Source organism: Kitasatospora sp. NPDC086791, assembly GCF_040685975.1.
GTDB lineage: Bacteria > Actinomycetota > Actinomycetes > Streptomycetales > Streptomycetaceae > Kitasatospora.
This window is the reverse complement of sequence record NZ_JBFBOC010000016.1, coordinates 5,819-63,159: the sequence shown is the minus strand read 5'-3', so window position 1 is coordinate 63,159 and position 57,341 is coordinate 5,819. Positions and strand designations below refer to the sequence as shown.

Sequence of the window (57,341 nt, the reverse complement as noted above, 5' to 3'; positions counted from 1 at the left end):
GTCACCCTCGTCTCGCTCTCCGCGACCGTCTCCAACGCCGAGGAGTTCGGCGACTGGCTGGACACCGTGCGCGGCGGCACCAAGGTGATCGTCTCCGAGACCCGCCCGGTGCCGCTGTGGCAGCACGTGATGGCCGGAAACCGGATGTACGACCTGTTCGCCGACCCGGACCGGGACGGCCGCCCCAAGAACAACCTGAAGAACCCCGGCAAGGCCGTCAACCCCGAGCTGGTCCGGCTCGCCCGCTCCGAGCTCGACCGCAACCCCCGCGACCGCTTCGGCCGCGGCCGGGGCCGCTCGATGCCCAACGGCCGTCCCGGCCGGGTCTGGACGCCGGGCCGGGTGGACGTCATCGACCGGCTCGATGCCGAGGGCCTGCTGCCCGCGATCACCTTCATCTTCAGCCGGGCCGGCTGCGAGGCCGCCGTCCAGCAGTGCCTCAGCTCGGGGCTGCGGCTCAACAAGGACGCCGACCGCGCCCTGGTCCGGTCGATCGTCGAGGAGCGCTGCGCCGACATCCCCGACGAGGACCTGCACGTCCTCGGCTACTTCGAGTGGCTGGACGGGCTGGAGCGCGGCATCGCCGCCCACCACGCCGGGATGCTGCCGCGGTTCAAGGAGGTCGTCGAGGAGCTCTTCGTGAAGGGCCTGGTCAAGGCCGTCTTCGCGACCGAGACCCTGGCGCTGGGCATCAACATGCCCGCCCGCTCGGTGGTCATGGAGAAGCTGGTCAAGTGGAACGGCGAGACCCACGCCGACATCACCCCCGGCGAGTACACCCAGCTCACCGGCCGGGCCGGGCGGCGCGGCATCGACGTCGAGGGCCACGCCGTGGTGCTCTGGCAGCGCGGCCTCGACCCGGAGGCACTGGCCGGCCTGGCCGGCACCCGCACCTACCCGCTGAAGTCCTCGTTCCGGCCCTCCTACAACATGGCCGTCAACCTGGTCTCCCAGTTCGGTCGGCACCGCTCGCGCGAGCTGCTGGAGACCTCCTTCGCCCAGTTCCAGGCGGACCGCTCGGTGGTCGGCATCGCCCGCCAGGTGCAGCGCAACGAGGAGGGGCTGGAGGGCTACCGCGAGTCGATGACCTGCCACCTCGGCGACTTCGACGCGTACATGGCGCTGCGCCGCCGGCTCAAGGACCGCGAGAACGAGCTGGCCCGCGAGGGCAGCAGCCAGCGCCGCTCGGCCGCCGTCGAGTCCATCGAGCAGCTCAAGCCGGGCGACGTCATCCACGTCCCCACCGGCAAGTTCGCCGGCCTCGCCCTGGTCCTCGACCCGGGCCTGCCCCCGGTCGACCGCTCCGGCCGGGGCGACCGGCGCCACCCCGACTACCAGGACGGCCCGCGCCCGGTGGTGCTCACCGCCGAGCGCCAGGTCAAGCGGCTCGCGATGATCGACTTCCCGCACCCGGTCGCCGCGATCGAGCGCGTCCGCATCCCCAAGTCCTTCAACCCGCGCAGCCCGCAGTCCCGCCGGGACCTCGCCTCCGCGCTGCGCACCAAGGCCGGCCACCTGGAGCCCGAGCGGTTCCGCCGCGGCCGCGCGGCCGCCGCCGACGACCCGGAGATCACCCGGCTGCGGACGGAGCTGCGCCAGCACCCCTGCCACGGCTGCTCCGACCGCGAGGACCACGCCCGCTGGGCCGAGCGCTACCACCGGCTGCACCGGGACACCGAGCTGCTGGAACGCCGGATGCGCTCGCGCACCCACACCATCGCCCGCACCTTCGACCGGGTCTGCGCCCTGCTCACCGACCTCGGCTACCTGAGCGGCGACACCGTCACCGACGACGGCCGCCGGCTCGGCCGGCTCTACGGCGAACTCGACCTGCTCGCCTCCGAGTGCATCCGCGAGGGCGTCTGGAGCGGCCTGGCCGCCGCCGAACTCGCCGCCTGCGCCTCGGCGTTGGTCTACGAGGCCCGCCAGTCCGACGACGCCGGCGCCCCCCGGGTGCCGGAGGGCGCGGCCAAGGATGCGCTCGGCAAGATGGTCCGGATCTGGGGCCACCTGGACGCCCTGGAGGAGCAGCACCGGATCAACACCGCCGAGGGCGTCGGCCAGCGCGAGCCCGACCTGGGCTTCGCCTGGGCCGCCTACCGCTGGGCGCTCGGCCACAGCCTGGACCAGGTCCTGCGCGACGCCGAGATGCCGGCCGGCGACTTCGTCCGCTGGACCAAGCAGCTGATCGACGTCCTCGGCCAGATCCAGGACGCCGCCGGCGAGGACGCCGAACTCCGCCGGACCGCCCGCAAGGCCATCGACGGCCTCCGCCGCGGCATCATCGCCTACTCCTCCGTGGGCTAGCCGAACCACCCCGAGGGGCCCCGCCCGTTCACCTCCACGAACGACCGGGGCCCCTCCGCCTCCCACCCCCGCCCCCGCCTCGGCTCAGACCGAAGCGGCGACAGTGCCGCGCAGGAAGGCGACCGCGCCGACGTCCCGCGCACACGAAGGCGCCTCGGTCCTCGCTGTCGAGCCGGCGAAGATCCGCGCGCCGTGACAGGAGACAAGCGCTTCAGGGCCTCCGGAGGTTCCACAGGGGATTCCTCTGGGTCGCCGCTTCGGCAACGCGAGTGTGCGAGGTCGCGTAGGACGTCGGGCCGGTCGACTTCCCGGGTGTTCCACACGCCACGGCGATGACCTTGGCGGCCACGACGCTCCATGGGCTGCGGGGCTCAGCGGGTGGCCAGGGCCTCCAGGACGCGGTCCAGGGAGGTGCCGAGGCCCCAGCGGGTGGAGAGTTCCTCGAGGGTCATCGGGTCGAGGGGTTCGCGGGGGAGGTCGGGGTCGAAGGCGGGGAGGGGGGCGTCGGTGGCGACGCGGACGACGGTGGGGGCGACGTCGAGGTAGGCGGCGCCCTCGACGAGGTTGCGGCGGCGGGCCGGCGTGAGCCCGGAGCCCAGGTCGAGCGCGGCGGCGCGGATGGCCGGGAGGTCCCCGTACTCGTTGATCAGCTGGGCGGCGGTCTTCTCGCCGATGCCCTTGACCCCGGGCAGGCCGTCCGACGGGTCCCCGCGCAGGGCGGCCATGTCGGCGTACTGGGCGCCGCGCACGCCGTACTTCTCCAGCAGCAGCGCGTCGTCGGTGACCTGCAGGTTGCCCATGCCCTTGACCGGGTAGAGCACGGTGATCCCGCGGGCGTCGTCCACCAGCTGGAAGAGGTCGCGGTCGCCGGTGACGATCTGCACCGGCCCCTCGGCGCGGGCGGTGAGGGTGCCGATCACGTCGTCCGCCTCGTAGCCGGGGGAGCCGACCCGGGCGATGCCGAGCGCGTCCAGCACCTGCTCGATCACCGGGACCTGCGGGGCCAGGGTGTCGGGCACCTCCTCCTCGCCGTCCGCGGCGGCCTCGGCGACCCGGTGGGTCTTGTACGAGGGGATGAGGTCCACCCGCCACTGCGGGCGCCAGTCGGCGTCCATGCAGGCGACCAGCCGGTCGGGGCGGTGGTCGTGGACCAGCCGGGCGATGAAGTCCAGCAGGCCGCGGACGGCGTTGACCGGCTCGCCCTGCGGCGAGCGCAGGGTGTCCGGTACGCCGAAGTAGGCCCGGAAGTACAGGCTGGCGGAGTCGAGCAGCATCAGTCGCGGTGCGGTCACGTCACAGATCATGCCGTACCGCACCGACGGGCGGACGCTTCTCAGTGCTCGTGCGGTCCGGCGCGGTGGACCGGGCCGTGGGCGTCGGCGCAGTGCTCGGCGGCGGTGTCGCCGGGGGCGACGATCTGCAGCAGCGCGCCCGCCTCGTCCTCGCCGACGTGGTCGACCTGCAGGGTGCTGTGGGTGATGGCGTACTCGTCGGCCAGCCGGCGCTGGAGCCGGCGCCGGACGGCGTGGCAGTCGCCGCCGGGGGTGACCAGGATGTGCGCGGACAGCGCGGGCTGCCCCGAGGTGATCTCCCAGATGTGCAGGTCGTGGATCTCCTCGACCAGCGGCTCGGTGACCATCCGGTCGGCCACCACGTCCGGGTCGATCCCGGCCGGGGCGGCCTCCAGGAAGATCCGCCCGGAGTCCCGGACCAGCCCGATGCCCGCCTTGAGCATCAGCCCGACCACGATCAGCGAGGCGATCGCGTCGGCCCGGCCGAAGCCGGTGAGCAGCACGATCAGACCGGCGACGGCGGTGGCGATGAACGCGTACAGGTCGGTCAGGACGTGCTGGAAGGCGCCCTCGACGTTCAGCGAGCTGCGGTTGGCCTTGGACATGCACCAGGCGGCCGCGATGTTGACCACGATCCCGACCAGCGCGGTGACCAGCACCAGCGAGCCGGTGACGTCCGGCGGATGGATCAGCCGGGTGACGGCCTCGTAGCCCAGCCAGGCCGAGAGCACCAGCAGGGTGACCCCGTTGGCCTGCGCGGAGAGGATCTCGGCGCGCTTGAGGCCGTAGGTGTAGCCGCCGCGGGCCGGGCGGGCGGCGAGCCGCATCGCGACCAGGGCCAGCACGATCGAGGCGGCGTCGGTGAGCATGTGCGCCGCGTCGGAGATCAGCGCGAGGGACTGGGCGGCGAAGCCGACCACGACCTCGCCGGCCATGAAGACGAGGATCAGGGCGAGGGCGCTGAGCAGCCAGCGGCGGTCCGCGTCGGCGGAGACACCGTGCGAGTGCCCGCCGTGGCCGTGGCCGCCGTGCGCGTGCCCGTTCGACTGCGTGTGGTCATGCGCATGATCATCGCGCGAATGCTCGTGCCCGGCCATGGAAGTCCTCTCTGGGCGCACGGATGGGAACAGGGGCGCGGCGCGACCGCCCTGCAACCGAAGTGAACCGCAGAATCGACAAAGATCCAAAGGCTGTACTGGTGACCGTTGTCGTTGCCGTTCGGGTGGCCGCACCCGGTGCAGGCCGCACCCCTGCGACCAGCCGAAATCCCCTGCTTCCGTGCCCAGTTGAGCTAGCCCAGCGCGACCGGGTCGAGGACCCCGGCGTCCGTGGCGGCGGCGTCCGGGACCACCGCGTCCAGGGCCGCGGCGGTGGCCGCCCGGACCAGGGCCCGCATCAGCCGCAGGTCGTCCCCCTGCTCCGGGTGCCACTGCACGCCGAGCGTGAACCCCGGCCCCTCCACCGCCTCCACCGTGCCGTCCGGCGCGTGGGCGCTCACCCGCAGGCCCGCGCCGACCCGGTCGACGGCCTGGTGGTGGAAGGTCGGCACCTCCAGCTCGCACTCCGGCAGCAGCCCGCCCAGCAGCGTCCCCGGCACCGGCCGCACCGGGTGCGAGCCGTACTTCCCCGGCGACCCGCCGTGCACGTCCGCCGCCAGCACGTCCGGCAGGTGCTGCACCAGCGTCCCGCCGCACACCACGTTCAGGACCTGCATCCCGCGGCAGATGCCCAGCAGTGGCATCCCGGCCGCCAGCGCGGCCCGCAGCAGCGCGACCTCCCAGGCGTCCCGCTCCGGCGAGTCCACCTCGCTCGCCGGGTGGGCCGGCTCCCCGTAGTACGCCGGGTCGATGTCCGGCCCGCCCACGATGACCAGCGCGTCCAGCCGCGCCAGCACCTCCGGGGCGCGTTCCGGGGCGTCCGGCGGCAGCAGGACGGCGATCCCGCCGGAGTCCTGGACGTACGCGGTGTACCGCTCCGGGACGAGGGCCACCCGGCGCCCCCGCCAGTCGCTCCAGCTCGCGTCGACCAGGTAGGTGCTGACGCCGATCAAAGGCCTGCGATCCATGGCGCGCATTCTCCTCCCGAACCCTCTGATCCACCGTCAACCACGAGCCTCGGCGCGCCACGCCCGTCCGCCCTCTTCCGCCCCGCGAGTCGCAGGCCGTACGGTTCGCTGTGACCGCGTGATCTCGAAGAGTGATCGATGGATCCGGGCAGCCCGAGCGACCTGAGCGACCCGAGCAATCCGAGGAATTCGAGGACACCGAGGAAGGAGGGGTCCCGCCATGTCCGAGAACACCGAGTCCGAGAACGCCGCACCCGGGAGCACCGCCGCAGGGTCGTCGCCCCGGCCGCCGCTGACCCTGGACGAACTGCGCACCCTGGTGGACGCCGGCGAGGTGCACACCGTGGCGCTCGCCTTCACCGACATGCAGGGCCGCCTGCAGGGCAAGCGCTTCGCCGCCCGGTTCTTCCTCGACGAAGTCGCCGAGCACGGCGCCGAGGCCTGCGACTACCTGCTGGCCGTCGACGTCGACCTGAACACCGTGGACGGCTACGCCTTCTCCTCCTGGGCCACCGGCTACGGCGATTTCGCGATGCGCCCCGACCTGGGCACCCTGCGGCTGACCCCCTGGCAGCCCGGCACCGCCCAGGTCACCGCGGACCTCGCCCGGCACGGCGGCCACCCGGTGGACGCCGCCCCGCGCCAGCTGCTGCGCCGCCAGATCGCCCGGCTCGCCGAGTACGGCCTGGCCGCCGACATCGGCACCGAACTGGAGTTCCTGGTCTTCCGCGACACCTACGAGCAGGCCTGGCTCGGCGGCTACCGCGGCCTGACCCCGGCGAACCTCTACAACGTGGACTACTCGATGCTGGGCACCGCCCGGGTCGAGCCACTGCTCTCCCGGATCCGCAACGAGATGGCCGGCGCCGGCCTGGTCGTGGAGTCCGCCAAGGGCGAGTGCAACCTCGGCCAGCACGAGATCGCCTTCCGCTACCGCGACGCCCTCACCGCCTGCGACCAGCACAGCGTCTACAAGACCGGCGCCAAGGAGATCGCGGCCCAACTCGGCTGCGCACTCACCTTCATGGCCAAGTACGACGAGCGCGAGGGCAACAGCTGCCACATCCACCTCTCGCTGCGCGACGCCGTCGGCGCCCCCGCCTTCGCCGACCGGGACGGCCGGATGACCGACACCATGCGGCACTTCCTGGCCGGCCAACTGAAGGTGTTGCGCGAGTTCAGCGTGCTCTACGCGCCGAACATCAACTCCTACAAGCGCTACCGCCCGGGCTCCTTCGCCCCGACCGCCGTCGCCTGGGGGCGCGACAACCGCACCTGCGCCTACCGGGTGGTCGGCCACGGCTCCGGCCTGCGGTTGGAGAACCGGGTGCCCGGCGGCGACGTCAACCCGTACCTCGCCGTCGCCGGGATGATCGCGGCCGGCCTGTACGGGCTGCAGCGCAAGCTGGAGCTGCCCGCGCCCTGCCTGGGCAACGCCTACGCGGTCGAGGAGTACGCCCGGGTGCCCGGATCGCTGCGCGAGGCCGCCGAGTTGTGGGCGGGGAGCGAACTGGCCCGGGAGGCCTTCGGCGACGACGTGGTCGACCACTACCTGAACATGGCCCGGGTCGAACAGGCCGCCTACGACGGCTCGGTCACCGACTGGGAGCGCTACCGGTCCTTCGAACGGATGTGACGCATGAACGACGGACGTGAGCATGAACGACGGATGTGACGCATGGCCGACGGACGTGAGGCCCCGGCCCCCCAGAACGAGGAGTGACGGCCCGATGAGCGAGAAGCACTCCGCGCGGGACGAGGCGGTCTGCCGCCGGCTGGTCGGCCGGACCGCCGTGGTCACCGGTGCCGGCAGCGGCATCGGCCTGGCCGCCGCCCGCCGGCTCGCCGCGGAGGGGGCGAAGGTGGTCTGCGCCGACCTCGACGAGCAGGCCGGACGCGCCGCCGCCAAGGAGGTCGGCGGACTGTTCGTGCACACCGACGTCACCGACCCGTCCATGGTCGAGGCGCTGTTCGACGAGGCGTACGAGACCTGCGGCGGTGTGGACGTCGCGTTCAACAACGCGGGCGGCGCGTCGCCGGCGGACGGGTCCATCCTGACCACCGGCCCGGACGCCTGGCGCGAGGTCCAGGAGGCCGACCTGACCTCGGTCTACCTGTGCTGCAAGGCCGCGCTGCCGTACATGCGCCGGCACGGGCGCGGCTCGATCATCAACACCGCCGGGATCGTGGCCCGGATGGGCTCGGCGACCTCGCGGATCGCCCACACCGCCGCCAAGGGCGGGGTGCTCGCGCTGTCCCGCGAGCTGGGCGTGCAGTTCGCGCGCGAGGGGATCCGGGTCAACGCGCTCTCCCCGGGGCCGGTGGACACCCCGCTGCTGCGCGCACTGCTCGCCGGGGACCCGGAAGGGGCCGCCCGCCGGCTGGCGCACATCCCGCTCGGTCGGTTCGCCCGGGTCGAGGAGATCGCCGCCGCGGTGGCGTTCCTGGCCAGCGACGACTCCTCGTTCATCACGGCGAGCGAGTTCCTGGTGGACGGCGGCCTCTCCGGGGCGTACGTCACCCCGCTCTGAGGGCCGCCGCGCGCGGGAGCCGGGCCTTCTCACCGTAATCTCATCGAAAACCGGGGGAATTCCGTGCCGCGCTGATTTCCCGTTTATCCGGCTGCCTTTAGATTCTCTGCTGTGAGTGAGCAGATTCCCGCCGGGTGGTACCCGGACCCGAAGGACCCCGCCGGCGACCAGAGATCACAGCGGTGGTGGGACGGCAAGGGCTGGACGGCCGACACCCGGCCCGTGCCCTCGGACGCCCCCGAGTCGACCGTCCCCGAGGCGTCCACCCCGGCGGCCGGGGCTTCGGCGCCCGTCGGCACCCCGGAGGTCCCCGAGGCTCCGGTGGCCCCGGAAGCCCCGGCGGAGGCCCCGGAGACCGGCGCCCCGGCGCCGGAGGCGGCCGAGCCGCCCCGGGTGCTGGAGGGCGAGGTCCTGGGGAGCGGCCCGACCGTCCGCTACCCGGAGCCGCCGCCCTTCGGCCCCGCCTTCGGTGCGCCCGTTCCCCCGCGCAAGGAGCGGCGCAAGCCGTCCAAGCTGGTCGTGGCGACCGTCGCGGCCGCCCTGCTCGGCCTGGCGGCGGGCTCGGGGATCACCTACCTCGCGATGGACGGCCACGGTGACAAGTCCAGGCCGACCGCCCAGCACACCCCGCGGGGCAGCTTCGGCCCCTGGGACGGCTACCCGGGCCTCGGCGGCGACGGCAACGGTGGTGGCGGCAACGGAGCCAACGGTGGCAACGGGGCCAACGGCGGCAGTGGGGACGGCAAGGGCGGCGGCAGGGGCAACGGGAACGGCAAGGCCCGGCCGGGCGCCGACGCCGCGATCGACGTGGTGAACAAGCTGACCCTGCCGGTCCCGAACGGCTGGCAGGCCCGTACCACCGCGGACGGCTACGCCATGATCACCGTCGGTTCGTACGCCTGCGCCGACGGCAGTGGCACGTGCACCCTCGGCGGGGTGAACACCGGCCGGATCGACGATGGCGGCACCGACGCCCAGGCGGCGGCCAAGGCCGACATCGCCACGACCGCCAAGTCGTCGTACGGCGACATCACCGGGCACCAGGAGCTGAAGTCCGAGGCGGTCAAGGTCAACGGCCAGGACGGCTACCTGGTCCGCTGGAAGGTGGACGCGCCCAAGGGCAACAACGGCTACGTGCAGACCGTGGTCTTCCCCTCCGCCGACGGCAAGGCGCTGATCTCGGTGCACTTCGGCTTCGACATCGCCGACAAGGCGCCGGACGTCGCCGTGATGGACACCGTCGTCAAGGGCATCACCGACTTCAAGGGCAAGCTGCCGGGCATCCCCGGGCTGCCGGGCACCGGCCGGGGCTCGGGTCCGGGCGCAGGCGGAGGCGCCGGGACCGGCGCAGGCGCAGGCGGGACCGGGGGCACCGGGGGCACCACCACCTGAGCCCCGCGCTCCTCACACGGCGGCGGCCCACCCGGAGGGGAACCTCCGGGTGGGCCGCCGCCGTTCACGTCCGCACGGGACGCTGCGTGGAACCGCGGGAACCGGGCCGGACGGGGGTGTGGCCGGCCCGGCGCCCGCGTCCGGCGTCAGGAGTCGCGTCGAACAGCCTCGATGCGACGGCGCCGGAGCACCATGCCCGCCCAGCCGACGCCGATCGCGGCGGCACCCGCGAGCAGCAGCGGACCGGTGGCCGAGGTACCGGCCACGGCGGCGGAGGAGGTCGGGATGATCTGCCCGGCCGGGGCGTTCGGGTCCCCGCCGTGGCCGTGGTGGGCGACCGTGGACTTGGGGGCGTCGGCCGCGATCTGGGCGTCGCTGGGCGCGGCCGGGGCCTGCGCGGCGAGCGCCGGGGCAGCCGCGGCGGCCGCCGCGGTCGCGCCGAAGTCGACGTCGGAGCAGCTGTAGAACGCCTCCGGGCTGTCGCTGCGCTGCCAGACCATGTACAGCAGCTGGCGGCCGGTGCGCTGCGGCAGGGTGCCGGAGTAGGTGTAGTAGCCGTTGGTGGCGGTGCGGTCGACCTGCACCTGGGCCACCGGGGTCGGGTCGAGGTCCGACCACTTCAGCGGCTTGGTGGGGTCGTAGCTCGGCTTGGTGATGTAGACGGTCTGGGTGCCGACGTGCGGCGCGGTGGTGCGGAACTGGAAGGTGAACGCGCCGGCCTTGACCGGGGTGGCGGGCCAGTCGGTGCGCGGCCAGTCCAGCGCCGCGTACTTGTCGCGGTTGGCCGAGCAGAGCTTGCCGTCCGGGATCAGCGCCTGGTGGTTGCCGGCGGCGTTGGCGATGTTGACCTCGTTCCAGTCGTACAGCGGCTGGGTGCCGCTCGCGGCGACGAGGTCCTTGCAGACCTGGGACACCGGGTGCTCGGGGTTCTCCGCGTAGCACGCGGCGACCCGGCTGACGGGGTTGGTCATCGTGCCGTGGGCGCTGGCGGTGCCGGCGGTGGTCGCGGCCACCGCGAGGACCGCGGCGCCGACCACGCCGACGGACAGGGCACTTCGCTTGATGGACATGGGGTGGGGACTCCTTGACCGTCGTTCCGGGCGGGTGTGGGGGAACGGGCACGCCTGCCCGTTCGGGAGCCGTCGGCCCGGCGCACGGCTCCCGGCCAGAGCGTAGGATTGGTCTGGACCAGATGGCAATAGCCGCGCGTGGACCACTTGTTGACGGACTGTAGGCCCCCGAGCAGCACAAAGGCCCGATGGAAGGCCGTCGTTAGCCGTTCCATCGGGCCCGGTTAAGGCTGGGAAAAGGTCAGCGCCGCAGATCGTGGATGATGCCGGCCTGGATCACCAGATCGCCCTTGACGGTCGAGTTCCGGTCGATGGTGTTGATGACGTACGTCCCGCCGGTTTCCCTCTCGAACCGCCCGGGCACGAACTCCGCGAGGATGTCGAAGAGTTCCTCGGCCGCCCGCGGGTCCGTCCGGAACAGCGCGCGCAGTCGGTTGCGCAGGGCCGCGGCCTGGTCGGCGAGGACCTCCTCGTCGCCGTCGGCCTCCAGCACCTCGGCGCGGATCACCTCCAGCTCCGCGCTCGCCTCCTCGTCCCGCTCGCCGCGCCCGAACAGTCGGACGATCCTCGAACTGGCCTGGTTCCAGGCGGCGGTGGCCATCAGGCCGGCCACCGCCGTGGCCCCCGAGCGCACCATCTCCTGCACGATCTCGCCGTCCATGCCGCTCCCCTCGTCGCTGCCGCGGTGTCGGCTCCACGGTAGGTCACGGGCGGACGGAGCGTCAGAGGAACGTCCTGCCTTCACCCCGGTACGTCGGGACGGTGCGGACCACGCGGTCGCCCTCGATCAGGTGCAGTTCCGCGAAGCGCTCGCAGAGTTCGCCCGCCTTGGCGTGCCGGAACCAGACCCGGTCGCCGATCAACAGGTCGTCCGCGGCCGGACCGAGCAGCGGGGTCTGCACCTCCCCGGCGCCCTCCATCGGGTCGTAGCGCAGGCCCGGCGGCAGGTACGGCACGGGTGAGCGGTCCGGGCCGGCCGCGCCGGAGGCCGGGTAGCCGCCGCCGAGCACCGTCACCACGCCGACCCCGGGGCGGCGCACCACCGGCTGGCCGAACAGGGCGGCCGGACGGCCCCGGAACGAGCGGTAGTTGTCGAACAGCTGCGGCAGGTACAGCCCGGAGCCGGCCGCCACCTCGGTGACGGCGCGCTCGGCCACGGTGGACTCCACGCTGCCGGTGCCGCCGCCGTTGACGAACTCCAGCTCCGCCACCTGCCGCAGCCGCCGGACCACCGCCGCGCGCCGCTCGGCCAGTTCGGTCCGGGCCTTGGCCTGCATCAGCCGGATCAGCCCCGAGCGCACCGGCCGTCCGGGCACCCGGTCGCCCACGCCGGCCACGTGCCCCTCGTACGCCATCAGGCCGACCACCCGGAAGCCCCGGCGGCGCTGGACGAGTTCGGCGAAGGCGCCGAGGTCCTCGGGGGTGCGCAGCGGCGAGCGCCGGGCGCCGACCCGGACCCGGCCGCCCAGCAGGTGCAGCGCGGTGTCCAGCTCCAGGCAGACCCGCACCTCGGCGTCGCCGGCCCGGGCCTTGTCGATCAGGTCCAGCTGGTCCGGGTCGTCCAGCACGACGGTGATCTCGCGCGCGGCCGCCGGGTCGGCGGTCAGCGCGGCGAAGCCGTCCCGGTCGGCGGAGGGGTAGGCGAGCAGGATGTCGCGGACGCCGGTGCGGGCGAGCCAGAGCGACTCGTCGAGGGTGAAGCTCATCACCCCGGCGAAGCCGTCCACGGCCAGCACCCGTTCCAGCAGCGCCCGGCAGCGCACCGACTTGCTGGCGACCCGGACCGGTTTGCCGCCGGCCCGGCGCACCAGGTCGGCGGCGTTGGCGTCGAAGGCCGCGAGGTCCACGACGGCCACCGGCCCGTCCAGGTGGGCGGTGGCACGGTCGTACCGGAGGCGGTCGGAGACCGGGGCAGGCGCGTCGAGGATCACCATGGGCGCAGGGTGCCACAGCGGGCTACCGGTGGGTAGGGGGCGCGTGCAGGGAAATGGGGCCGGTCCGGTGCGGTGGCATAGGCTCGCCGGGTGGACCGCAAAGACTTCTCCAACCCGGCGTTCGTCGGCAAGAACATCCCGAACCCCGGTTTCGGCGACGACGACGGCGCCGCCGACCCGGCGCTCGCGGAGGCCCTCGCCCGCTGGTCGCAGGACCGCGCGGCGGAGCCCGAGGTGCTGGCGGCGCTGACCCCGACCCGGCTGATGGTCCCGATCGTCGCGATTCTCGGCGAGGTCGAGGTGGACGCGCACGGGCACCGGCACGAGAAGACCAGCGACATGGCCGTCCCGGTGCTGGAGGCCCCGGACGGGCGCCGCGCGCTGCCGGCCTTCACATCGCTGGAGTCGCTCGCCCGCTGGCGCGCCGACGCCCGCCCGGCGCCGACGGCGGCCCCGCAGGCCGCCATGGTGGCCTTCTCGGAGCGTGCCGACACCCTGCTGATCGACCCGGCCGGGCCGGTGGCCTTCCAGCTGTCCGGCGCCCGGCTGCGGGCGCTCGCCGAGAACCGCCCGTTCCTGCCGCCGGTGCGGGACCCGGAGGTGCGCGAGGCGGTCCGGGCGCTGCTGGCGGCCGAGCCGCAGGTGGTCACCGGGCTGTTGGCGGCCTCCGGGGGCTCGGACGGGGTGCTCGCGGTGGTGTTCGACCCGGCGCTGGACCAGTCGGGCCTGCAGGCCGCCGCGCAGCGGGTCGGGCAGGCGGTGGCCGCCGACCCGGTGCTGCGGGTGCGGCTGGACCGGGGGCTGGACCTCGCGGTGCTGCCGGCGGACGCGGAGCTGCCGGGGGAGCCGCTGTACCGGCGGTAGGAACCGGGCGCCGGTGGTGGGGACCGGGCGCCGGCGGTGGGAGCCGGGCGCCGATGGTGGCGAACGATCAGGGGGCGCGCCTCGGTCGAGGCGCGCCCCCTGCTGCCGTGCGGACGGGGATCAGGAGTAGACCGGCCCGGTGAACTTCTCGCCCGGGCCCGCACCCGGGGCGTCCGGGACGAGGGAGGCCTCGCGGAAGGCGAGCTGCAGCGAGCGCAGGCCGTCGCGCAGCGGGGCGGCGTGGAAGTTGCTGATCTCCGGGGCACCGGCGGTGACCAGCCCGGCCAGCGCGGTGATCAGCTTGCGGGCCTCGTCCAGGTCCTTGTCCTTCTCGCCGCCCTCGGCGAGGCCGCACTTCACGGCGGCGGCGCTCATCAGGTGCACGGCGACGGTGGTGATCACCTCGACGGCCGGGACCTCGGCGATGTCGCGGGTGAGGTCGTCGAAGCCGATCGCGTCGTCGTCCGCGCCGGGGGTCTGGGTGGGCTCGCTGCTCAAGGGGGGCTCGTTCCGTCGTGCCGTGTTGGGTACACGTGGAGCGTACAAGGGCCCCGCGGCGCGCCGGCCGGGCAGTGCGCCGGGCCGCATTAGCGTTCGACCTCCCGGCGCTGTATGCTTCGAGACTGACCGGCCGGGATCCCGTATGGGCACCTGGCCAGCAAGTGGAGGCTCCACTGAGGAGGCCCGAGAGGGCAACCGCGAAAGTCTCCCACCCGATCGGCCTCGCGGTCGACGGGTCCCGGTCCGCGACGGGCGCCTGGCGCCGAGTCGCCGCAGCGCCCCTCACCGGGCGCGGCCCCCGGTTGTGTGGAGCCCCGCTTGTAACCGAGCGGGGCTTTTTTCGTGTCGCGGGTGCAGATGGTGCCGGAAGGCGCCGGGCAGCGCAGCACGAATGAAGCCCCGCCCAGTGGTCGAGTCCACTACGTGCGACCGCCGTCCGACGGCCGCATCGCAGAAGGTGCAACCGAGGAGGCCCCATCAGCACCGAGCCCCGCATCAACGACCGGATTCGCGTCCCGGAGGTGCGACTTGTCGGTCCCAGCGGCGAGCAGGTCGGCATCGTGCCGCTTGCCAAGGCGCTGGAGCTCGCACAGGAGTACGACCTCGACCTGGTCGAGGTCGCGGCGACCGCCCGGCCGCCGGTGTGCAAGCTCATGGACTACGGCAAGTTCAAGTACGAGTCGGCCATGAAGGCCCGTGAAGCGCGCAAGAACCAGGCGCACACGGTCATCAAGGAGATGAAGCTCCGGCCGAAGATCGACCCGCACGACTATGACACCAAGAAGGGTCACGTCGTCCGGTTCCTCAAGCAGGGCGACAAGGTCAAGATCACGATCATGTTCCGCGGTCGTGAGCAGTCCCGCCCCGAGCTGGGCTTCCGCCTGCTGCAGCGGCTCGCCGACGACGTCCAGGACCTGGGCTTCGTCGAGTCCTCGCCCAAGCAGGACGGCCGTAACATGATCATGGTCCTTGGCCCGCACAAGAAGAAGACCGAGGCGATGGCCGAGGCCCGCGCCCTCGCGGACGCCCGCAAGGCCGAGCGTCAGGGCCGGACCCCCGGTTCCGACGCCGCCCTCGAGGACGACGACGCGGTGGCCGAGGACCTGGTGACCGACGACGCGGCGGCCGAGGCGCAGGACGACGCCCCGGTCGAGGCGCCGGCCGCCGAGGCCGACGCTCCGGTCGAGCAGCCGGCCGCCTCCCAGGGCGCCTGAGCCTTCACCGGCCAGGGCGGCCCGGGAGACCGGCCCCCCACGGTGCCGGGCGTCCCGCCCGGTCACCGCAGATCCATCCAGTTCACGCCCGCGTGGTACGAACCGCGCGGGCGTGGACGGGACCGACGAGGAGATACGGCGAAATGCCGAAGCAGAAGACGCACAGTGGCGCCAGCAAGCGCTTCAAGATCAGTGGCTCTGGCAAGGTGCTGCGCGAGCGCGCCGGCCGCCGCCACCTCCTGGAGCACAAGCCCTCGACGCTGACCCGCAAGCTGGCCGGGACGGTCGAGCTGGCCCCCGCTGACGCCAAGAAGATCAAGAAGCTTCTCGGCAAGTGATCGCCTTCCCGCCCGGCGAGAGCCGTGAGCGGGGCAGCTGATCCTTCCCGACCCATTCGAATGACGGACCACGTGAAGTAGTCCGTGGTCCAACCCAAGGAGTAATCAAGTGGCACGCGTCAAGCGGGCAGTCAACGCCCACAAGAAGCGCCGGGTCATCCTGGAGCGCGCCAGCGGCTACCGTGGCCAGCGCTCGCGGCTGTACCGCAAGGCCAAGGAGCAGGTCACCCACTCGCTGGTCTACAACTTCAACGACCGCAAGAAGCGCAAGGGCGACTTCCGTCAGCTGTGGATCCAGCGCATCAACGCTGCGGCCCGTGCCAACGGCATCACCTACAACCGCTTCGTGCAGGGCCTGAAGGCCGCCAGCGTCGAGATCGACCGCAAGATGCTGGCCGACCTGGCCGTCAACGACCCGGGTGCGTTCGCCTCCCTGGTCGAGGTCGCCCAGAAGGCGCTGCCGGCCGACGTGAACGCCCCGAAGGCCGCCGCCGACGCCGCCTGATCTTCCGAGATCGGTTGAGCTCCGACCGGACCCGCAGGCCTCCTGCGGGTCCGGTTCTGCTTTCCGCCCCCCCAGCGTTCCAGACCCGCAGCGCCCCAGCCCCCGCGCCCCCGACCCCTCAGCGCCCCAGAGAACGAGGCCATGCCGAGCACCGACACCCCCCTGCTCACCTCCCTGCGCTCGCCGCGCGTCGTCGCCGCCCGCCGGCTGGCCAAGCGCAACCAGCGCACCAAGGAGCGCCGCTTCCTGGCCGAGGGCCCGCAGGCCGTCCGGGAGGCCATCGCCTTCGGCAGGCTGCCGGGGACGCAGGAGCACGCCGTGGTCGAGGTCTACCTGACCCCGGAGGCCGCCGAGCGGCACGTCGGCATCGTCGAGGCCGCCCTGGCGGAGGGGCTGCCGGTGCTGACCGCCACCGACGAGGTGATCGCCGGGATCTGCGACACCGTGACCCCGCAGGGCATCGTGGCGCTCTGCCGCTTCATCGACACCCCGTTCGACGAGGTGCTCAGGGCCCGCCCGAAGCTGGTCGCGATCCTCGCCCACGTGCGCGACCCGGGGAACGCCGGGACCGTGCTGCGCACCGCCGACGCGGCCGGCGCGGACGCCGTGGTGCTCACCGACGCCTCGGTGGACCTCTACAACCCGAAGGCCGTCCGGGCCTCCGTGGGCAGCCTGTTCCATCTGCCGGTGGCGGTCGGCGTGCCGGTCGAGGAGGCCGTCGGGAAGCTGCGCGAGGCCGGTGTCCGGGTGCTCGCCGCGGACGGTGCGGGGGAGCGCGACCTGGACCGGGAGCTGGACGAGGGCACCCTGGGCGCACCCGGCGCGTGGGTGTTCGGCAACGAGGCGTGGGGGCTTCCGGAGGAGACCCGCGCGCTCACCGACGAGGTCGTGCGCGTCCCGATCCACGGGCACGCCGAGAGCCTCAACCTGGCCACCGCGGCAGCCGTCTGCCTCTACGCCTCGGCCCGGGCGCAGCGTTCGCCCGGCGGCTGCCGCTCGAACGCCTGACGCACCCGGGGGCGCACCGGGATCACCCCGTTGCAAGCCCTACTGCGGGGGCCTGCGAGGCGCTAGGGTCTGCCTCGGTGGGGGGAACGGCACGGTGGGTAATCGGGGAGGCAACCCATGGTCGGCAGCGGGCCCGAGCTCGACCCGGACGACCTTCCGGACGGCCTGGTGGTCGCCGACGCGCTGGGCCGGGTGGTCTGCTTCAACCGGGCCGCGGCCCGGCTCACCGGGGTGCTCCCGCAGGCCGCGCTCGGCTGCGTGCTGGAGGACGTCCTCCCGCTGGAGGACCTGGACGGCCGGCGCTGGTGGCAGCTGACCGACCCGTACGGCGGCCTGGCCACCCGCACCCGCCAGCCGGAGCGCAACCTGCTGCTGCCCGGCGGCCACGAGGTGCTGGTCTCCGCCCGGTACGTCCGCGCGGTGCCCTGCGGGCCGCTGGAGCGCCTGGTGATCGCCCTGCGCGGCACCGAGGCCCGGCGCCGCACCGAGCGCAGCCACGCCGAGCTGATCGCCACCGTCGCGCACGAGCTGCGCTCCCCGCTGACCAGCGTCAAGGGCTTCACGGCCACGCTGCTGGCCAAGTGGGAGCGGTTCACCGACGGGCAGAAGCGGCTGATGCTGGAGACCGTGGACGCCGACGCCGACCGGGTCACCCGGCTGATCGCCGAGCTGCTGGACATCTCCCGGATCGACGCCGGGCGGCTGGAGCTGCGCAAGCAGGTGGTCGACCTGGCCGCGGCGGTGCGCCGGCACGTCGAGCGCAAGGTCGCCACCGGCATCCCCGAGGAGCGCTTCGACATCCGGGTCAGCGAGCCGCTGACCGTCCTGTGGGCCGACCCGGACAAAGTCGACCAGGTACTCGCCAACCTGCTGGAAAATGCGGTGCGGCACGGCGAGGGAACTGTCACGATCGAGGTGGCACCGGCCAAGGAGGTCGTCGAGACGCCCGTCTGGGAGCGCTCCGGCACCCCGCCCCGCATCGTGGAAGGCACAGCGGTCACCGTGAGCGACGAAGGAAGCGGCATCCCCGAGGAGTCGATGCCGCGCGTCTTCACCCGCTTCTGGCGCGGCTCCAAGCGCGGCGGCACGGGCCTGGGCCTCTACATCGTCAAGGGCATCGTGGAGGCCCACGGCGGCTCGATCCGGGTCGACCGCGCGCCCGGCGGCGGTGCCCGGTTCCGATTTATCCTGCCCGCCGGTGTGCCCGACTTCATGCTCTGATCCCTGCTCCGGGCGAGCTCCGAGCAGGCGCTGAGTCGGGGCCGGACGGGCTTCGCGCCAGCGGCGCTACGCGCTGCGACTACACTCGACCTTTGGCGTCGCGCAACGCCCTGTGCGGCTGAGCCGCGGACAACCACTCCCCGTGAGCCTCCGGTGAACGGAGACCGGCTGCCCGTGCCCCGGCCCCGCCGGGCGTGACGCGAAGGCGAGCCCACACACCTGAGCACGGACGAGCAGGAGCACGGGAAAGATAGAGATGTCGGCACCCAACAAGTCGTACGACCCGGTCGAGGTCGAGGCCCTCAAGCCCGAGGTGGTGGAGCAGGCGCGGGACGAGGCCGTCGCCGCCTTCGCCGCCGCCAGCACCCTGGACGAGCTGAAGCAGGCCAAGGTCGCCCACACCGGCGACCGGTCCGCGCTCTCGCTCGCCAACCGCGAGATCGGCGCCCTGCCCCCGCACGCCAAGGCCGCCGCCGGAAAGCTGATCGGCCAGGCCCGCGGGGCCGTCAACCAGGCCCTCGCCAAGCGGCAGGCCGAGCTGGAGGCGGAGCGGGACGCCCGTGTGCTGGTCGAGGAGGCGGTGGACGTCACGCTGCCGTACGACCGCGCCCCGCGCGGCGCCCGGCACCCGCTGACCACCATGGCCGAGCGCATCGAGGACACCTTCGTCGCGATGGGCTACCAGGTCGCGGAGGGCCCCGAGGTCGAGGCCGAGTGGCTCAACTTCGACGCCCTCAACCTGGGCCCGGACCACCCGGCCCGCTCGATGCAGGACACCTTCTTCGTCCAGGCCCCGGACGGCTCCGCCGACTCCGGCGTGGTGCTGCGCACCCAGACCTCCCCGGTCCAGGCCCGCACCATGCTCGACCGTGAGCCCCCCGTCTACGTGGTCTGCCCCGGCCGGGTCTACCGGACCGACGAGCTGGACGCCACCCACACCCCGGTCTTCCGCCAGGTCGAGGGCCTCGCGGTGGACGAGGGCATCACCTTCGCCGACCTCAAGGGCACCATCGAGGTGCTGGTCGAGAAGCTGATCGGCGACCACCTGGAGCTGCGCTGGCGGCCCTCGTACTTCCCGTTCACCGAGCCGTCGGCCGAGGTCGACCTGCAGTGCTTCGTGTGCCTCGGGGCGAGCGTCGGCAACCCGGACCGCCCGTGCCGCACCTGCTCCTCCGAGGGCTGGATCGAGCTCGGCGGCTGCGGCGTGGTCAACCCGCGGGTGCTCGTCGCCTGCGGTGTCGACCCCGAGCGCTACAGCGGCTTCGCCTTCGGCCTCGGCCTGGAGCGGATCCTGATGAATCGTCACAACGTCGCCGACATGCGCGACATGGTCGAGGGTGACGTGCGCTTCACCCTCCCGTTCGGGATGGAGATCTGATGCGCGTCCCGCTTTCCTGGCTGCGCGAGTACGTCGACCTGCCGACCGGTGCGACCGGCCGTGACGTCGCGGAGCGCCTGGTCCGGGCCGGCCTGGAGGTCGAGACCGTCGAGCAGATCGGCGCCGACCTCAAGGGTCCGCTGGTGGTCGGCGAGGTGCTCTCCATCGAGGAGCTGACCGGCTTCAAGAAGCCGATCCGGCATTGCTTCGTCAACGTCGGCGACGCCAACGGCACCGGCGAGCCGCAGGAGATCGTCTGCGGCGCGAGCAACTTCGCCGTCGGCGACAAGGTCGTGGTCGTGCTCCCGGGCGCCGTGCTGCCCGGGCCCTTCCCGATCGCGGCCCGCAAGACCTACGGCCAGACCTCGGCCGGCATGATCTGCTCCGCCCGCGAGCTGGGCATGGGCGACGACCACAACGGCATCATCGTGCTCCCGCCGGAGTACGAGCCCGGCACCGACGCCATCGAGCTGCTCCAGCTCGTCGACGAGGTGCTCGACATCGCCGTCACCCCGGACCGCGGCTACTGCCTGTCCATGCGCGGCGTGGCCCGCGAGGCCGCCGCCGCGTACGGGCTGCCGCTGGCCGACCCGGCGCTGCTCGACGTGCCGCCGGCCAACTCCTTCGGCTACCTGGTCAAGGTCAACGACCCGGCCGGCTGCGACCGCTTCGTGGCCCGGACGGTCGTCGGCGTCGACCCGGACGCCAAGTCCCCGATCTGGCTGCAGCGCCGCCTGCAGAAGTCGGGCATCCGCCCGATCTCGCTGACCGTCGACATCACCAACTACGTGATGCTGGAGGTCGGCCAGCCGCTGCACGCCTACGACAAGCAGCGCGTGGCCGGTCCGATCACGGTCCGCCGGGCGGAGCAGGGCGAGACCCTCACCACCCTCGACGGCGTCGAGCGCGAGCTCGCCGCCGAGGACCTGCTGATCTGCGACACCAGCGGCCCGATCGGCCTGGCCGGGGTCATGGGCGGCGCCTCCACCGAGATCCTCGACCCGGCCGCCGGCCCGGGCACCACCGAGGTGATCATCGAGGCGGCGCACTTCGACCCGGTCGCCATCGCCCGCACCGCCAAGCGGCACAAGCTGCCCTCCGAGGCCTCCAAGCGCTTCGAGCGCGGGGTCGACCCGGAGGCCGCCCGTGCCGCCGCGCAGCGCGCCGTCGACCTGCTGGTCCTGATCGCCGGCGGCACCGCCGAGGCCGGGGTCACCGACATCGCCGCCCCGCACCCGGTGCGCACCATCACCATCGCCGCCGACCTGCCCGACCGGGTGGCCGGCACGGCGTACGGCCGCGAGACCGTCACCCGGCGCCTGCAGGAGGTCGGCTGCTCGGTCTCCGGCGCCGACGTCCTGGAGGTCACCCCGCCGACCTGGCGCCCCGACCTCACCGACCCGTACGACCTCGCGGAGGAGGTCATCCGGCTGGAGGGCTACGACAACGTCCCCGCCCGGCTGCCCGACGTGCCGCCGGGCAAGGGTCTGACCGAGGGCCAGCGGATCAACCGCCGGATCGGGGTCGCGCTGGCCGGGGCCGGCTACGTCGAGGTCAACAACTACCCGTTCCTCGGCGAGACCGCCTGGGACGCGCTCGGCCTGGAGGCGGACGACCGCCGCCGCCGTACGGTCAAGCTGGTCAACCCGCTGAACGACGAGGAGCCGGCGCTGCGCACCACGCTGCTGCCGGGTCTGCTCGGTGCGCTGCGCCGCAACATCGGCCGGGGCAACACCGACCTGGCGGTCTACGAGACCGGCACGGTCTTCCTGCCCAAGGACGAGCTGTCCGTGGCCCCGCGCCCGGCCGTCGACCGCCGGCCCAGCGACGCGGAGCTGGCCGAGCTGGACGCCGCACTGCCGGACCAGCCGCGTCGGATCGCCGTCGCCCTCGCGGGCGAGCGGCTGCCGTCGGGCTGGTGGGGCAAGGGCGCCCAGGCCTCCTGGGCGGACGCGGTCGAGGCGGCCCGCACGGTGGCCCGCGCGGCCGGCGTCGAGCTGACCGTCCGCCAGGGCCGGCTGGCGCCCTGGCACCCGGGCCGCTGCGCCGAGCTGGTCGTCGCCGGCACCGACCGGGTGGTCGGCCACGCCGGTGAGCTGCACCCGCGGGTGCTCAAGGCGCTCGGGCTGCCGGCCCGCACCGCCGCGATGGAGATCGACGTCGACCTGCTCACCGCCGACGGTGCCGAGCGGGTCAGCGGCCCGACCGTCTCCGGCTTCCCGGTGGCCACCCAGGACGTCGCGCTGATCGTCGACACGGCGGTTCCGGCCGCCGACGTCGAGGCCGCGCTGCGCAACGGTGCCGGCGAACTGCTGGAGGCCATCCGGCTGTTCGATGTGTTCACCGGCGAGCAGGTCGGCGAGGGCAAGAAGTCGCTGGCGTACGCGCTGCGCTTCCGTGCCGTCGACCGCACCCTGACCGCCGACGAGGCCACCGCCGCCCGCGAGGCGGCCGTCGCCGAGGCCGTCGCCCGCACGGGAGCGGTCCTGCGCGGCGCCTGACGCCGCAGCACCCGCCCAGGGGCCCCGCCCCGGACCACCCGGTCCGGCGCGGGGCCCCTGGCGTTTCCGGCGCGGTGCCGCGGTGACGGAGCCCGGGGCCGGCCGGATGGCGGGCCTGGGGCTGGTCTGCTGTGTGGCGGCGGTGTGGTGGGTGCGGCGGCGGGCGGTCTGACCTGTGGGGGTCGGAGATCGTTTGAAGAGTTTCCGTCAAAACCCTTGCGGGCGGGCGGTCGGGCGGCTTTCCTACTTCTCGTTAGGAAAGTTTCCTAACCCTACGAGGAATCGGAGCGTCCCATGCGCCCTCAGCCCCGTCGTGCCCTCCGCATAGCCCTCGCCGCCGTCCTGGTGGCCGCGCCCCTCACCGTCGCGGCCACCACGGCGGCGCAGGCCGCCCCGGCGCCGGCCGCGGCCCTCCGGCTCAAGGCGGTCGGGCTGGAAGACCCGCACAAGAAGGACATCGCGATGCAGCTGGTGTCCAGCGCGGAGAACTCGTCGCTGGACTGGAAGGCCCAGTACAAGTACATCGAGGACATCAAGGACGGGCGGGGCTACACCGCCGGCATCATCGGCTTCTGCTCCGGTACCGGCGACATGCTGGACCTGGTCCAGCACTACACCGACCTCAAGCCCGGCAACGTGCTGGCGAAGTACCTGCCCGCGCTGAAGAAGGTCAACGGCAGCGACTCGCACGCCGGCCTCGGCTCCGCGTTCGAGCGCGACTGGGCGGCCGCCGCGAAGGACTCCGTCTTCCAGCAGGCCCAGAACGACGAGCGCGACCGGGTGTACTTCAACCCCGCCGTCAACCAGGCCAAGGCCGACGGCCTGCGCGCGCTCGGCCAGTTCGCCTACTACGACGCCATCGTCATGCACGGCCCGGGCAACAGCTCGGACAGCTTCGGCGGCATCCGCGCCGCCGCCATGAAGAAGGCCAGGACCCCCGCCCAGGGCGGCGACGAGGCCACCTACCTCAAGGCCTTCCTGGACGCCCGCAAGGTGGTCATGAAGAAGGAGCAGGCGCACTCCGACACCAGCCGGGTGGACACCGAGCAGCTGGTCTTCCTCAACGCCAAGAACTTCGACCTCAACCCGCCGCTGAAGTGGAAGGTCTACGGCGACAGCTACAGCATCAACAGCTGACGCGACGTCAGAACGCGGGGCCCGCACGCCGGATCACGGCTGCCGGGCCCCGCGGTCGTCCGCGCCGGACGGGGTCAGGCGCTCGCGGTGTAGTCGTAGAAGCCCCGGCCGGACTTGCGGCCGAGCAGGCCCGCGTCGACCATCCGGGAGAGCAGCGGGGGAGCGGCGTACAGCGGCTCCTTGTACTCGTCGTACATCGACTCGGCGATCGAGACGATGGTGTCCAGGCCGATCAGGTCGCACAGGCGCAGCGGGCCCATCGGGTGGGCGCAGCCGGCCTCCATGCCCTTGTCGATGTCGGAGGCGGTGGCCACGCCCGACTCGAACATCCGCACCGCGGACAGCAGGTACGGCACCAGCAGCGCGTTGACCACGAAGCCGGCCCGGTCGCGGGCGCGGATCGGCTCCTTGCCGAGCACCTGGGAGGCGAAGGCCTCGACCCGCTCGGTGGTGGTCGCCGAGGTGGTCAGGGTCGGGATGACCTCGACCAGCTTCTGCACCGGCGCCGGGTTGAAGAAGTGCAGGCCGATCACCTGCTCCGGGCGGGAGGTGGCGGCGGCCAGCTTCACGATCGGGATCGAGGAGGTGTTGGAGGCGAGGACCGCGTCGCGGCGCTCGATGACCTGGTCCAGGGTCTGGAAGATCTTGACCTTGATGTCCTCGCGCTCGGCGACGGCCTCGACCACCAGGTCGCGGTCGGCGAAGTCGGACAGGTCGACGGTGAAGGACAGCCGGGCCATCGCCTCGTCCCGCTGCTCGGGGCTCAGCTTGCCGCGCTTGACCGCCGTGTCCAGGGAGTTGGTCAGCCGGGTGCGGCCGAACTCCAGTGCCTCGCCGCTGGCCTCCGACACCAGGACGTCCAGCCCGGCCCGGGCGAAGACCTCGGCGATGCCCGACCCCATCAGGCCACAGCCCACTACTCCGACGCGCGCGATGTCACTCACTCAGTTGCCCTTCGGTGGTGCTGGGGGTCGCCCAGCGACTGGTGGCCCAGCGAGCTGCTGGTCAGCGGGCGGTGTACCGGAATCTGGTGCACCGGTCACCGCCCCGACGACGTTACTACTCCGTACCGGCCGGTAGGTCACCCCCTCCCCGCAGCGGTGCCACCGCGCCCGTTCCCCCGAACGGGTGAGGCAGCGGTCCGGGCCCGTGTGCCCGGGGCCACCGCCGGCCGCCGGCCGACAGAATGCCGCAGGCGGGGGCCCGGACGGGGTCGGCACGGACGGCGGACGGCGGACGGCGGACCGGGTCGGGGCAGGCAGCGGTCGGGGGACGGGAAGGGAGCACACACGGTGTCGACGGGATCGCTCGAAGGACAGGTCGCCCTGATCACCGGCGCCGGCCGGGGCATCGGCCGGGAGATCGCCATCGGCCTGGCCGCCGAGGGCATGGCCGTCGGGCTGCTCGGCCGCACCCACGAGACGCTGACCGACACCCTCAAGGAGTGCGTCAAGCACGGCTCCCGGGGCGTCGCCGTCACCGCCGACGTCACCCGCCACGGATCGGTGCGCGAGGCCGTCCGGCTGGTCGAGCGCGACCTCGGCCCGATCGACCTGCTGGTCAACAACGCCGGCCTGGTCGACCGCGCCGAGGTGCCGGTCTGGGAGAGCGACCCCAACCAGTGGTGGCAGGTGATCGAGACCAACCTGCGCGGCCCGTACAACCTGCTGCGCTGCGTGCTGCCCGGCATGGTCGACCGCCGTGGCGGCCGGGTGATCAACCTCAACTCCGGCTTCGCGCTGCGTCCGGACGGCAACTACACCGCGTACGCCACGTCCAAGGGCGCGCTGCTCCAGCTCTCCGACAACATGGCGGACTCGCTCGCCCGGCACGGCGTCGTCGTCCTCGACATCAGCCCGGGCGCGGTGGCCACCGACATGACCGCCGGGATGCCGATGTTCAAGGACACGAAGACCTGGGGCTCCATCCCGTGCATGGTCGCGGTCACCGCGGACGCCGCCCGCGGTCGCTTCGACGGGCTGCACGGGCGGTTCGTCCACGCGGGGCTGGACGACCTGGCGGAGCTGGTCGAGCGGGCCGAGCGGATCCGCGAGACGGACGCCCGCACCCTGCGGCTGCGCCCGTACAAGGCCGACGACCCGATGCTCTGACCGGTACGGCCGCGATCCTCACGCGCAGAGCAGGCTGGCGGTCACCGGAGTCAGTCCGGCCTTGGCGAGGCCGTCCAGGATGGCCGGCAGCGCGTCCACCGTGCACTGGTGGCCCATGTGCAGGGCCACCACCGAGCCGCCGCGCACCGAGGTCAGCACCCGGCGCTGCAGCTCGGCGGCCGAGGGGTCGCTGTAGTCGCGCGGGTCGACGTCGAAGGACAGCACGTGCTCGTAGCCGACGGCCCGGGCCTGCTCGCGCACCATCGGGGTGGCGTACTGCGCGGCGGAGGGGCGGAACCAGCGGCCGATCGAGCCGGTGAGCCGCTGCAGCCGGTCGGCGCACTGGGCGATCTCGGCGCGCGCCTGGTCCGGCGTCATGGCGGAGATGTTGAGGTGGTTCTGGGTGTGGTTGCCCAGCTCGTGGCCGCCGTCCAGGATCCGCCGCGCCATCTGCGGCTGCTGGTCGAGCCAGCTGCCGACCGCCATCACGGTCAGCTTGGCGCCGCGCTGCTCGGCGATCTCCAGCAGCGCGGTGGCCAGCTTCGGGTCGCCGCTGCCGTGGAAGGTGAGCGCCACGTTCTTGCCGGTGCGCGGCCCGTACGCGACCTCGACCGGGGTGCCGGGCGCGAGCGGCGGCAGCGGGGGCGGGGTCGGGACCGGCGGGGCGGAGGCCTGGGCGGCCGCCGCGCTCGGATCGGCGGCGCTCGGATCGGCGGCGGGCCGGGGCGCCGCGGTGCCGGCCTGGCCGGTCGGCGCGGGGGAGGCCGGGCCCTCGCCACCGTTCCAGGCCGGGTCGGTGACGTGCTGCGGGTCGACGGTGCCGGGGTGCGCGGCCAGCGCCCCGGGGTCGGCCCGGCGGGGTGCGCCGGTGCCGCAGGAGGTGAGGAGGCCGCCGGCGGCGGTGAGGGCGGCCAGCTTGGCGGCGGTGCGCAGTACGGTGCGGCGGTCGGCAGTCATCGGCAGCCAGCATAGAGAGGACGGCCGCGACGGGCGATCCGGTATGACCGGTCCGTACCATCCTTGACGTGCACACACTCTGTCTACGGGTGTTGCGTAAACCCGAACTCCCGCTGTTACCGCCGGGTGTCGTTGGATACGATCACCGCGCACCGCGCGTCGAACGGGCGGTGGCGACACTTCCGGCATTGCGCATTGGGGGCGGACAGGATGGACGAGGACACCACGGCGACCGGCCGGGCGACCGGCGGCGACTGGGACTGGGCCAAGGCGGACGACTGGCAGCCGCCGAGCGAGCTGGACACCGGCGTCCCGCACACGGCCCGGATGTACGACTACTACCTGGGCGGCAAGGACAACTTCGAGGCCGACCGCAAGGCCGCCCAGGCCGCGATAGCCGCCTACCCCGCGCTGCCGCTGCTGGCCCGCACCAACCGGCAGTTCCTCGGCCGGGCCGTGGAGTTCGCGGCCGACCGGGGCATCCGCCAGTTCGTCGACATCGGCACCGGCATCCCGGCCGTCGGCTCCACCAGCGAGGTCGCCCAGCGGGTCGCCCCGGACGCCCGCGTGGTGTACGTGGACAACGACCCGATCGTCGCCACCCACGCCCGCGCCCTGCTGGCGAGCCACCCCGCCGGGCACACCTCGGTGATCGAGGCCGACCTGCGCGACCCGGCCGCGATCCTCGCCCACCCCGGGCTGGCCGCCGCGGTCGACCTCTCCCGGCCGGTCGCGCTGATGCTGGTCGCCGTGCTGCACTTCATCCGGGACGAGGACGGCGCGCAGCAGATCGTCCGCACCCTGCGCGACGCGCTCGCCCCGGGCAGCGCGCTGATCCTCTCGCACGGCAGCCCCGACTTCGCCTCCCGGGAGAGCGCCGCCGAGGGCACCCGCATCTACAGGAGCGCCAGCGCCCCGCTCGTGCTGCGCCCCCGGGCCGGCGTCGAACCGTTCTTCGGCGACTTCGAGTTCGTCGGCCCCGGGCTCGTCCAGCTCCCGCTCTGGCGGCCCGCGGCAGGGCACGTCCCCACCACCGAACTGCCCGAGGGCTGGCAGGACGTCTCCGCCTACGCGGGCGTCGCGTTCAAGCGGTAGGACCGGTCCTCGAAAGCCCGGCCGTGACCGGGCCCGACCGACCGTGACCGAGCCCTGCCCCGGCGCCTCCCTCCTGCGCCGGGACCGGGCCCGGTCGCAGCCTACGCAACCCGACTGACAGTCCCTCAGCCGCCCGGGAGTCCGCGGCGTGACCACCGCCCTGCCGTCCCCGTCATCCCTGCCGCCGCTGCCCGCCGAGGTCGCCGACCTGCTGCGCGCCCTCGACGCCCCGCCCCGGCTGGTCGCCCACCTCGCGCTGGTGCACGAGGTCGCCGAGCGGATCGCCGAGTTCTGCGCCGACGCGGGCCTGGAGTTCGACCGCGCGGCCGTCCGGTACGGCGCCGCCACCCACGACATCGGCAAGACCGTCCACCCGGAGGAGCTCTCGGCGCCCGGCTCCGCCCACGAGGCCGCCGGTCACGCCCTGCTGCTCGCCCGCCGGGTCCCCGAGCGGCTCGCCCGCTTCGCCCGCAGTCACGCGAGCTGGGGCGAGCCCGGTGTCACCGTCGAGGAGTTGCTGGTGAGCCTGGCCGACAAGGCCTGGAAGAACAAGCGCGTCCCGGACCTGGAGGACCGCGTGGTCGACCGGCTCGCCGCCGCCACCGGCCGGGAGCGCTGGGAGGCCTTCCTCGCCCTGGACGACCTGCTCGCCGGGATCGGCGAGGACGCCCCGGGGCGGCTCGCCGTCCAGGCCGCGCACCCCGTGCGAACCGGGGGAAACTGACGCGACAGGGCGCGCGCGGCGGTGTTAGTTTCCGCGGCATGGAACCCCTGAGTGAGAACGAGATCCGCGCGTCCTTCGTCAACTGCTCCAAGGGCGAGGCCCGTCGGCTCAACCTGCCCCGGGGCCTGGCCGAACTGCCCTGGGAGAACCTGGACTTCCTCGGCTGGCGGGACCAGGGCGCGCCCGACCGCGCCTACCTGGTGGCGCCGTACGGCGGCGAGCCGGTCGGGGTGACGCTGCGGGTGCCGACGGTCCGGCGCAGCCTGACCAGGACCAACGTCTGCTCGCTGTGCATCACCGGGCACGCGGGCACCGGCGTCGCGCTGCTCGCCGCCCGCCGGGCCGGCGCGGCCGGGCGCGAGGGCAACACGGTCGGGACCTACATCTGCGCCGACCTCGCCTGCTCGCTCTACGTGCGCGGGCTGAAGAAGTCGGCGCTGGTCATGCGGCCCGACGAGTCGCTGCCGCTGGAGGAGCAGATCGCCCGGACGGTGGGCAACCTCGACGCCTTCCTCGCCAGGGTGCTCACCGACACGGCCGTCACCCCGGGGTGAGGCCCCGGCGGGCGGCCGCCGGAACCCGGGCAGGACCCGGGCGGGGCTCAGTACCCGCGCAGGCCGTCCAGCTCGCGGCGCTCCCGTTTGGTCGGGCGACCGGCCCCGCGGTCCCGCTGCCCGGCCGCCGCGACGAACTCGCGCGGCGGTCGCGGCGGGCTGTTGTCCACCAGGCACTCCGCCGCCGCCGGGGCGCCGACCCGCTTGCGGATCAACGTCCGCACCACCACCACCCGCTCGTGGTTCTCCTCGCGGATCCGGACCTCGTCCCCGGGCTTCAGCGCCTGGGCCGGCTTGGCCCGCTCCCCGTTCACCCGGACGTGCCCGGCCCGGCAGGCGGCCGCCGCCAGTGCCCGCGTCTTGACCAGCCGGACCGCCCAGATCCAGCTGTCCACCCGCACGCTTCCCTCGTGTTCAGCCATCCTCGGAGCCTACCCAAGCGGCCCGGTCCGGGCGCCCGCCCGCGCGGATGCCGCCCGCCTACGCGGATGCCGCCCGCCTACGCGGATGCCGCCCGCCTACGCGGCGGCCGGCGCCTCCTGGATCGCCCAGCCGTTGCCGTCCGGGTCGTTGAAGAACACGAAGTTGTTCCAGGCCTCGCCGTGCCCGTCCACCCGGGCCCCCGCCACGAAGTGCTGGACCGGGCTGACCTGGACGCCCCGCGCCACCAGTTCGGCGTGCGCCTTCTCGATGTCCGGCACCACCAGCTGGAGGCCCTTGACCGACCCCGGCGAGGAGTCGATCACCCCCTTGCCCACCACGATCGAGCAGGGCGAGCCCGGGGGCGTCAGCTGGACCACCCGGACCCCGTCCCGCAGACGGGTGTCGTGGTCCACCCTGAAGCCGACCTGCTCCTCGTAGAAGAGCTTCGCGCGGTCCACGTCGGACACCGGGACCACGACGACTTCGAGCTTCCAGTCCATCGCCCTCACCTCTCTCGGTCGGGCTCTTCCAGTATCCGTCCGGCGGCGGTCATCCAAAACTGTTCCCCGTCGGCCGTCCGATAGCCTGAGAACACGATGAATCCGCAGACCACGCCCGCCGCGACCCCGTTCTCCACCCCGTGGGGCACCCTCGACCTCACCCGCTTCCCCGAGGACCCGCGCGAGCGGCTCCGGGCCTGGGACGCCGCCGACGAGTACCTGCTGCGCCACCTCGCGGGCGAGGCGGACAGCGCGGCCGGCGCCGCCACCGAGCTGGCCGGCCGCCGGATCGCCGTCCTCGGCGACCGCTGGGGCGCGCTGACCACCGCGCTCGCCGAGCACCGGCCGTTCCAGATCTCCGACTCCCACCTGGGTCGCCGGGCCACCCTGGCCAACCTGGCCCGGGCCGGTGCCGCCGTCGACGAGGACCGGCTGCTCAGCACCCGGGACACCCCGCCGGAGCGGATCGACGTGCTGCTGGTGCGCGTCCCCAAGAGCCTGGCCCTGCTGGAGGACCAGCTGCACCGGCTCGCCCCCGCGCTCCACCCCGGCACCGTGGTGGTCGGTACCGGCATGGTCACCGAGATCCACACCTCCACCCTCCGGCTCTTCGAGCGGATCCTCGGCCCGACCCGCACCTCGCTGGCCGTCCGCAAGGCCCGGCTGATCCTCTGCACCCCGGACCCGGCGCTCGACCCCGGCCCCAACCCGTGGCCGCACCGCTACGCGCTGCCGTCGGACCTCGGCGTCGCCGCCGGCCGCACGGTCGTCAACCACGCCGGTACCTTCTGCGCCGAGCACCTCGACATCGGCACCCGCTTCTTCCTCGCCCACCTGCCCGTCCCCGCCGCGGGCGCCCGGGTGGTGGACCTCGGCTGCGGCAACGGCGTGGTCGGTACGGCCGCCGCGCTGGCCGGGCCCGGCGCGGAGCTGCTCTTCGTGGACGAGTCGTACCAGGCGGTGGCCTCCGCCGAGGAGACCTTCCGCACCAACCTGGGCCCGGACGCCCCGGCCGAGTTCCGCACCGCCGACGCGCTGGCGGCGGACGTGGTCGACCCCGGCTCGGTGGACCTGGTGCTCAACAACCCGCCGTTCCACTCCCACCAGGCCACCACGGACGCCACCGCCTGGCGGATGTTCACCGGCGCCAAGCGGGCGCTGCGGCCCGGCGGTGAACTCTGGGTGGTCGGTAACCGCCACCTCGGCTACCACGTCAAGCTGCGCCGCCTGTTCGGCAACTGCCGACTCGTGGCGGGCAATCCCAAGTTCGTGGTGCTGCGCGCCGTCAAGCGCTGACCGGCCCCCGCCCCGGGCCCCCGCCCCGGGCGTCTGCCCCGGGCTCCCCGCCGTCCCGCCCCTGGCCGTCCCCGGGGCGGTTCGACACGAACTCCTTGCATGGATTTTCCACCGCGCGTATATTCATGCCAAGACGAAGGAGGAACGCCATGGCATTGCGAGTCGCCGTCGCCGGCGCGAGCGGGTACGCGGGCGGCGAGGTGCTGCGCCTGCTGCTCGGCCACCCGGAGGTGGAGATCGGGGCGCTGACCGGCGGCTCGAACGCGGGCACCAGGCTGGGCGCGCTGCAGCCCCACCTGATCCCGCTCGCCGACCGCGTGCTGGAGCCCACCACCCCCGAGGTGCTGGCCGACCACGACGTGGTGTTCCTGGCGCTGCCGCACGGCCAGTCCGCCGCGGTGGCCGAGGCCCTCGGCCAGAACGTCCTGGTGGTCGACTGCGGCGCCGACTTCCGGCTCAAGGCCGCGGCCGACTGGGAGCAGTTCTACGGCTCCGCGCACGCCGGTACCTGGCCCTACGGCCTGCCCGAACTCCCCGGCCACCGTGCCGCGTTGAAGGGCAGCAACCGGATCGCCGTACCCGGCTGCTACCCGACGGCCGTCTCGCTCGCGCTGTACCCCGCGTACGCGGCCGGGCTCGCCGAGCCGGAGGCCGTCGTGGTCGCCGCCTCCGGCACCTCCGGCGCCGGCAAGGCCGCCAAGCCGCACCTGCTGGGCAGTGAGGTGATGGGCAACGTCAGCCCGTACGGCGTCGGCGGCGTCCACCGGCACACCCCCGAGATGGCGCAGAACCTCACCCCGCTCGCCGGCGAGCCGGTCACCGTCTCCTTCACCCCCACCCTCGTCCCGATGCCGCGCGGCATCCTCGCCACCTGCTCGGCCAAGGCCAAGCCCGGCGTGACGGCCGACGGCCTGCGCGCCGCCTACGCCGAGGCGTTCGCGGACGAGGTCTTCGTCCACCTGCTGCCCGAGGGGCAGTGGCCGCAGACCAGCAGCGTCTACGGCGCCAACACCGCGCTGGTCCAGGTCGCCCTGGACGCCACCGCCGGGCGGATCATCGCGATCAGCGCGATCGACAACCTGGTCAAGGGCACCGCGGGCGGCGCGGTGCAGAGCATGAACATCGCCCTCGGCCTGCCCGAGGAGCTCGGCCTCCCCCTGAACGGAGTCGCACCGTGAGCAGCAGTGACAACGCGAGCGGCAGTGGCACCGCGAGCAGCAGCGGCACCGTGGGTGACACCGCCGCCAACGTGGGCGTGACCGCCGCCAAGGGCTTCCGCGCCGCCGGGGTGACGGCCGGCCTCAAGGCCTCCGGCACGCCGGACCTCGCCCTGGTGGTCAACGACGGCCCCTCGCTCGCCGCGGCCGGCGTCTTCACCGCGAACCGGGTCAAGGCCGCGCCGGTGCTCTGGTCCGAGCAGGTCCTCAAGGGCGGCCTGGTCTCCGCCGTCGTCCTCAACTCCGGTGGCGCCAACGCCTGCACCGGCCCGCTCGGCTTCCAGGACACCCACGCCACCGCGGAGAAGGCCGCCGCGGAGCTGGGGCTCAACGCGGGCGAGGTGGCGGTCGCCTCCACCGGCCTGATCGGCGTCCGGCTGCCGATGGACCTCCTGCTGCCCGGGGTCGCCCTCGCCGCCGGGGAGCTCAGCGGGACCGGCGGCGAGGCCGCCGCGATCGCCATCAAGACCACCGACACCGTGCACAAGACCGCCCAGGTCACCAGCCCGGCCGGCTGGACGGTCGGCGGCATGGCCAAGGGCGCGGGCATGCTCGCCCCGAGCCTCGCCACCATGCTGGTCGTGCTCACCACCGACGCCGACGTCGACAGCGCCGCCCTGGACGCCGCCCTGCGCGGCGCCACCCGCACCACCTTCGACCGGATCGACTCCGACGGCTGCATGTCGACCAACGACACCGTGCTGCTGCTGGCCTCCGGTGCCACCGGCATCACCCCGGACGGGGCCGAGTTCGCCGAGGCCGTCCGCACGGTCAGCGCCGACCTGGCCCGCCAGTTGATCGGCGACGCCGAGGGCGCGAGCAAGGACATCCGGATCGACGTCACCGGCGCCGCGACCGAGGACGAGGCCGTCGAGGTCGCCCGGACGATCAGCCGCAACAACCTGCTCAAGTGCGCCATCCACGGCGAGGACCCCAACTGGGGCCGGGTGCTGGCCGCGATCGGCACCACCTCCGCCACCTTCGACCCGAACCGCCTCGACGTCGCCATCAACGGCGTCTGGGTCTGCAAGGACGGCGGCGTGGGCGAGGACCGCGACCTGGTGGACATGACGGGCCGGGAGGTCGTCATCACCGCGGACCTCGACGCCGGCACCGCGAGCGCCTCGCTCTGGACCAACGACCTCACCGCCGACTACGTCCACGAGAACAGCGCCTACTCCACCTGATCCGCGCCGCACCTGATCCGCGACATCCTCCCCCAGCCTCCGGCCGGGGGGACCCCCATCGACGAGGGAACCCCGTGCAGATCGCACCCAAGGGCGAACAGGCCCGCAACAACACCGCGTTGCCCAAGGCCATGACGCTGATCGAGGCACTGCCGTGGCTGGAGCGCTTCCACGGCAAGACCGTCGTGATCAAGTTCGGCGGCAACGCCATGGTGGACGACGAGCTCAAGTCGGCGTTCGCCCAGGACGTCGTCTTCCTCCGCTACGCCGGCCTGCACCCCGTGGTGGTGCACGGCGGCGGTCCGCAGATCAGCGCCCAACTCGACCGGCTCGGCCTGCAGTCCAGCTTCACCAACGGCCTGCGGGTCACCACCCCCGAGACCATGGACGTGGTCCGGATGGTCCTGGCCGGCCAGGTGCAGCGCGAGCTGGTCGGCCTGCTCAACGAGCACGGCCCGTTCGCCGTCGGCATGACCGGCGAGGACGCGCACACCATGACGGCGGTCAAGCGCTACGCGGTGGTGGACGGCGAGCAGGTGGACATCGGCCTGGTCGGCGACATCGTCAACATCGAGGCCGGCGCGGTGAAGGCGCTGATCGGCGACGGCCGGATCCCGGTCATCTCCTCGATCGCGCGCGGCGCGGACGGCCACGTCTACAACATCAACGCCGACACCGCCGCCGCCGCCCTCGCGGTCGCGCTCGGCGCCGAGATGCTCGTCGTCCTCACCGACGTCGAGGGCCTCTACAAGGACTGGCCGAACTCCGACGACGTGATCAGCCAGCTCGACGCGAGCGAGCTGGAGGAGCTGCTGCCCGGCCTGGCCAGCGGCATGCTCCCCAAGATGGAGGGCTGCCTGCGCGCCGTCCGCTCCGGCGTGGGCACCGCCCGCGTCCTGGACGGCCGGGTGCCGCACAGCCTGCTGCTGGAGATCTTCACCGACGAGGGCATCGGCACGATGGTCGTGCCGGACGACGAACCGACCGTGACCGGGGGACTGGCATGACGCACAACGAGCAGCTCACCGAGCGGTGGCAGCACAGCTTCACCGACAACTACGGCACCCCCCGGATCCCGCTGGTGCGGGGCGAGGGCAGCAAGCTGTGGGACGCCGACGGCAAGGAGTACACCGACCTGCTCGGCGGCATCGCCGTCAACGCCCTCGGCACCGCCCACCCGGCGGTGGTCGAGGCGGTCGGCCGGCAGATCGCCACCCTCGGCCACGTCTCCAACCTCTTCATGGCCGAGCCCACCATCGCCCTCGCCGAGCGGCTGCTGCGGCTGGACGGCCGGACCGACGGCCGGGTGTTCTTCTGCAACTCCGGCGCCGAGGCCAACGAGGCCGCCTTCAAGATCAGCCGGCGGACCGGCCGCACCCACCTGGTCGCCCTCCAGGGCGCCTTCCACGGCCGGACGATGGGCGCCCTCGCGCTCACCGGCCAGCCCGCCAAGCAGGACCCGTTCCGCCCCCTGCCCGGCGACGTCACGCACGTCCCGTTCGGTGACGTCGAGGCGCTGCGGGCGGCCGTCACCACCGGGACCGCCGCCGTCTTCCTGGAGCCGGTCCAGGGCGAGAACGGCGCGATCCCGCTGCCCGACGGCTACCTCCGGGCGGCCCGCGAGATCACCCGGGCCACCGGCACCCTGCTCGTCCTGGACGAGATCCAGACCGGCGTCGGCCGCACCGGCCACTGGTACGCCCACCAGGCCTTCGAGGGCGTCGAGCCGGACGTCGTCACCCTGGCCAAGGCGCTCGGCGGCGGCCTGCCGATGGGCGCCGTGCTCGCCTTCGGGGAGGCCGCCGAGCTGCTCACCCCGGGCCAGCACGGCACCACCTTCGGCGGCAACCCGGTGGCGGCCGCGGCCGGGCTCGCGGTGCTGGACACCATCGAGTCCGAGGGCCTGCTGGAGCACGTCCGCAAGCTCGGCGAGCGGCTGCGGCACGGGATCGAGGCGATCGGCGACCCGCTGGTCTCGCACGTGCGCGGGGCCGGTCTGCTGCTCGGCATCGTGCTCACCGCGCCGGTCTCGGCCGCGGTCCAGGCCGCCGCGCAGGAGGCCGGGTTCCTGGTCAACGCGGCCGTTCCGGACGCCGTCCGGCTGGCCCCGCCGCTCGTGCTCACCGAGCAGGAGGCGGACGCGTTCCTCGCGGCGTTGCCGGGCATCCTCCGGACGGTGCGCGAGAGCGCCCCGGCCGATGCGCGTTGACCGTTGTCCGGGAGAATAATCACATGACCGTTTCCCACTCAGGCCCGTCCGCCGCCGGCCCGACGCCGCAGGTCCCGCAGACCCGCACCGCGCGCCACCGGCGGATCGTGGACCTGCTCACCCGCCAGCCCGTGCGTTCGCAGAGCCAGCTCGCCAAGCTGCTCGCCGACGACGGACTCGTGGTCACCCAGGCCACCCTCTCCCGGGACCTGGACGAGCTGGGCGCGGTCAAGATCCGCAACCGGGACGGCGCGCTGATCTACGCCGTCCCGGCCGAGGGCGGCGACCGCACGCCGCGCGCGCCGATGGGGGAGTCGGCCAGCGAGGGCCGGATGGCCCGGCTGGCCGGCGAGCTCATGGTCTCCGCGACGGCCTCCGGCAACCTGGTGGTGCTGCGCACCCCGCCGGGCGCCGCCCAGTTCCTGGCCTCGGCGATCGACCAGGCCGAGGTGTTCGAGATCATCGGCACCATCGCCGGCGACGACACCGTGCTGCTGATCAGCCGCGACCCGGCCGGCGGCCAGGCGCTCGCCGACCACCTGATGCAACTCGCCCAGGCGAAGGCGCAGTAGCCCCACCGGGAGACCGGAGCCCCCGGGCACCGGAGCCCCCGGGCACCAGGACCCCGGCCGACGGATCCCCGTCCGGCCGGGGTTTTGTGTTTCATACGCCTTCATGCATACTTATGCCACCAGTCGCACATGTGTGAAGGAGCCCCGCGATGACCGCCCAGCAGTCCTCCGACGTCCGCCTCTGGGGCGCGCGCTTCGCCGACGGCCCGTCCGAGGCGCTGGCCAGGCTGTCCGCCTCGGTCCACTTCGACTGGCGCCTCGCGCCGTACGACATCGCCGGCTCCAAGGCCCACGCCCGGGTCCTGCACAAGGCCGGACTGCTCTCCGACGACGAGCTGGCCGCGATGCTGGAGGGCCTCGACCGGCTGCTCGCCGACGTCGAGGCGGGCACCTTCACCGGCACGGTCGCCGACGAGGACGTCCACACCGCCCTGGAGCGCGGCCTGCTGGAGCGCCTCGGCGCCGAGCTCGGCGGCAAGCTGCGGGCCGGGCGCTCGCGCAACGACCAGATCGCCACCCTGTTCCGGATGTACCTGCGGGACCACGCGAAGACCATCGGCGGCCTGCTGCTCGACCTCCAGCAGGCCCTGGTCGGCCTCGCCGAGGCGCACCCGGACACCGCCATGCCGGGCCGCACCCACCTCCAGCACGCCCAGCCGGTGCTCTTCGCCCACCACGTCCTCGCGCACGTGCAGGCCCTCGGCCGGGACGCCGAGCGGCTGCGCCAGTGGGACGCCCGCACCGCCGTCTCGCCGTACGGCTCCGGGGCGCTGGCCGGCTCCTCGCTCGGCCTGGACCCGCAGGCCGTCGCCGCCGACCTCGGCTTCGAGGGCGGCTCGGTCGGCAACTCCATCGACGGCACCGCCTCGCGCGACTTCGTCGCCGAGTTCGCCTTCGTCACCGCGATGATCGGGATCAACCTCTCCCGGATCGCGGAGGAGGTGATCATCTGGAACACCAAGGAGTTCGGCTTCATCACGCTGCACGACGCCTTCTCCACCGGCTCCTCGATCATGCCGCAGAAGAAGAACCCGGACATCGCCGAGCTCGCCCGCGGCAAGTCCGGCCGTCTGATCGGCAACCTGACCGGCCTGCTGGCCACCCTCAAGGCGCTGCCGCTGGCCTACAACCGGGACCTGCAGGAGGACAAGGAGCCGGTCTTCGACTCCTGCGACACGCTGGAGGTGCTGCTGCCCGCGTTCACCGGGATGATGGCCACCCTCACCGTGCACCGGGAGCGGCTGGAGGAGCTCGCCCCGGCAGGCTTCTCGCTCGCCACCGACATCGCGGAGTGGCTGGTCAAGCAGGGCGTGCCGTTCCGGGTCGCGCACGAGGTGGCCGGCGCCTGCGTCAAGGTCTGCGAGGCCGAGGGCATCGAGCTGTCCGACCTGACGGACGAGCAGTTCGCCGCGATCTCCGGCCACCTGACGCCGGAGGTGCGCTCGGTGCTCAGCGTGCACGGCGCCATCGCCTCCCGCGACGGGCGCGGTGGCACCGCCCCCTCGGCGGTCGCGGTCCAGCTCGCCGAGGTGAAGGCGGACCTGGCGCGGCAGCAGGAGTGGGTCCGGGGCTGACCGGAGGCCGAGGTGCGGAGGGGCGTGGCGGTCCGACCGGCGCGCCCCTCCGGCGTCCGCGCCCCGGCCCGGGCGTAACCGGCCCCGCCCCGGGGCGTCATGCACGGTGTGTGCACCACCCTTCCCCCCGCCCCCTCCGCCGAGGACGTCTACCTCGCCGAACGCCGCCGCCGCGTGGTCCGCGAGACCGTGGCCGCCCTGCCCGGCCGCTGCCCGCAGCTGATCGCCGCCCTCGCCGAGGACCCGCCGCCCACCTACCGCGAGCTCTCCGAGCGCCTCGGCATGCCGCGCGGCTCCATCGGGCCGACCCGCTCCCGCTGCCTCGCCTGCCTGCGCACGCTGCTGCACGCGGAGCGGTACCCGTGAGACGCGGTCCCGGTGCGGCGCGGGCGCGCGCGTTCCACGCCGCGCGCCGCGTCCCGCCACCCCCTCCCCGCCCGGGCGTGACCCTCGCCACGTCTGGCCCGCCGAAGGTTGAGGGAAGCTGACACCCGGGTAGAGCGCTGGCGAACGAAGCTCTTGACGGTGACGCGATCACTCGGATACTGAGCGTGAGCGCGCCACCCTCTGCGCGCCGGGCACGACGACTGGGGAGGCCCCTCCACATGGGCATGAGCGTGATCATCTCGGCCGCGGCGGCCGAGGACGCGGAGCAGATCCTCAAGCTCCAGTACCTCGGCTACCAGCCCGAGGCCGAGCTGTACGGCGACTGGGCGATCGAGCCCCTGACACAGACCCTGGAGAGTCTGCGCGCCGACCTGACCGAGCAGCACGTCCTGGTCGCCCGGCTGGGCGGCGAGGTGGTCGGCACCGTCCGCGGCCGCGTCGACGCCGACGGCGTCGGCCGGATAGGGCGTCTGGTCGTCCACCCGCGGATGCAGCGCCACGGCCTGGGCGGCCGTCTGCTGGACGCGCTGGAGCGCCGCCTCGCCGAGGACGGCGCGGTGTCCGCCTACCGCCTCTTCGCCGGCCACCGCAGCCTCGGCAACCTGCGCCTGTACGCCCGCCAGGGCTACCGGCAGACCCGGGTCGAGCAGGTCAACAGCCGGCTGAGCTTCGTCCACCTGGAGAAGCCCGGCGGCACGCCGCTCGCCGCGACGGCCTGACCGGCCGCCCCGCCCCCGGCTCTCGGCGCCGCCACCATCCGGACGATCCGGTGGCGGTGCCGAGTCATGTCGTCGCTGGTCACGGCGGTATGCGTCCGCATTGCGGACAGCACTCCAAAATAATTGGGCGTACCTCGAAGCATCTGTTTTACTGGCTCACATGACTGCGACGACGAACTGCACCCCCACCGGCACGCTGCCGGCAGGTGAGCGTGCCATGTGCCGTCGAATGTGTCACTGCTGAGGGCCACCGCCCCCGGCACCCCTCCGAGGGTGCCTCCCCCTCGCGCCCCGAAGCGAGACTCCGGCGCCGCTCCCGCCCGTGTGAGCGCGCCCTTCCTCCCGTACCCCTCCCCTTGCCGTGCCCGCCCACCCGCGGGCACCGGTGACCCGTCAGGGCCACGCGCCGTCGCGCGGCCCGGCCGTGCGCCGACCGCGATCAAGGGGCGACGGGTCCGGATCCCCCTGGTGACGCGCCGTAGGCACCGCCGACCGAGACCCGGTCGGGCGGTCGACCCGCGCCGCCCGCCCCCGACCCACGGAAGCTTGCTGTGATCACCACCACGGACCTCACGAAGGTCTACCGCTCCCGAGGCCGCGAGGTGACCGCCCTCGCCGGTGTCGACCTGCACGTCCGCCCGGGCGAGGTCTACGGCGTCGTCGGCACCAGCGGTGCCGGGAAGTCCACCCTCATCCGCTGCGTGAACATGCTGGAGCGCCCGACCTCCGGCACCGTCACGGTGGACGGCCTCGAACTCACCGCGCTGCCCGGCGGCGAGAACCGCGCGGGACGGGAACTGCGCGAGGCGCGACGCCGGATCGGCATGGTCTTCCAGCACTTCAACCTGCTCTCCTCGCGGACGGTGCAGCAGAACGTCGAACTCCCGCTGGAGCTCATCGGTCTGGACCGCACCCAGCGCCGCCGCAAGGCCGCCGAACTGCTCGACCTGGTCGGCCTCGGCGACAAGGCCCGCAGCTACCCCAACCAGCTCTCCGGCGGCCAGAAGCAGCGCGTCGGCATCGCCCGCGCCCTGGCCGGCGACCCCAAGGTGCTGCTCTCCGACGAGGCCACCTCGGCGCTCGACCCGGAGACCACCCGCTCGATCCTCAAGCTGCTGCGCGACCTCAACCAGCAGCTCGGCCTCACCGTCCTGCTGATCACCCACGAGATGGACGTCATCAAGTCCGTCTGCGACTCCGCCGCCCTGATGCGCGGCGGCGAGGTGGTCGAGGCCGGCGAGCTCACCGACCTGCTGGCCGAGCCCGGCTCCGAGCTGGCCCGCGAGCTGTTCCCGCTCAGCGAGTTCGGCACCGGCCGGGCCGGCGCCACCGTGCTGGAGATCACCTTCCAGGGCGACACCTCGGCCCAGCCGTTCGTCTCCCAGCTGGCCCGCACCTACCAGATCGACATCAACATCCTCGGCGCCGCCGTGGAGACCATCGGCGGCCGGCTGGTCGGGCGGATGCGGGTCGAACTGCCCGGCGGCCACCAGGACAACGTGGTGCCGATCGGCTACCTGCGCGAGCAGGGCCTGCAGGTGGACGTGCTGGGTGCGGTGGACGGAGCGGTGGCATGACCTGGGACGAGATGTGGGCCCTGATGGGGCCCGCCACGCAGGAGACCTTCCAGATGGTCGGGGTGTCCGCGGTCTTCACTGTGTTGCTCGGCCTGCCGCTGGGCGTCCTGCTGGTGCTCACCGACAAGGGCGGCCTGCTGGCCAACCGGGCCGTCAACAAGGGCATCGGCTTCGTGGTGAACCTGGCCCGCTCGGCGCCGTTCATCATCCTGATGATCGCGCTGGGCTCCTTCACCCGCTGGCTGGTCGGCACCTCGATCGGCTGGCAGGCGGCGACCGTGCCGCTGACCATCGGTGCCATCCCGTTCTTCGCCCGCCTGGTCGAGACCTCCGTCCGCGAGGTCGACCGCGGCCTGGTCGAGGCGGTCCAGTCGATGGGCGGCAGCACCTGGACGATCGTCCGCAAGACCCTGCTGCCCGAGGCGCTGCCCGGCATCGTGGCCTCGATCACCACCACGGTCATCACCCTGATCGGCTACTCCGCGATGGCCGGCGTGGTCGGCGGCGGCGGCCTCGGCACCCTCGCCGTCAACTACGGCTACCAGCGCTTCGAGACCGCCTTCATGTGGGTCATCGTGGCCGAGCTGGTGCTCATCGTCACCGCCGTCCAGCTGATCGGCGACTTCGCCGTCCGCCGGCTCGCCCACCGCGGCCGCACCGGCGGCCGGACCCGCCTGTTCGGCCGTGGCCCGGCCGGTCCGGCCGCCCCGGCTGACCCGGACGCGCCGGCCGAACGCGACCAGGACCTCGTCGCCTCCTAGACCTCCCCCGTCCGACTCCGGACGCGGCTCCCCGCATCACGCAGAAAGGCACTTTTCGTGCGCAACGCCCTGAAGTTCACCAGCGCCCTGGCCACCGCCGGCCTCGCCCTCTCCCTCGCCGCCTGCAGCAGCTCGGGGTCCTCCTCCTCGGACCCGAACGCGCCGCTCAAGGTCGTCGCCAGCCCCACCCCGCACGGGCAGATCCTCAAGTTCGTCAAGGACAACCTCGCGGAGAAGGCGGGCCTCAAGCTCGACATCAAGGAGGTCACCGACTACGTGACCCCCAACACGGCGGTGCAGGACGGTTCGGCCGACGCCAACTTCTTCCAGCACGTCCCGTACCTGGAGGACTTCAACAAGAAGCACGGCACGACCATCGTGTCGGTCGAGCCCGTGCACCTGGAGCCGCTGGGCCTCTACTCCAAGAAGGTCAAGGCGATCACCGACCTGCCGGACGGCGCCACCATCGGCCTGCCGAGCGACGCCACCAACGAGGGCCGTGCCCTCAAGCTGCTCGCCGACAACAAGCTGATCACCCTCAAGGACGGCGTCACCACCACGGCCACCCCGGCCGACGTGACCGGCAACCCGAAGAACCTGAAGTGGAAGGAGCTGGAGGCCGCCCAGCTGCCCCGCTCGGTCGCCGACCTCGACGCCGCCGTCATCAACGGCAACTACGCGCTCGACTCCGGCCTGAAGCCGGCCACCGACGCGCTCGTGCTGGAGAAGGCCGACGGCAACCCGTACGCCAACATCCTCGCCGTGAAGAAGGGCAAGGAGGACGACCCGCGGGTCAAGAAGCTCGCCGAGCTGCTGCACTCCGACGAGGTCAAGAAGTACATCAACGACACCTTCCAGGGTTCGGTCATCCCGGCCTTCTGATCCGTCGCACCGCGCTACACCGCTACGCCCGACCGGGCCCCCGCCGCACCTCGGCGGGGGCCCGGTCGGGCAGTATGCACCGGGGACGCCCCCGGGCGACGGCGTTCTGACGTACCGTCGTGCGCGCGGCGCACCGCGTGGTACCCGGAGTGCGACGGGGGCGTACGGTGTTGTGTTCACGACCCGGCGAGGAGAGACGGCATGGCAGCGAGCTTCCCCGAGACCGCCATCAGCACCGAACGGTTGCTGCTGCGTCCCCTTGCGGAGGACGACGCCCCCGGCCTGGCCACGATGATGGCCGACGACCTCGTACTGGCCTGGACCGACTTCCCGCAGCCCTTCACCGAGGCGTACGCGGCCGAATTCGCCCGGACCCTCGCCCCCGCCCACCGGGCCGCCGGGCGCGGCATCGTCCTCGCCGTCACCGAACAGCTGACCCAGCGCCTGGTCGGCCTGGTCGAACTGCGCAACACCGACTGGCGGTTGCGCAGCACCGAGATCTCCTACGTCACCGCCGTCTGGGCCCGCGGCGAGGGCTACGCCCCGGAAGCCGTCCTCGGCGTCGCCCAGTGGCTGTTCGAGGACCGCGGCTTCCTGCGCCTGGAGCTGCGCACCGCCGCCGGGAACACCGCCGCCCAGCAGGTCGCCCAGAAGGTCGGCGGCATCAGCGAGGGCGTGCTGCGCAGCGCCTGGATAGTCCGCGGCGAATCCGGCGAGGTCTCGGTGGGGGCACTTCGCGGGCGCCGGGCCGGGGGAGAGCGCCGCAGCGACCTCATCCTGTGGAGCCTGCTGCCGGAGGACCTGGAATCGCCCGGACTGCACCGGCACGGCTGGCACGGCGACCACCGCTACGTGCTGCGCGACTGACACCGGGCGACCGGACCCGGGTAGCCGGACCCGGGCGACCGGACCGCCGCCGGCCGTCCGCCGGACACCCGGCCGGCACCCGCCCCGGCGCGGACAGGTGTGCGAGTCGGCCATCCCCGGGGATCACACCCGGTAGCCTCTGCACCGGACCGGTGCAGCACCACGGCGCACCGGGGTGGCGCATCGAGTCGAGGGAGAACGGCCGCAGATGGCTGACCGGATCACGGTCATCGGGTGGGACGGCACGCCGCTGACCGAGGCCGCCGGTGCGGCCCTCGCCGCGGCGACCCTGGTGGCCGGAGCCCCCTACCAACTGAGCGGGCTCCCGGTGCCGGAAGCCGCCGAGCGGATCACCCTCGGCAACCTCCGGCAGGCCGCCCGCCGGATCGCCGAGCACCGCGGCGCCGCCGTCGTGGTCGCCGAGGGCGACCCGGGCTTCTTCGGCGTGGTGCGCACCCTGCGCCGGCCCGAGTACGGCCTCGAACTCGAAGTCCTGCCCGCCGTCTCCTCCGTCGCCACCGCCTTCGCCCGGGCCGGCATGCCCTGGGAGGACGCCCAGGTGGTCAGCGCCCACGGCGGACGGCTGCGCCGCGCGGCCAACATCTGCCGGGCCCACCCCAAGGTGGCGGTGCTCACCGCCCCGGGCGCCGGGCCCGCCGAACTCGCCCTGATGCTGCGTGGGGTGCACCGGACCTTCGTGGTCTGCGAGGCCCTCGGCACCCCGGAGGAGGGCGTCACCGTCCTCACCTCCGACCGGATCGCCGACCACGTGTGGCGCGATCCCAACGTGGTGCTGGTGATCGGCGGCGGCGCCCAGGCCGCCCCGGTCGACCAGGCGGCCGGCTGGCTCGCCGGGCGCCCGGTGGGCTACCCCGGCGCGGAGCGTGGCTGGGCGCTCCCCGGAGACGCCTACGCGGGCGCCGGGCGCGCGGGTGGTGAAACGGGCGCGTCGGAGGTCCTTCCCGCGCACGTACGCGCCCTGGTGCTGGCCCGGCTGGGCGCGCGCCCCGGGGACCTGGTCTGGTCGGTCGGCGCGGGCAGCGGCGCCCTCGCGGTGGAGGCGGCCCGGTTCGGCGCCGCCGTCGTCGCGGTCGAGGGCTCCCGCTCGGCCTGCGCCCGGCTGACCGTGAACGCCCGCCGGTACGGCGTCGAGGTGGAGACCGTGTACGGGAGCGGCCCCGAGGTACTGGGCGGCCTGCCGGAGCCGGACGCGGCGGTGGTGGAGTCCGGCGGACCGGACGTGGTGCGCGCGGTGCTGGCCCGCAGGCCCGAGCGGTTCGTCGCGCTGGCCCGGACCTTCGCCGAGGCGGAGGAGGTCCGCCGGGCGATCGACGAGGCCGGGTACCGGGCGGACGGCGCGCTGCTCCAGTCGACCCCGCTGACGGCCGCGGGGGCGGGCGGCGGACTGGGGCTGGGGGCGGGCGGAACCGGCGCGCTGGTGCTCTGGGGTGAGCAGATCGTGTGAAGGCCTCGGGCGCGCGCCGGGGTCGCGCGGCGGCGCGAACGGTTGTGCGGGCACGGCGTGCGGGTACTGCGCGCGCCCGGCGCGGACGGTGATCCAGGTCGCATCCGGACACCGATTCGAGAGGTGACCGCGCCGGGCCGGTAGTGTGACGTCCTGGACGGCTGCAGCTGTCGGCGACCCACCCGATTCGATCGGTTTGTCACCTTTTTGACGTGGTGCAACCCGGTTCCGCTCGAAGTGTGGGCAATTCGACGGGCCGCGTGCCGGACCTGGAGAATGCCGTAGGGTCCGGTGCGGTCGTACCGGTTGCTCCGGGTTGTCGTTGTTTCAGACGATGCGCCGCCCCGTGGGGCGGTGCGCCGGGCCGGGGTGCCGCAGCGCACCGGAAGGACTTGGGCCGCAGCGCCGTGGCGCGGCGGCCGCGTGTGGTTGAGGGGCGGGTCGGTGCTGGCCCGGCCCGTGCGGATGGGCGCTGCGATCGGATCGTGTCGCCAAGGGCGCGGCAGCGGCCTGGAAGGAGCTTGACAATGACCGATGGCGGCCACGTCCCGGGCGAGGGACTGCCGGAGCACCTGCACGCCGGGCCGGACCCGCTCGGCGGACCGGAGGGCGTCGCGGGCGTTGCACCCCTGCAGGGCGTCGCGACGGACGGCGGCGTGATCCCGAACCAGGCGGCCCCGGTCGGCGGCCTGCCCGGTGGGATGCCCCCGGGTGCGGGCGTCATCCCGCCGCAGGGCCAGCCCGGCTACGCCGTTCCCGGCGCGCCGTCGCCCGGTTTCCCCGGTGCCACCGGCGTTCCTGGTGCCCCGGGTGAGGGCTGGGCCGTCGACCAGGGCGCCCCGCGCCCGGCCTTCCACTTCCTCGACCAGCCCGACTCGCCGGACGGCCTGGACGACGATGACGACGTGCTGCTGATGCCCGGCCCGCAGGGCTCCTGGGGCGAGCCGATGGCGTCCGTCCCGGCCGAGCAGGTGCCGCTCGCGCCGCAGCAGGAGGGCACGCCGGTCGAGCCGTCCTGGCCGCCGGTGGACCCGCCGGTGTTCGGCGCCGAGTACGTCCAGCACCAGCACGCGCCGCAGCAGCCGATGACGCAGGCTCAGCCGCCGCGCCGCCCGCTGCACGCCGGCCCGCCGATCCCGGACCCGTCGCTGATGACCGGCCAGGTGCCGGTGCGCTCGCTGGCCGACCGCGGCCCGTCGCAGGGTGCCACGCCCGCGCACGGCATCCCGGTCGTCGGCCGGCCGCCGATGGCCGAGGCCGCCGCCCCGGCGCCGGCCGTCGCGCCGCAGGCCGCTCCGACGGCGCTGGTGCCGCCGGTCGTTCCGCTGGTCCCGGGCGCTCCGGTGGCGGACGGTCAGCAGTTGCCGCTCGTCCAGGACGTCCAGCAGGTGCCGCTGGCCTCGCAGCCGGTCGAGACGATGCTCGCCGTCGAGACGGTCGGCGCGATCGAGGTGATCGAGGTCGTCGAGATGCCGGAGGCCGTCCAGGGCGTCCAGCCCGTGCCGGCCGTGGTGGTGCCCGAGGTCGTCGGCGAGGCCGTGGCGGTCGCGCCGCAGGCCGTGGTGGCCGAGCCGGGCGCCGAGCAGGCCCCGGTCGAGGCTCCCGCCGTGCCGGTCGCCGCCGAGTCCGCCGAGTCCGTCGCGGTCGAGAGCGTCGCCGTGGAGTCCGTGGCCGTCGAGACCGTCGCCGCCGACGGCGCCCCCGAGCAGGCCGAGGCCGCTCCGGCCGGTCCGCCGCGCCGGATCTCCGCCTTCCTCGCCGCGCCCCCCCCGCACGGCCTGCCCAAGGTCGAGTCGGTCGAGCAGACCCCGGCGGCCGACGCCGCCGCGCCCGAGCAGGCCGCGCCCATAGCGGCCGCCGACGCGCCGCAGGCCGTCGAGGGCGGGGAGGCCGCTCAGGCCGCTCCGGCCGGCGAGCCGGTCCAGGGCGTCGAGGGCGCCGAGGGTGCCGAGGGTGCCGAGGCCGTCGCGGTCGCGCCGGAGGCCGCCGTCGAGCCGGTCGCCGAGACCGCCGCGGGCACCGGTGAGATGCCGTCCGGTCAGCCCGTCGGCGAGCCCGCCGTCGAGGCCGAGCAGCCGCAGCAGCAGGCGGCCGCACCGGCCGAGGCCCCGGCGGAAGCCGCCCCTGCCGAGCCGGTCGTGGAGCAGGTCGCCGTCGCCGAGCAGGCCCAGGCCGGGGTTCCGGCCGGATCGGCCGAGCCCGCCGCCGAGCCCGCCGTCGAGGCCGCGGCAGCACAGCCCGCCGAGACCGCCGCGCGGCAGCCGGAGCAGCAGCCCGCCGCCGAGGTGGTCGAGGCCGTCGCCGCCCCGGTCGAGAACGGTGCCGAGGCCGGTGCCGAGCAGGCCGTCGTCGGCGAGCCCGCCGCCGGGGCCGAGCAGCCGCAGCACCAGGCGGCCGCACCGGCCGAGGCCCCGGCGGAAGCCGCCCCTGCCGAGCCGGTCGTGGAGCAGGGCGCCGAGCAGGTCGCCGTTGCCGAGCAGGCCCAGGCCGAAGCGCCCGCCGACGCCGCCGCCGCGCCCGTCGCCGCCCCGGCCGAGGCCGTCGCCGCTGGCGGGGAGACCGCCGAGCAGGCCCCCGAGGCCCCTGCCGCCGGAGAGCCGCAGGCCGAGCAGCCCGCCGATCAGCCGGCCCAGCAGCCGGCGTCCGAGCCGGAGGCCACCGAGGCCCCCGCCGACCAGCCGACCGCCGACCAGCTCGCCGCCGACCCGTCGGCGGCCGAGCAGCAGCCCGAGGCCCCGCAGCCCGAGGAGCCCGCCGAGCCGCGCGGCCCGGCCGCCCCCGGCTACGACGAGCTCGGCCGCGAGGCCGTCCACCAGGTGATCCGCGAGCGCCGCGACGTCCGCAACGGCTTCCGTCCGGACCCGATCCCGCACGAGGTGCTGATCCGCGTCCTGGAGGCGGCCCACACCGCGCCCAGCGTCGGCTACTCGCAGCCCTGGGACTTCGTGGTGATCCGCTCGGGCAAGACCCGCAAGCGGATGCACGCCCTGGCCGAGCGCCAGCGCGAGGCGTACGCGGACTCGCTGCCCAAGGGCCGGGCCAAGCAGTTCAAGGAAATCAAGATCGAGGCCATCCTCGAAACCCCGGTCAACATCGTGGTGACCGCCGACCGCACCCGCGGCGGCCGGCACACCCTGGGCCGGCACACCCAGCCCCAGATGGCCCCGTACTCGGCCGCCCTGGCCGTCGAGAACCTCTGGCTGGCGGCCCGCGCCGAGGGCCTGGGCGTCGGCTGGGTGAGCTTCTTCGACGACGAGGAGCTGGTCCGCGAGCTCGGCCTGCCCGAGCACCTGGAGGTCGTCGCCTACCTGTGCGTCGGCTTCGTCGACTCGTTCCCGGACGAGCCGGAGCTGGAGCAGCAGGGCTGGGCCAAGAAGCGCCCGCTGTCCTGGGTCGTCCACGAGGAGCAGTACGGCAACCGCGCGCTGCCCGGCGAGGAGCCGCAGAGCCTGCTCGCCGAGACCCTGCGCGGCATCCGCCCGCTGGACGCCAAGGCGCTCGGCGAGGCCTGGGACCGGCAGAAGCGGATGACCAAGCCGGCCGGGTCGCTCGGCATGCTGGAGATCATCTCCGCCCAGCTGTCCGGCCTGTCCCGCAAGTGCCCGCCGCCGATCCCGGAGCCCGCCTGCGTGGCGATCTTCGCCGGCGACCACGGCGTGCACGCCCAGGGCGTCAGCCCCTGGCCGCAGGAGGTGACCGCCCAGATGGTCGGCAACTTCCTGGCCGGGGGAGCGGTGATCAACTCCTTCGCCAAGCAGATCGGCACCGAGGTCTGCGTGGTCGACGTGGGCGTGGCCGCCGAGCTGCCGGAGGCCGTCCAGCAGGGCCGGGCCACCGGCCTGCTGCCGCGCAAGGTCCGTCCCGGCACCGCCGACATGACCCAGGGCCCGGCGATGACCCGCGAGGAGGCCCTCAAGGCCATCGAGGTCGGCATCGAGACCGCCCGCGACCTGGTCGCGGCGGGCAACAAGGCCCTGGTCACCGGCGACATGGGCATCGCCAACACGACCGCCTCGGCCGCCCTGATCTCGGTGTTCACCGGCCTGGACCCGGCCGAGGTCACCGGCCGCGGCACCGGCATCGACGACGAGACCCACGCCCGCAAGATCGAGGTCATCCGCGCCGCGCTGGCCCTGCACCAGCCCGACCCGAACGACCCGGTCGGCGTCCTCGCCGCCATCGGAGGCCTGGAGCACGCGGCCATCGCCGGCTTCCTGCTGGGCGCCGCCTCGCTGCGCACCCCGGTCGTGCTGGACGGCGTCATCGCGGGTTCGGCCGCCCTGGTCGCCAAGGCGATCGCCCCCGAGGTGCTGGCCGCCTGCATCGCCGGCCACCGCTCCGCCGAGCCCGGCCACCAGGCCGCGCTGGCGAAGCTCGGCCTGCGTCCGCTGATCGACCTGGACCTGCGGCTCGGCGAGGGCACCGGCGCCCTGCTGGCCCTCCCGCTGGTGCAGAGCGCGGCCCGGGCGATGCACGATGTAGCCACCTTCGACTCCGCCGGGGTCACCGAGAAGGCCTGACGCACACCCCGTACCGCTCCGCGGACCGGCCCGAGGGCGCGCCGGCCCGCGGAGCGGCGTCTCGCCGTACCGTCCCCACACCCTCACCCCGATCAGGAGCACCGTCGATGACCGCGCCCACCCCGCACCCGAGCACCGAGGGCCGCACCCCCTACCCGGTCGGCCTGCTGCTGGCCGGCCGCCGCGTCGTGGTGGTCGGCGGTGGCCAGGTCGCCCAGCGGCGGCTGCCCGCCCTGATCGCCTCCGGGGCCGAGCTGCACCTGATATCGCCCGTCACCACCCCGGCCGTCCAGGCGATGGCCGACGCCGGCGAGCTCACTTGGCACGCCCGTCCGTACCGGGACGGCGACCTCGCCGAGGCCTGGTACGTCCTGGTCGCCACCGACGACCAGGAGGTCAACGCGGCGGTCAGCGCCGAGGCCGAGCGCGCGCGGGTGTTCTGCTCGCGCAGCGACGACGCCTCGGCCGCCACCGCCTGGACCCCGGCCAGCGGCCGCGACGCGGGCGCCACCGTGGCCGTCCTCACCGGCGACCCGCGCCACTCCGCCGCCCTGCGCGACGCCATCGTGGACGGCCTGCGGGACGGCTCGCTGGCAGCCCGCCAGTACCGCTCGCACGGCGCCGGCGTCGCCCTGGTCGGCGGCGGCCCCGGCGACCCGGACCTGATCACCGTGCGCGGCCGCCGCCTGCTCGCCGACGCCGACGTGGTGGTCGCCGACCGCCTCGCCCCGCGCGAACTGCTCGCCGAGCTGCCCGAGCACGTCGAGGTGATCGACGCCTCCAAGATCCCGTACGGCCGGTTCATGGCCCAGGAGGCGATCAACCGCACGCTGATCGAGCACGCCAAGGCCGGCAAGTTCGTGGTCCGGCTCAAGGGCGGCGACCCGTACGTCTTCGGCCGCGGCGGCGAGGAGCTGCTGGCCTGCGCCGAGGCCGGCCTGCCGGTCACCGTGGTGCCCGGCATCTCCAGCTCGATCAGCGTCCCCGCCTCGGCCGGGGTCCCGGTCACCCACCGCGGCCTGACCCACGAGTTCACCGTGATCTCCGGCCACGTCGGTCCGGACGACGAGCGCTCCCTCACCAACTGGGAGGCCGCCGCGAAGATGAGCGGCACCCTGGTGCTGCTGATGGCCGTGGACAAGATCGGCGCGATCGCCGCCCGGCTGGTCGAGTACGGCCGCCCGGCGGACACCCCGGTCGCGATCGTCCAGGAGGGCACCACCGCCGCCCAGCGCCGGGTGGACGCCACCCTGGGCACCGTCGCCGCGGTGGTCGAGGCCGAGGGCGTCAAGCCCCCGGCGGTCATCGTCGTCGGCGAGGTCGTCGACGTCCTGGCCGCCGCCTTCCAGCGGTAGGCCCGGCCGGAGTGGAAGTCGGCCCGGCCGACTTCCTACTCCAGCGGCTGCTCCGTCCAGATGACCTTCCCGGTCGCCGTGTAGCGCGTCCCCCAGCGGTCGGCGAACTGCGCGACCAGGAACAGCCCGCGACCGCCCTCGTCCTCGGTCGCCGCGTACCGCAGGTGCGGCGAGGTGCTGCTGCCGTCCGACACCTCGCAGATCAGCGCGCGGTCCCGCAGCAGCCGCACCCGGATCGGCCCGGAGCCGTACCGGATCGCGTTGGTCACCAGCTCGCTCAGGATCAGCTCGGTGACGAACGCGGCCTCGTCCAGCCCCCAGGCCTCCAGCCGCCGGGCCACCTCCCCCCGGACGGCGCCCACCGCCGCCGGGTCGGACGGCACGTCCCACTCCGCCACCTGGTCCGGCGCGAGCACCCTGGTTCGCGCCACCAGCAGCGCGATGTCGTCCTGCGGATGCGCCGGCAGCATCGCCCCGAGGACGTCCGCGCAGGTCTGCTCGGGCGTGCGCGGCGGCCCGGCCAGCGCCGACCGCAGCAGCTCCAGCCCCTCGTCGATGTCCCGGTCGCGGTCCTCCACCAGCCCGTCCGTGTACAGCACCAGCCGGCTGTCCTCCGCCAGCTCCAGCTCGACGGTCTCGAACGGTAGTCCCGCCAGCCCCAGCGGCGGCCCGGTCGGCAGCTCCGGGAACACCACCCGGCCCTCCGGGTCCACCACGGCCGGCGGCGGGTGCCCGGCGGTGGCCAGGGTGCAGCGCCGCGACACCGGGTCGTAGATCGCGTACAGGCAGGTCGCCCCGGTCAGCCCCGCGTTCTCGCCGGTCACCGCGTCGTCCTGGTCGATCCGGTTCACCAGCTCGTCCAGGTGCCCCAGCAACTCGTCCGGCGGCAGGTCCAGGGACGAGAAGTTGTGGATCGCGGTGCGCAGCCGGCCCATCGTCGCCGCCGCGTGCAGCCCGTGCCCCACCACGTCCCCGACCACCAGGGCCACCCGCGCGCCCGGCAGCGGGATCACGTCGAACCAGTCCCCGCCCACCCCGGCCTGGGCCGGCAGGTAGCGGTGCGCCACGTCCAGCGCGTTCTGGGCCGGCAGGCTGCGCGGCAGCAGGCTGTGCTGCAGCGTCACCGCCATCGCGTGCTCCCGGGTGTAGCGGCGCGCGTTGTCGATGCACACCGCCGCGTGCGACACCAGCTCCTCGGCCAGCGCCAGGTCGTCCGTCTCGAACGGCTCCGCCCGCTGCGCCCGCCAGAACCTGGCCACCCCGAGCAGCACGCCGCGCGACCGCAGCGGCACCCGCACCAGCGAGTGCACCCCGTACGCCAGCACCTGCGCCGAGCGCTCCGGGTCCTGGTCGCGCCACTGCAGCGCCTCCGCCAGGTCCGGCTCCAGGCCCGGCTCCCCGCTGTGCAGCGCTCCGGCCAGCGGGGTCGCGGGCACCACGTCCAGCACCGTGCCGACCGGGTAGAACGGCGCGTCGTCCCGGACACCGGCCACCGCCGCCCGCCGCATCCGCCCCAGCGAGGAGCCCACCGGGGGCTCCTCGCCCGCCATGACCTGCTCCGCGAGGTCCACCGTGACGAAGTCCGCGAACCGCGGCACCGCGACCTGCGCCAGCTCCTCCGCCGTCCGCGTCACGTCCAGCGTGCTGCCCACCGTCACCCCGGCGTCGTACAGCAGCCGCAGCCGCCGCTGCGCGCCCTCGGCCCGGCCGGACAGCGCCAGCAGTTCGGTCGAGTCACGCAGCGTGGCGACGCAGCCGGGCGGGCCGTCGGGCGCCTGGTCGGTCAGCCGGACGTTCACCGCCAGCAGCCGCTCCCCGGCCAGCACCACCTCGTCGGTCACCTGGCGGTTGGCGGTCAGCAGCTCCAGCGGGGCCTCCTCCAGGCCCAGCTCGGTCACCGGACGGCCCTCGGCGTCCGGCGGCAGGTCCAGCAGCCGGCGCGCCTCGTCGTTGCAGAGCAGCAGCAGCCCGTCCCCGCCGACGATCATGACGCCCTCGCGCACCGCGTGCAGCACGGCCGCGTGGTGCTCGTACATCCGGGTCATCTCGATCGGGCCCAGCCCGCGGGTCTGTCGCCGCAGCCGGCGGCTGATCAGCGCCGTCCCGAGCGTGGCCAGCCCGATCGCGCCGGCCGCCGCGCCCAGCACCACCGGCAGCTGGCGCTCGCTCGCCGTGCTGACGTTCGCCAGCGTGACGCCCGCCGAGACCAGCCCGACCACCTGGCCGTCCGGCGCGTACACCGGCACCACGGCCTGCACCAGCGGACCGAGCGTGCCCGTGATGTGCTCGGTCACCACCTGGCCGTGCAACGCGGGCTCGTAGGTGCCGACGAACTTCTGCCCGATCCTGGCCGGGTTCGGGTGGGTGTAGCGGATGCCCTGGTTGTTCAGGACGACGATGAAGTCCACGCCCGAGCCGACCCGCGCCGACTGCGCCTTCGGCTGCAGGATCGCGGTCGGGTCGGGGGAGCGGAGCGCCTCGACCATCCCCGGCGAGTTGGCGAAGGTCTGGGCGACCGACACGGACCGGTTGCGCGCCTCGTTGTCGGCGTCCTTGTGCGATTGCACCACCAGCGCCAGCACGGCCGCCGCCACCAGCAGCAGGACGACCAGGATCTGCAGCGCGAACACCTGCCCGGCCACCGACCGGTGCCACACCGGCCACGCCCGCTTCGCGTGCGGCAGCTGTGGCCGACCGTGTGGGCGCCCACCGGAGGAGCCGGCGGAGCCGCCAGTGGCGCCAGAGGCCGACGGAGCCCAGGATCGGCCCGGATTACGGGCCATACGGTCATATTTGCACTCCGACTAGCCGGGTACCACCCCGTCCTGTCGGCCGTTTGGCCTTCCCGGCCCCGGCTTGGCAAGATCGCAGGGTGTCCGAACCCAGCACCATCACCGACCCGGCGGACCCCCGCCTCGCCGACTACACCGGCCTCACCGACGTCGAACTGCGCCGCCGCCGCGAACCCGCCGAGGGCCTGTTCATCGCCGAGGGGGAGAAGGTCATCCGCCGCGCTCTCGCCGCCGGCTACCGGATGCGGTCGATGCTGCTCACCGCCAAGTGGCTGGACGTGATGGCCGACGTCATCGCCGAGGCCGACGCCCCGGTCCACGTGGTCGAGCCCGCGCTCGCCGAAGCCGTCACCGGCTACCACGTGCACCGCGGCGCCCTCGCCTCGATGGAGCGCAAGCCCCTCCCGGACGCCGCCGACCTGCTCGCCGGGTCCCGCCGGGTCGCCGTCCTGGAGGGACTGGTCGACCACACCAACCTCGGCGCGATCTTCCGCAGCGCCGCCGCCCTCGGCATGGACGCGGTCCTGCTCTCGCCCGACTGCGCCGACCCGCTCTACCGGCGCGCCGTCAAGGTCTCCATGGGCGCCGTCTTCGCGGTCCCGTACGCCCGCCTCGACCCCTGGCCCGCCAGCCTGGACACCGTCCGCGCCGCCGGCTTCACCCTGCTCGCCCTCACCCCCGCCGACGACGCCGTCGACCTCGCCGGCCTCACCCCGCACCGCCTCCCCAAGGCCGCCCTCATGCTCGGTGCCGAAGGCGACGGCCTCACCCCGCACGCCATCGCGGCCGCCGACCACCCGGTCCGCATCCCCATGGCCCACGGCATCGACTCCCTCAACGTGGGCGCCGCCGCGGCCGTAGCCTTCTACGCCGTCACCACCCCCACCCCCTGACCCCCCGCGACACCAGCACTCCCCACGCAGCCCCCCGCCCCGCGGAAGCCCCCACGCTCCCCACCCGAAGCCCCCCAGGACACCCGCCCTTCGCCGCACCGGAAGTCGGCCGCCCCGACTTCTCGTACCAGTGGCCTCGAAGCGACCCCGGGAGCCCCGGCCCGTAGCCACCTGGTAGCTGTGCCGGCTCCGCCGATGCCGCGAGAGGTCGACCGGTCCGACCTCCACTTTCCCGTGGCGATCATTCGGGCCGGGCGCCAGGTTGGCGGCCTCGGCGGCTCGGATGTCGGCCTGCATGACCGCCTCGCTCGTCGGCCTCCGAGCGCCCGCGTGAGAAGTCGGCCCGTCCGACGTCCGGTGTCGTTCCTTCGGGGCTGAGGCACCGCCATCGGTGGGGCCCGCCGGCCTGCTCGGGTCAGTTCGTCGGGGAGGTGGGCGGGGCCGGGGCGGCGGCGGGGGGTGGGGTGGCGGCGCCCGGGGCGCCGGGCCAGGACTCGTCGAGGGTGCCGTCGGCGCGGACGGTGTAGCGGGTGGAGGTGACGGCGCCGGTGGCCGCGGTGCGCTCCTCGCGGACGACCGTGCTGCCGTCCAGCCGCCAGGTGGCCGTCGCCTGCGGGTCCGCCGCCGAGGTGCGGGAGGTGGTGGCGACCGGGGCGTCCCCGGCGAAGGTGTAGAGCTGGACCAGGTCGACCGGCGCCGAGCCCTCCGCCCGCCGCAGGACCACGACCGCGGCCGGCAGGCTCCGGTACCGGGCCGGCAGCACCGCGCTCAGCGCGACCTGCGGCCCGGCGGCCCCGACCGAGTGCCCGTCCTTCAGCGCGATGGCCGGCCCGCCGGCCCCGTCGGGGTAGCTGCGGTTCGGCCAGTCGACCGCCGGTACCGGCCCCTGCGCGGCTCCCAGCGCGCCGTCCGCCGCGCCGCCGCGCGCCGCCGCCGGCAGCGGTGCGGCCGGCAGCGGGGCGGCCGTGGCCTGTGGGGCGACGTCCGCGGACGAACCCGGCACCGCCAGCTCGCCGCCACCGCCGCCCGCCCGGGCACCCGCGCTCGCGACCGCCCCGGTCGGCGGCTTCAGACCCTGGTTGCCCCGGTTCTCGCACCCCTGCGCCGCCGCGATGGCCAGCGCGACCCCGACGGTCACGGTGACGAAGACCACCAGCCGCTGCCGCAGCAGCCGCTGCCGCGCGGTGCCGGGCCGACTGCCCGGGGCGGGGGTGTGCTGGCGGTCCCGGGGGTGCGCCCGGTCCCGGGGGCCGGGTCGGGCCGGGGGCGGCGTCTGCGGGCGGTCCGGGCGTTCCCGCAGCGGGCGGGTGACGGGCGTCGGCTCGGGCCGGGGGAGCGACGCGGCGGCCCCGTGCGGACGCCGTCCCGCCGCCCCGGCGCTCTGGGCCCCCGGCCGGCCCGCCGCCGCGCGGGCCCGCGCCGCGGCGGGCGGCTCGGGCGAGCGCCCGGGTGCCGGAACGCCCGGCCGGGCGCCGGCGGGTGGGGCACCGTCCTGCGGGGCGGGCGCGGCCGCTCCCCGCCCCGGTCTGGCCTGGCGCGGACCGCCGCCGGAGGCCGCGGCCGCCGTGCCGCGCGCCGCGAGTTCGCTGAGCCGCTCGTGCAGCGCTGCCGCGCCGGGCCGCTCGGCGGGCTCCTTGGCCAGGCAAGCCCGGATCAGCGGGCCCAGCGGCGCCGGCACCGCCGACAGGTCGGGCTCCTCGTGGACGACGCGGTACAGCATCACCTCGGACGAGGCCCCCGACCCGAACGGGGTGTCCCCGGTGAGCGCGTACGCGAGGGTGGCACCGAACGCGAAGACGTCGGTGGCGGGCGTGACGGCGGCCCCGCGCACCTGCTCGGGCGCGAGGAAGCCGGGGGAGCCGACCGCCGTGCCGACGTGGGTGAGCGTGCTGGCGCCGCGCGACCACGCGATGCCGAAGTCGATGATCCGCGGGCCGCGCGGCGAGAGCAGGATGTTGGAGGGCTTGAGGTCCCGGTGGACGACCCCGGCCTCGTGCACCTTGACCAGCCCGTCGGCGAGCGCGGCCCCGATCCGGGCCGCCTCGGCCCAGTTCAGCGGCCCTTCGTCGCCGACCCGCTTGTAGAGCGAGGGCCCGGGCACGTACGCGGTGGCCAGCCAGGGCCGGTCGGCCTCGATGTCCGAGCCGACCACGCGGGCGGTGCAGCCGCCCCGGATCCGGGAGGCAGCGGCGATCTCGCGGGCGAAGCGGGTGCGGAACTCCTGGTCCTCGGCGAGTTCGGCGCGGATCAGCTTGAGCGCGACGCGCTGCCCGCGGCGGTCGGACCCGAGGTAGACCACGCCCATGCCGCCGGCGCCCAATCGCCGGTGCAGGCGGTACGGCCCGACGATGCGGGGGTCCTCACGCCTCAGCCGCATCATCGCCATGTTCCGTTCCCCGTCAGCCTGTGGGCGAGGCCCCGTCGGTTGGGCCGTCGTCAGTTCCTGTCTGGCACAGCTTACGGACTGCCTGCTGCGGTGTGCTGATACGCAACACCTCAAGCCACCGTGCGATTGTCTGATCTTGCGTTGACCCGCAGGTCACAGGGGTGCCGGAACGCCTCTCGGGGTTCCCCCTCAGGGTTCCCCCGGGGGTCGGGTCAGCCTTCCCTCCCCCTGCGGTAGTAGGTCCCGAGTCCGGGCGTCATCCTCCGGGACGTCCGAGGAACAGTACGACGGCATGACGTCCGCGGGGCCCCCTGACCAATAGCGTTGTGCTCAGCGGTGGACGGGGAGCTCGTCCCCCGAGGTACGCCGTCCACCGCGCCAACTCGACCGGATCAGGAGCAAGGGCATGGCACCGCAGCTCACGGGAACCTCCCGCCGCCGTCGGCAGGCCTTCGTCCAGTCCCGGTCCGCCACCGAGCAGCCCACGCGGCACCCCGCGGTGGCGCTGGCCATGGCCCTGCCGTGCGCCGTGCTCCTGGTGCTGCTCTTCGGTGGATGGGACCAGATGGCGAACCAGGCCCAGGCCGTCGCCGATCTGATCACCCGCTGAAGCATCCGAGGTTGCCGAAGAGCGCCCGAGCTCGCCGAGAGCAGCCGAGGCGTACCTGAGAAGGACCGCCGCCCCCTGGGGGCGGCCACAGAACGGGCACCGGTCCCCTGGGGACGGGGAACGGTGCCGCCGGGGAGGGCCGCGGCCGCGCTGACACGCGGACGGGCGTGAGCGGTGCGCAGAGCGCCCCGGCAGGCGGAGACGCCGCGTACGGACGTCGGTGAGGGCGTCCGTACGCGGCTCTTCTCTTTTCCGCACAGGTACGCAGTGCAGGTACGCACGGGAACCAGGTGCCGGAGAACGCAAAAGGCCGGGGCCGCGATCCTCACGGACCACGGCCCCGGCCGTTACTGTGCGCGATACTGGGATTGAACCAGTGACCCCTACCGTGTCAAGGTAGTGCTCTCCCGCTGAGCTAATCGCGCCTGGTGTGGCGGTCTTGCAGCAGAC

Annotated in this window: 47 protein-coding genes, 1 tRNA gene and 1 pseudogene (1 of these 49 cut by a window edge); 35 read left to right on the top strand and 14 right to left on the bottom strand. The window is 74.0% G+C overall.

Annotation, left to right across the window (positions count from 1 at the left end; all coding sequences use genetic code 11):
* On the top strand, positions 1-2,307 hold the 3' portion of the coding sequence (locus AB0Q99_RS21515) for a DEAD/DEAH box helicase (protein ID WP_363574221.1). Its footprint begins 549 nt before the window's first position; only the last 2,307 of its 2,856 coding nucleotides appear in the window; the start codon falls outside the window, past its left edge; the stop codon is at positions 2,305-2,307.
* Between the two features lie 371 nt (positions 2,308-2,678).
* On the opposite strand, the gene AB0Q99_RS21510 is transcribed toward AB0Q99_RS21515, so the two are convergent.
* The 3 genes from AB0Q99_RS21510 to AB0Q99_RS21500 all read right to left on the bottom strand — a co-directional run bounded on the left by AB0Q99_RS21510 (position 2,679) and on the right by AB0Q99_RS21500 (position 5,664).
* Positions 2,679-3,581 carry a 5'-3' exonuclease gene (locus tag AB0Q99_RS21510; RefSeq protein ID WP_363574219.1) on the bottom strand — a complete coding sequence of 301 codons (903 nt, stop codon included), beginning with the start codon at positions 3,579-3,581 and terminating at the stop codon, positions 2,679-2,681.
* A gap of 59 nt (positions 3,582-3,640) precedes the next feature.
* A complete protein-coding gene (locus AB0Q99_RS21505) occupies positions 3,641-4,696 on the bottom strand; it encodes a cation diffusion facilitator family transporter (RefSeq protein ID WP_363574085.1) in 1,056 nt (351 codons plus the stop codon).
* 194 nt (positions 4,697-4,890) lie between these two features.
* Positions 4,891-5,664, bottom strand: coding sequence for a gamma-glutamyl-gamma-aminobutyrate hydrolase family protein (locus tag AB0Q99_RS21500; protein WP_363574083.1), 774 nt, complete (start codon positions 5,662-5,664; stop codon positions 4,891-4,893).
* Between the two features lie 220 nt (positions 5,665-5,884).
* Between AB0Q99_RS21500 and AB0Q99_RS21495 the strand changes: the two genes are divergently transcribed.
* The 3 genes from AB0Q99_RS21495 to AB0Q99_RS21485 all read left to right on the top strand — a co-directional run bounded on the left by AB0Q99_RS21495 (position 5,885) and on the right by AB0Q99_RS21485 (position 9,587).
* Positions 5,885-7,300: a glutamine synthetase family protein gene (locus AB0Q99_RS21495; protein WP_363574081.1), complete on the top strand. Its 1,416-nt coding sequence runs from the start codon at positions 5,885-5,887 to the stop codon at positions 7,298-7,300.
* Positions 7,301-7,394: 94 nt separating this feature from the next.
* The gene (locus AB0Q99_RS21490; protein ID WP_363574079.1) at positions 7,395-8,195 is read left to right on the top strand and encodes a 3-oxoacyl-ACP reductase; all 801 of its coding nucleotides are present in this window, start codon (positions 7,395-7,397) and stop codon (positions 8,193-8,195) included.
* Positions 8,196-8,306: 111 nt separating this feature from the next.
* On the top strand, positions 8,307-9,587 hold the full coding sequence (locus AB0Q99_RS21485) for a DUF2510 domain-containing protein (RefSeq protein WP_363574078.1): 1,281 nt from the start codon (positions 8,307-8,309) through the stop codon (positions 9,585-9,587).
* A 146-nt stretch (positions 9,588-9,733) separates the two neighbouring features.
* Here AB0Q99_RS21485 and AB0Q99_RS21480 read toward each other — a convergent pair whose 3' ends face one another.
* The 3 genes from AB0Q99_RS21480 to AB0Q99_RS21470 all read right to left on the bottom strand — a co-directional run bounded on the left by AB0Q99_RS21480 (position 9,734) and on the right by AB0Q99_RS21470 (position 12,591).
* On the bottom strand, positions 9,734-10,657 hold the full coding sequence (locus AB0Q99_RS21480; RefSeq protein ID WP_363574076.1) for a lytic polysaccharide monooxygenase: 924 nt from the start codon (positions 10,655-10,657) through the stop codon (positions 9,734-9,736).
* 241 nt (positions 10,658-10,898) lie between these two features.
* Entirely contained in the window at positions 10,899-11,318 is a 420-nt protein-coding gene (locus AB0Q99_RS21475) for a hypothetical protein (protein WP_363574074.1), read from the bottom strand.
* Positions 11,319-11,379: 61 nt separating this feature from the next.
* Complete coding sequence (locus AB0Q99_RS21470; RefSeq protein ID WP_363574072.1) at positions 11,380-12,591, bottom strand: alanine racemase; 1,212 nt, start codon at positions 12,589-12,591, stop codon at positions 11,380-11,382.
* Positions 12,592-12,681: 90 nt separating this feature from the next.
* On the opposite strand from AB0Q99_RS21470, the gene AB0Q99_RS21465 reads away from it, so the two are divergent.
* Positions 12,682-13,455 (top strand): SseB family protein, encoded by a 774-nt coding sequence (locus AB0Q99_RS21465; RefSeq protein WP_363574070.1) that lies wholly within the window; start codon positions 12,682-12,684, stop codon positions 13,453-13,455.
* Positions 13,456-13,575: 120 nt separating this feature from the next.
* Here the strand turns inward: AB0Q99_RS21465 and AB0Q99_RS21460 are convergent, their stop codons facing one another.
* Positions 13,576-13,953, bottom strand: a complete 378-nt coding sequence (locus AB0Q99_RS21460; RefSeq protein WP_051829769.1) for a DUF1844 domain-containing protein — start codon at positions 13,951-13,953, stop codon at positions 13,576-13,578.
* Positions 13,954-14,432: 479 nt separating this feature from the next.
* On the opposite strand from AB0Q99_RS21460, the gene infC reads away from it, so the two are divergent.
* The 8 genes from infC to AB0Q99_RS21420 all read left to right on the top strand — a co-directional run bounded on the left by infC (position 14,433) and on the right by AB0Q99_RS21420 (position 23,258).
* Complete coding sequence (gene infC, locus AB0Q99_RS21455; protein ID WP_363574217.1) at positions 14,433-15,170, top strand: translation initiation factor IF-3; 738 nt, start codon at positions 14,433-14,435, stop codon at positions 15,168-15,170.
* A 143-nt stretch (positions 15,171-15,313) separates the two neighbouring features.
* Positions 15,314-15,508 carry a 50S ribosomal protein L35 gene (gene rpmI / locus AB0Q99_RS21450; RefSeq protein WP_030055648.1) on the top strand — a complete coding sequence of 65 codons (195 nt, stop codon included), beginning with the start codon at positions 15,314-15,316 and terminating at the stop codon, positions 15,506-15,508.
* Between the two features lie 109 nt (positions 15,509-15,617).
* Positions 15,618-16,013 carry a 50S ribosomal protein L20 gene (gene rplT, locus AB0Q99_RS21445; protein ID WP_030055649.1) on the top strand — a complete coding sequence of 132 codons (396 nt, stop codon included), beginning with the start codon at positions 15,618-15,620 and terminating at the stop codon, positions 16,011-16,013.
* A gap of 141 nt (positions 16,014-16,154) precedes the next feature.
* On the top strand, positions 16,155-17,021 hold the full coding sequence (locus tag AB0Q99_RS21440) for an RNA methyltransferase (protein ID WP_363574068.1): 867 nt from the start codon (positions 16,155-16,157) through the stop codon (positions 17,019-17,021).
* Positions 17,022-17,138: 117 nt separating this feature from the next.
* Positions 17,139-18,242 (top strand): ATP-binding protein, encoded by a 1,104-nt coding sequence (locus tag AB0Q99_RS21435; protein ID WP_363574066.1) that lies wholly within the window; start codon positions 17,139-17,141, stop codon positions 18,240-18,242.
* Between the two features lie 256 nt (positions 18,243-18,498).
* Positions 18,499-19,620 (top strand): phenylalanine--tRNA ligase subunit alpha, encoded by a 1,122-nt coding sequence (gene pheS, locus AB0Q99_RS21430; protein WP_363574064.1) that lies wholly within the window; start codon positions 18,499-18,501, stop codon positions 19,618-19,620.
* A complete protein-coding gene (gene pheT, locus AB0Q99_RS21425) occupies positions 19,620-22,121 on the top strand; it encodes a phenylalanine--tRNA ligase subunit beta (RefSeq protein WP_363574062.1) in 2,502 nt (833 codons plus the stop codon). The genes pheS and pheT overlap by 1 nt, the downstream gene beginning before the upstream one ends.
* 294 nt (positions 22,122-22,415) lie before the next feature.
* Positions 22,416-23,258, top strand: a complete 843-nt coding sequence (locus AB0Q99_RS21420; RefSeq protein ID WP_363574060.1) for a chitosanase — start codon at positions 22,416-22,418, stop codon at positions 23,256-23,258.
* Positions 23,259-23,332: 74 nt separating this feature from the next.
* Here the strand turns inward: AB0Q99_RS21420 and AB0Q99_RS21415 are convergent, their stop codons facing one another.
* Positions 23,333-24,202, bottom strand: a complete 870-nt coding sequence (locus AB0Q99_RS21415; RefSeq protein ID WP_363574058.1) for a 3-hydroxybutyryl-CoA dehydrogenase — start codon at positions 24,200-24,202, stop codon at positions 23,333-23,335.
* A gap of 348 nt (positions 24,203-24,550) precedes the next feature.
* Here AB0Q99_RS21415 and AB0Q99_RS21410 point away from each other — a divergent pair, with 348 nt between their 5' ends.
* Complete coding sequence (locus AB0Q99_RS21410) at positions 24,551-25,369, top strand: SDR family oxidoreductase (protein ID WP_363574056.1); 819 nt, start codon at positions 24,551-24,553, stop codon at positions 25,367-25,369.
* A gap of 18 nt (positions 25,370-25,387) precedes the next feature.
* Here AB0Q99_RS21410 and AB0Q99_RS21405 read toward each other — a convergent pair whose 3' ends face one another.
* Positions 25,388-26,326, bottom strand: a complete 939-nt coding sequence (locus tag AB0Q99_RS21405) for a polysaccharide deacetylase family protein (RefSeq protein ID WP_363574054.1) — start codon at positions 26,324-26,326, stop codon at positions 25,388-25,390.
* 210 nt (positions 26,327-26,536) lie between these two features.
* Here AB0Q99_RS21405 and AB0Q99_RS21400 point away from each other — a divergent pair, with 210 nt between their 5' ends.
* The 3 genes from AB0Q99_RS21400 (at position 26,537) to AB0Q99_RS21390 (ending at position 28,699) form a co-directional block, all read left to right on the top strand.
* Complete coding sequence (locus AB0Q99_RS21400) at positions 26,537-27,421, top strand: SAM-dependent methyltransferase (RefSeq protein ID WP_363574052.1); 885 nt, start codon at positions 26,537-26,539, stop codon at positions 27,419-27,421.
* Between the two features lie 148 nt (positions 27,422-27,569).
* Complete coding sequence (locus AB0Q99_RS21395) at positions 27,570-28,145, top strand: HDIG domain-containing metalloprotein (protein WP_363574050.1); 576 nt, start codon at positions 27,570-27,572, stop codon at positions 28,143-28,145.
* Between the two features lie 38 nt (positions 28,146-28,183).
* Positions 28,184-28,699 (top strand): FBP domain-containing protein, encoded by a 516-nt coding sequence (locus AB0Q99_RS21390; RefSeq protein ID WP_363574048.1) that lies wholly within the window; start codon positions 28,184-28,186, stop codon positions 28,697-28,699.
* 47 nt (positions 28,700-28,746) lie between these two features.
* Here AB0Q99_RS21390 and AB0Q99_RS21385 read toward each other — a convergent pair whose 3' ends face one another.
* Positions 28,747-29,121: a S4 domain-containing protein gene (locus AB0Q99_RS21385; protein WP_363574046.1), complete on the bottom strand. Its 375-nt coding sequence runs from the start codon at positions 29,119-29,121 to the stop codon at positions 28,747-28,749.
* A gap of 96 nt (positions 29,122-29,217) precedes the next feature.
* Positions 29,218-29,622, bottom strand: coding sequence for a VOC family protein (locus AB0Q99_RS21380; protein WP_363574044.1), 405 nt, complete (start codon positions 29,620-29,622; stop codon positions 29,218-29,220).
* Positions 29,623-29,718: 96 nt separating this feature from the next.
* On the opposite strand from AB0Q99_RS21380, the gene AB0Q99_RS21375 reads away from it, so the two are divergent.
* From AB0Q99_RS21375 to cobA, 16 genes are all read left to right on the top strand, one after another.
* Positions 29,719-30,918 (top strand): methyltransferase, encoded by a 1,200-nt coding sequence (locus tag AB0Q99_RS21375; RefSeq protein ID WP_363574042.1) that lies wholly within the window; start codon positions 29,719-29,721, stop codon positions 30,916-30,918.
* Between the two features lie 149 nt (positions 30,919-31,067).
* Positions 31,068-32,096 (top strand): N-acetyl-gamma-glutamyl-phosphate reductase, encoded by a 1,029-nt coding sequence (argC, locus tag AB0Q99_RS21370; protein ID WP_363574040.1) that lies wholly within the window; start codon positions 31,068-31,070, stop codon positions 32,094-32,096.
* 71 nt (positions 32,097-32,167) lie between these two features.
* Entirely contained in the window at positions 32,168-33,322 is a 1,155-nt protein-coding gene (gene argJ / locus AB0Q99_RS21365; RefSeq protein WP_363574215.1) for a bifunctional glutamate N-acetyltransferase/amino-acid acetyltransferase ArgJ, read from the top strand.
* Between the two features lie 131 nt (positions 33,323-33,453).
* Positions 33,454-34,329, top strand: coding sequence for an acetylglutamate kinase (gene argB, locus AB0Q99_RS21360; protein WP_363574213.1), 876 nt, complete (start codon positions 33,454-33,456; stop codon positions 34,327-34,329).
* Complete coding sequence (locus AB0Q99_RS21355) at positions 34,326-35,531, top strand: acetylornithine transaminase (RefSeq protein ID WP_363574039.1); 1,206 nt, start codon at positions 34,326-34,328, stop codon at positions 35,529-35,531. The genes argB and AB0Q99_RS21355 overlap by 4 nt, the downstream gene beginning before the upstream one ends.
* A 23-nt stretch (positions 35,532-35,554) precedes the next feature.
* Positions 35,555-36,103, top strand: coding sequence for an arginine repressor (locus tag AB0Q99_RS21350; RefSeq protein WP_030245061.1), 549 nt, complete (start codon positions 35,555-35,557; stop codon positions 36,101-36,103).
* 149 nt (positions 36,104-36,252) lie between these two features.
* The gene (gene argH / locus AB0Q99_RS21345; RefSeq protein WP_363574037.1) at positions 36,253-37,677 is read left to right on the top strand and encodes an argininosuccinate lyase; all 1,425 of its coding nucleotides are present in this window, start codon (positions 36,253-36,255) and stop codon (positions 37,675-37,677) included.
* A 108-nt stretch (positions 37,678-37,785) separates the two neighbouring features.
* Positions 37,786-38,043, top strand: a complete 258-nt coding sequence (locus AB0Q99_RS21340) for a hypothetical protein (RefSeq protein ID WP_363574035.1) — start codon at positions 37,786-37,788, stop codon at positions 38,041-38,043.
* Between the two features lie 239 nt (positions 38,044-38,282).
* Positions 38,283-38,783 carry a GNAT family N-acetyltransferase gene (locus AB0Q99_RS21335; RefSeq protein ID WP_363574033.1) on the top strand — a complete coding sequence of 167 codons (501 nt, stop codon included), beginning with the start codon at positions 38,283-38,285 and terminating at the stop codon, positions 38,781-38,783.
* 551 nt (positions 38,784-39,334) lie between these two features.
* Complete coding sequence (locus AB0Q99_RS21330) at positions 39,335-40,360, top strand: ATP-binding cassette domain-containing protein (protein ID WP_363574031.1); 1,026 nt, start codon at positions 39,335-39,337, stop codon at positions 40,358-40,360.
* Complete coding sequence (locus tag AB0Q99_RS21325) at positions 40,357-41,121, top strand: methionine ABC transporter permease (protein ID WP_363574029.1); 765 nt, start codon at positions 40,357-40,359, stop codon at positions 41,119-41,121. Before AB0Q99_RS21330 ends, AB0Q99_RS21325 begins: the two co-directional genes overlap by 4 nt.
* A gap of 57 nt (positions 41,122-41,178) precedes the next feature.
* Entirely contained in the window at positions 41,179-42,003 is an 825-nt protein-coding gene (locus AB0Q99_RS21320; RefSeq protein WP_363574027.1) for a MetQ/NlpA family ABC transporter substrate-binding protein, read from the top strand.
* 201 nt (positions 42,004-42,204) lie between these two features.
* Positions 42,205-42,870, top strand: coding sequence for a GNAT family N-acetyltransferase (locus tag AB0Q99_RS21315; protein ID WP_363574025.1), 666 nt, complete (start codon positions 42,205-42,207; stop codon positions 42,868-42,870).
* A 208-nt stretch (positions 42,871-43,078) separates the two neighbouring features.
* The gene (gene cbiE, locus AB0Q99_RS21310; protein WP_363574023.1) at positions 43,079-44,335 is read left to right on the top strand and encodes a precorrin-6y C5,15-methyltransferase (decarboxylating) subunit CbiE; all 1,257 of its coding nucleotides are present in this window, start codon (positions 43,079-43,081) and stop codon (positions 44,333-44,335) included.
* A 527-nt stretch (positions 44,336-44,862) separates the two neighbouring features.
* Entirely contained in the window at positions 44,863-48,855 is a 3,993-nt protein-coding gene (gene cobT, locus AB0Q99_RS21305; protein ID WP_363574021.1) for a nicotinate-nucleotide--dimethylbenzimidazole phosphoribosyltransferase, read from the top strand.
* Between the two features lie 107 nt (positions 48,856-48,962).
* Complete coding sequence (cobA, locus tag AB0Q99_RS21300) at positions 48,963-50,210, top strand: uroporphyrinogen-III C-methyltransferase (RefSeq protein ID WP_363574019.1); 1,248 nt, start codon at positions 48,963-48,965, stop codon at positions 50,208-50,210.
* A gap of 35 nt (positions 50,211-50,245) precedes the next feature.
* Here cobA and AB0Q99_RS21295 read toward each other — a convergent pair whose 3' ends face one another.
* Positions 50,246-52,993 carry a SpoIIE family protein phosphatase gene (locus AB0Q99_RS21295; RefSeq protein WP_363574017.1) on the bottom strand — a complete coding sequence of 916 codons (2,748 nt, stop codon included), beginning with the start codon at positions 52,991-52,993 and terminating at the stop codon, positions 50,246-50,248.
* An 89-nt stretch (positions 52,994-53,082) separates the two neighbouring features.
* Here AB0Q99_RS21295 and AB0Q99_RS21290 point away from each other — a divergent pair, with 89 nt between their 5' ends.
* Positions 53,083-53,895 (top strand): RNA methyltransferase, encoded by an 813-nt coding sequence (locus tag AB0Q99_RS21290; protein WP_363574015.1) that lies wholly within the window; start codon positions 53,083-53,085, stop codon positions 53,893-53,895.
* Positions 53,896-54,985: 1,090 nt separating this feature from the next.
* On the opposite strand, the pseudogene AB0Q99_RS21285 reads toward AB0Q99_RS21290, so the two are convergent.
* Positions 54,986-56,281: pseudogene (locus tag AB0Q99_RS21285) on the bottom strand (protein kinase); the annotation flags it as partial.
* A gap of 406 nt (positions 56,282-56,687) precedes the next feature.
* On the opposite strand from AB0Q99_RS21285, the gene AB0Q99_RS21280 reads away from it, so the two are divergent.
* Positions 56,688-56,891: a hypothetical protein gene (locus tag AB0Q99_RS21280; protein WP_363574013.1), complete on the top strand. Its 204-nt coding sequence runs from the start codon at positions 56,688-56,690 to the stop codon at positions 56,889-56,891.
* A 353-nt stretch (positions 56,892-57,244) separates the two neighbouring features.
* Here AB0Q99_RS21280 and AB0Q99_RS21275 read toward each other — a convergent pair.
* Positions 57,245-57,316: transfer RNA gene (locus tag AB0Q99_RS21275), tRNA-Val, on the bottom strand.
* Between the last annotated feature and the right edge of the window lie 25 nt (positions 57,317-57,341).

Bases quoted from the DNA above. Each gene is read 5' to 3' on its own strand.
- AB0Q99_RS21510 (WP_363574219.1), bottom strand. From the start codon at position 3,581: ATGCTGCTCGACTCCGCCAGCCTGTACTTCCGGGCCTACTTCGGCGTA.
- AB0Q99_RS21505 (WP_363574085.1), bottom strand. From the start codon at position 4,696: ATGGCCGGGCACGAGCATTCGCGCGATGATCATGCGCATGACCACACG.
- AB0Q99_RS21500 (WP_363574083.1), bottom strand. From the start codon at position 5,664: ATGGATCGCAGGCCTTTGATCGGCGTCAGCACCTACCTGGTCGACGCG.
- AB0Q99_RS21495 (WP_363574081.1), top strand. From the start codon at position 5,885: ATGTCCGAGAACACCGAGTCCGAGAACGCCGCACCCGGGAGCACCGCC.
- AB0Q99_RS21490 (WP_363574079.1), top strand. From the start codon at position 7,395: ATGAGCGAGAAGCACTCCGCGCGGGACGAGGCGGTCTGCCGCCGGCTG.
- AB0Q99_RS21480 (WP_363574076.1), bottom strand. From the start codon at position 10,657: ATGTCCATCAAGCGAAGTGCCCTGTCCGTCGGCGTGGTCGGCGCCGCG.
- AB0Q99_RS21475 (WP_363574074.1), bottom strand. From the start codon at position 11,318: ATGGACGGCGAGATCGTGCAGGAGATGGTGCGCTCGGGGGCCACGGCG.
- AB0Q99_RS21470 (WP_363574072.1), bottom strand. From the start codon at position 12,591: ATGGTGATCCTCGACGCGCCTGCCCCGGTCTCCGACCGCCTCCGGTAC.
- rpmI (WP_030055648.1), top strand. From the start codon at position 15,314: ATGCCGAAGCAGAAGACGCACAGTGGCGCCAGCAAGCGCTTCAAGATC.
- AB0Q99_RS21440 (WP_363574068.1), top strand. From the start codon at position 16,155: ATGCCGAGCACCGACACCCCCCTGCTCACCTCCCTGCGCTCGCCGCGC.
- AB0Q99_RS21435 (WP_363574066.1), top strand. From the start codon at position 17,139: ATGGTCGGCAGCGGGCCCGAGCTCGACCCGGACGACCTTCCGGACGGC.
- pheS (WP_363574064.1), top strand. From the start codon at position 18,499: ATGTCGGCACCCAACAAGTCGTACGACCCGGTCGAGGTCGAGGCCCTC.
- pheT (WP_363574062.1), top strand. From the start codon at position 19,620: ATGCGCGTCCCGCTTTCCTGGCTGCGCGAGTACGTCGACCTGCCGACC.
- AB0Q99_RS21420 (WP_363574060.1), top strand. From the start codon at position 22,416: ATGCGCCCTCAGCCCCGTCGTGCCCTCCGCATAGCCCTCGCCGCCGTC.
- AB0Q99_RS21405 (WP_363574054.1), bottom strand. From the start codon at position 26,326: ATGACTGCCGACCGCCGCACCGTACTGCGCACCGCCGCCAAGCTGGCC.
- AB0Q99_RS21400 (WP_363574052.1), top strand. From the start codon at position 26,537: ATGGACGAGGACACCACGGCGACCGGCCGGGCGACCGGCGGCGACTGG.
- AB0Q99_RS21390 (WP_363574048.1), top strand. From the start codon at position 28,184: ATGGAACCCCTGAGTGAGAACGAGATCCGCGCGTCCTTCGTCAACTGC.
- AB0Q99_RS21385 (WP_363574046.1), bottom strand. From the start codon at position 29,121: ATGGCTGAACACGAGGGAAGCGTGCGGGTGGACAGCTGGATCTGGGCG.
- AB0Q99_RS21380 (WP_363574044.1), bottom strand. From the start codon at position 29,622: ATGGACTGGAAGCTCGAAGTCGTCGTGGTCCCGGTGTCCGACGTGGAC.
- AB0Q99_RS21375 (WP_363574042.1), top strand. From the start codon at position 29,719: ATGAATCCGCAGACCACGCCCGCCGCGACCCCGTTCTCCACCCCGTGG.
- argC (WP_363574040.1), top strand. From the start codon at position 31,068: ATGGCATTGCGAGTCGCCGTCGCCGGCGCGAGCGGGTACGCGGGCGGC.
- argB (WP_363574213.1), top strand. From the start codon at position 33,454: ATGACGCTGATCGAGGCACTGCCGTGGCTGGAGCGCTTCCACGGCAAG.
- AB0Q99_RS21355 (WP_363574039.1), top strand. From the start codon at position 34,326: ATGACGCACAACGAGCAGCTCACCGAGCGGTGGCAGCACAGCTTCACC.
- AB0Q99_RS21350 (WP_030245061.1), top strand. From the start codon at position 35,555: ATGACCGTTTCCCACTCAGGCCCGTCCGCCGCCGGCCCGACGCCGCAG.
- argH (WP_363574037.1), top strand. From the start codon at position 36,253: ATGACCGCCCAGCAGTCCTCCGACGTCCGCCTCTGGGGCGCGCGCTTC.
- AB0Q99_RS21335 (WP_363574033.1), top strand. From the start codon at position 38,283: ATGGGCATGAGCGTGATCATCTCGGCCGCGGCGGCCGAGGACGCGGAG.
- AB0Q99_RS21325 (WP_363574029.1), top strand. From the start codon at position 40,357: ATGACCTGGGACGAGATGTGGGCCCTGATGGGGCCCGCCACGCAGGAG.
- AB0Q99_RS21315 (WP_363574025.1), top strand. From the start codon at position 42,205: ATGGCAGCGAGCTTCCCCGAGACCGCCATCAGCACCGAACGGTTGCTG.
- cbiE (WP_363574023.1), top strand. From the start codon at position 43,079: ATGGCTGACCGGATCACGGTCATCGGGTGGGACGGCACGCCGCTGACC.
- cobT (WP_363574021.1), top strand. From the start codon at position 44,863: ATGACCGATGGCGGCCACGTCCCGGGCGAGGGACTGCCGGAGCACCTG.
- cobA (WP_363574019.1), top strand. From the start codon at position 48,963: ATGACCGCGCCCACCCCGCACCCGAGCACCGAGGGCCGCACCCCCTAC.
- AB0Q99_RS21295 (WP_363574017.1), bottom strand. From the start codon at position 52,993: ATGGCCCGTAATCCGGGCCGATCCTGGGCTCCGTCGGCCTCTGGCGCC.
- AB0Q99_RS21280 (WP_363574013.1), top strand. From the start codon at position 56,688: ATGGCACCGCAGCTCACGGGAACCTCCCGCCGCCGTCGGCAGGCCTTC.